The 41,528-nt window shown below is 67.7% G+C and carries 13 protein-coding genes and 2 pseudogenes (1 of these 15 only partly in view); 6 read left to right on the top strand and 9 right to left on the bottom strand.

All coding sequences use genetic code 11. The annotated features are described in order from the left end of the window. Positions 1-435: 435 nt before the first annotated feature. Positions 436-1,073: pseudogene (locus IE294_RS34475) on the top strand (transposase); the annotation flags it as partial. Positions 1,074-1,557: 484 nt separating this feature from the next. Here IE294_RS34475 and IE294_RS34470 read toward each other — a convergent pair. Genes IE294_RS34470 through IE294_RS34450 form a run of 5 tightly spaced genes read right to left on the bottom strand, consistent with a single transcriptional unit; the run spans position 1,558 to position 6,140 of the window. Next, positions 1,558-2,730, bottom strand: a complete 1,173-nt coding sequence (locus IE294_RS34470; RefSeq protein ID WP_229917587.1) for an ABC transporter substrate-binding protein — start codon at positions 2,728-2,730, stop codon at positions 1,558-1,560. A 17-nt stretch (positions 2,731-2,747) separates the two neighbouring features. Further along, on the bottom strand, positions 2,748-3,800 hold the full coding sequence (locus IE294_RS34465; RefSeq protein ID WP_189892718.1) for a branched-chain amino acid ABC transporter permease: 1,053 nt from the start codon (positions 3,798-3,800) through the stop codon (positions 2,748-2,750). After that, complete coding sequence (locus IE294_RS34460; RefSeq protein WP_189892717.1) at positions 3,797-4,669, bottom strand: branched-chain amino acid ABC transporter permease; 873 nt, start codon at positions 4,667-4,669, stop codon at positions 3,797-3,799. The genes IE294_RS34465 and IE294_RS34460 overlap by 4 nt, the downstream gene beginning before the upstream one ends. Positions 4,670-4,716: 47 nt before the next feature. After that, entirely contained in the window at positions 4,717-5,436 is a 720-nt protein-coding gene (locus IE294_RS34455) for an ABC transporter ATP-binding protein (protein ID WP_189892715.1), read from the bottom strand. Beyond that, positions 5,433-6,140: an ABC transporter ATP-binding protein gene (locus IE294_RS34450; RefSeq protein ID WP_229917584.1), complete on the bottom strand. Its 708-nt coding sequence runs from the start codon at positions 6,138-6,140 to the stop codon at positions 5,433-5,435. The genes IE294_RS34455 and IE294_RS34450 overlap by 4 nt, the downstream gene beginning before the upstream one ends. Positions 6,141-6,728: 588 nt before the next feature. Between IE294_RS34450 and IE294_RS34445 the strand changes: the two genes are divergently transcribed. The 4 genes from IE294_RS34445 (at position 6,729) to IE294_RS34430 (ending at position 11,363) form a co-directional block, all read left to right on the top strand. Beyond that, positions 6,729-8,039 (top strand): FAD-dependent monooxygenase, encoded by a 1,311-nt coding sequence (locus IE294_RS34445; RefSeq protein ID WP_229917582.1) that lies wholly within the window; start codon positions 6,729-6,731, stop codon positions 8,037-8,039. Further along, entirely contained in the window at positions 7,978-8,688 is a 711-nt protein-coding gene (locus tag IE294_RS34440; protein ID WP_189892713.1) for a TetR family transcriptional regulator, read from the top strand. The genes IE294_RS34445 and IE294_RS34440 overlap by 62 nt, the downstream gene beginning before the upstream one ends. A 920-nt stretch (positions 8,689-9,608) precedes the next feature. After that, positions 9,609-10,052: an RrF2 family transcriptional regulator gene (locus IE294_RS34435; RefSeq protein ID WP_189892711.1), complete on the top strand. Its 444-nt coding sequence runs from the start codon at positions 9,609-9,611 to the stop codon at positions 10,050-10,052. 105 nt (positions 10,053-10,157) lie between these two features. Next, a complete protein-coding gene (locus IE294_RS34430; protein WP_189892709.1) occupies positions 10,158-11,363 on the top strand; it encodes a globin domain-containing protein in 1,206 nt (401 codons plus the stop codon). Positions 11,364-12,020: 657 nt separating this feature from the next. Here IE294_RS34430 and IE294_RS34425 read toward each other — a convergent pair. The 4 genes from IE294_RS34425 to IE294_RS34410 form a co-directional block, all read right to left on the bottom strand. Next, the gene (locus IE294_RS34425) at positions 12,021-12,458 is read right to left on the bottom strand and encodes a VOC family protein (protein WP_189892729.1); all 438 of its coding nucleotides are present in this window, start codon (positions 12,456-12,458) and stop codon (positions 12,021-12,023) included. A gap of 604 nt (positions 12,459-13,062) precedes the next feature. Then, a complete protein-coding gene (locus IE294_RS34420; RefSeq protein ID WP_229917580.1) occupies positions 13,063-13,662 on the bottom strand; it encodes a type VII secretion system-associated protein in 600 nt (199 codons plus the stop codon). A 102-nt stretch (positions 13,663-13,764) separates the two neighbouring features. Then, positions 13,765-15,375 (bottom strand): DUF8616 domain-containing protein, encoded by a 1,611-nt coding sequence (locus tag IE294_RS34415; RefSeq protein ID WP_494487337.1) that lies wholly within the window; start codon positions 15,373-15,375, stop codon positions 13,765-13,767. 102 nt (positions 15,376-15,477) lie between these two features. Further along, positions 15,478-41,319, bottom strand: coding sequence for a WXG100-like domain-containing protein (locus IE294_RS34410; RefSeq protein ID WP_189892705.1), 25,842 nt, complete (start codon positions 41,317-41,319; stop codon positions 15,478-15,480). Positions 41,320-41,464: 145 nt separating this feature from the next. Between IE294_RS34410 and IE294_RS34405 the strand changes: the two are divergent. Further along, positions 41,465-41,528 (top strand): annotated as a pseudogene (locus IE294_RS34405) (IS110 family RNA-guided transposase); its annotated part runs 1,109 nt beyond the window's last position; the annotation flags it as partial.

The following is a 41,528-nucleotide window of genomic DNA, read 5'->3' as shown; positions in this document are numbered from 1 at the left end:
TGCAGCGGCACCGAACAGAACGACCACCAGTTCCTGACCACCTTCAACACCATCACCACCACCGCACCGGACTCGAACCTCTCCGATCCCGCCCCGCCCATTGGCAGGCCCATGGATCCCCAGGTGCCCCGCGTGCCCGAGGTGCCGGCTTCCCCGGAGCCCTCGGGCACCGGCGACCCCTCCGGGGTGGTACCCGGGGGGCCCTTGGTGTCCGGGGAGCCCTTGGCGCCGCGGTTGTCCGCCGAGCCCATGGATCCCCAGTTGCCCCGGGCGCCCGTTTCACCGGCCCCCTAACTTGATCTTTATCGTCCGACGTCGAACGGTGCGTCGAACTTGATCACTCGGGTCCGGTATCCGCCGTACACGGAAGCGGCCTTCGTCTTGAACATGTGCTCCGACCAAGGAACACACATCGTCAGAACGAAGGCCGTGGGGATGAGTCTGCCGCATCGCGACACACGCCGAGAAGCGCAGGAACAATTGTCATGCTTCCGGGACGAGTTCCACTCCTGTCTCACCGCTCGTTCGGATGCGTTGTCCGAGCTGGCTGATGCTGTTCCGTGCGGCGAAGGGCCGGTCAGGTCACTGCCCGAGCTGTCACTGGTCAGCGAACACCGCCGAGACCATGGCGGCCTCTGCTCAGCCCTCGCTCGCGGCCGGGTCGATGCCGGCCGGCTGCGGCGGGTCCCGGCCTCGGTGCCACTGCCACGGGCCGTCGACGGCCGGCTGGTCCTGGCCGTCGACATCACCTGCTGGCTGCGCCCCGATGCCCACACCTCACCGCAACTGATCCTGTGTCACACCGACGGCCGGGCAAAGACCAGCACATTCCGGTTCCCGGCTGGCCCTACTCGATCATCTGCGCACTCGAGCCCGGCCGCGGCTGGCGCCCGGGGACGACACCGCCGAAGGCGACCAGAAGATCCTCATCATCGCTGACGCCGGCTACGACGCACCGCCTCGCATCCCTGCTCAGGGACCTGCCGGTGCAGGTGCCGGCCCGTATGCGCTCGGACCGTGTCCTGCGGCGGGCCGTCCCGCTCCGGCAGCCTCACACCCAGGGCCGACCGCCCGTGTGGGACGTCAGCGCCGACGAGGCGGAGGCGTACCGTGCCCACTGGTCCATGGCCGCGTCGTCGCCCTTGGTAGGGACCAGCCCGTTCGGGAACCCTCAGGTCTCGCAGAGGTCAAGTCAATCTACGATTCCGAGCAATACCGAGTACCACCCACTGCACTTACCGACACCACAACGGGCACGAAAGGGAACCGACACTGCTGAAGAGGTCCGAGCCTCGGGAGGTCTCCTCCATGCTCCAGCCCGGGGAACACCTCATCATGAACCATCGCCTCTTCCTTCGCGGTCGGCAGGCGCTCCACAGTGGTCAGGGGTGTCCCCGTCGTTGATCGAGGGCTGCTCCTCTAGCTTGATCGCCGGGCGCCACCGACGGTGAACCTGGTCTGTGACGACACCGTATGCCGCACCGCGGGGCGGCATACGGGCCATGCCGGTCGTCTGCCCGGCTCCGGAGCGGAGCCGGCGCCGCACCACTGGGGACGTCAGTTCGCAAGGTGCCAGTCACCCTCGCGCACCACAAGTACGCCGAGTGATTCGGGCTGGAGGCCGGAGTGATCCTGAGCCGTGTTGCGGATCGGCCCGGACACTCCGTCGAAGCCGAGTGTCTCGATGGTGTCGCGCAGCTTCGGGCCGTCCGTGGTCCCAGCCTTGGCGATGGCGTTGCGCAGCATCAGGGCGGCATCCGCCCCGAAGGAGGCGAATCCGGAGTAGCTCTGGTACTTGTCGGTGTACCGGGCCACCCATTCCTTCTGGGCACGGACGGTCTTGTCTTGCGAGGTCACGTCGCCGATCGCCAGAACCCGGGGGAACACCATGTGGATGCCCTCTGCGGCTCCCTGAGCGCCCTTGACGAAGAGTTCCGCGCCGGCGCCGGCATCCAGATAGACGCCTCCGTCGAATTCCGCGTCCCGCAGGTTCTTGGCGATGATCCCGGCCGCCGGCATGACCGCCCACACGACCACGACGTCGGGACGTCCGGCGACCAGGCGCTTCGCCTGGACACTCATGTCCTTGTCTTCCTGGCCGAACTGCTGGGTGCCGGTCACCTCGATGCCGGCCTTCTTGGCCTGGGCCAGCACCGCGGCGCGGCCCTCCTGCCCATAGGGATTGTCGACGTTGAGCAGGCCGATGCTCTTCACTCCCTTCTTCTTCAGTTCGGCGAGCAGAACCCCGGCGTCCTGAGCCGGATTGGGCGAGATCTTGAAGGTGTACCGCCGTTCCGCCACCGGGCTGGTGATCGCCGTCGCCGAGGCCAGGGAGATCAGCGGTACCTTGCGCTTCTCCACAATGGTGGTGACCGGAACGGTGCACGCCGAGCAGCCGCCTGTGATCACTGCCGCGACGTGGTCATTGTTGATCAGGTCGTTGACATTGGTGATGTTCTGCGCGGGCTTTGTCTGGTTGTCCTTGACGATCAGCCTCAGCTTGCGTCCGCCCAGCACGCCGCCCTGCTTGTTGATCAAGCCCACTTGGAGTTCCAGGGCCTTCTCGTACGCGGTGCCGATGCTCTGTGTGGGCCCGGACAGCTCCAAGCTGGCGCCGATCATGATGTCGGCCTCCTTCCCCTGCCCGCTGCCCGTCGGGTCGTCCGTCTCCGGCGACGCGCAGCTGGTGAGCCCCAAGGCACCGACAACAACCGCCGCGGTCAGCGCCAACGAGGTACGTGTCCGGATCACTGTGTCTCTCTTTTCTGTGTACGAGCGGTCGCGGCGGGGGCAGGGCCGTCCTGCCGCAGAGCCGACCGCTTCCTGAGTACCGCCGACGCGCCGCCCACCCCTCTGGGCAGGAACAGCAGGACGGCGATCAGAGCGATCCCGTAGACGATGATGTCGAAATTCCCGGTAGCGGACGGGAACACCTGCGGGATCAAGTCCTTGGACGCCTCGGAGAGCGTGATGATCACCAGAGCGCCGAGCGGTGCGCCCCACGGAGTGCGCAGTCCACCGACCGAGGCGATGACCAGCAACTGCACCGAGTTGAGGAGTCCCGCCTGACCGGGGTCCATGAAGGACGACCAATGGGCGTACAGACTGCCCGCGATCGAGGCGAGCCCGGCCGCAAGCGCGAACACGCCACGGCGCAGGGTGGCGGCCGAGACACCGGCCGCCTCCGTCGCCACGGGGCTGTCGCCCAGCGCGCTCAACGCATCGCCCGCGGGCGACCGCAACAGCGCGTCCACGGCCAGCACGGCGAACAGCAGCACACCGGCCACCAGGTAGTAGATCGAGAGATCCGTGTCCAGTTCCACCCCGAACGGTGCCAGCGACGGGATCCCCGAGAGGCCGTTGGATGCGCCGGTCAGCGGCAGTTGGTTGGCCAGGGAACTGACCACCAGACCGAACGACAGGGTCGCCAGGGCCAGGTACTGGCCCTGTGCCCGGAAGATGAACAACCCCACGGCGTACGCCACCCCCATGGCCAGGGCGGCCCCGGCAAGCAACGCGAGCAGGGCGTTGACCTGCCATCTGCCGGTGAGGACGGCAGAGGTGTACCCGCCCACGGCGAAGAAGGCGGCCTGCCCGAGGGAGATCTGCCCGGCACGGCCGACGAGGGGTACCAGCCCCAAGGCCGCTGTGGCCTGAAGAGACATCAGCACGGCCACCGACATCGTGTAGAAGGGCACCCTCGTGAAGACGGCGGGCACGGCCAGCAGCAGCACGACGAAGGCCGCGTACCCGGCCGCACGGGAACCGAGCAGAGCGCGCGCCCTGTGCGACGTGTTCATACCCGCACCACCGGCGACCGGCGCAGCAGCCCGGTGGGCCGCAGCAGCAGCACCACGAGCAGCAGCCCGTAGGTGAGCGTGTCCTTGTACTCGCTGCTGAGGTATCCGGTGGCGTACGCCTCGACCAGTCCGACCAGCAGCCCGCCGGCCACGGCTCCCGCCGGGGAGACGAGTCCGCCGATCACTGCCGCGGTGAAACCCTTGAGACCGAAGGGAATGCCCACTGACGCGTCCGGCGGTTGCAGAGGAGCCAGGAACACTCCCGCCAGAGCGCCCAGCGCCGCGGCCCAGGTGAACGCCAGCAGGCTCATCCGGGCCGGCGAGACGCCCATGAGCCGGACCGTCTCGGGGTCCATGGCCGTGGCGCGCATCGCGGTACCCCACAAAGTCCTGGTGAGGAACGCCCACATCAGCACCACCGCCGCCGCGGTGGCGACCCCGCACCACAGGTATTGCCGGGGCACATGGGCGCCGAACACGTCGAAGGCGTCTCCCGGGGAGAACGGCGGGACAAAGTGGGAGTCCGCGCCGAAGGCGAGCAGCGCCGCGCCCTGAAGAGTCACCGAGGCGCCGATCGTCAGGATGATCAGCCGTTCGCTGTCGGCGCCCCGTGCCCTTCTGATGACGACGAGGTCCAGCAGACCACCGATCGCGGCGGTGGAAGCGATCGCGGTCAAGGCCGCCGCCCACAGCGGCGTGCCCGCCTCGTGCAGCACGGCGGAACCGAGCCCGCCGAGCATGACGAAGTCGCCCTGCGCGAAGTTGATCACGCCGGTGACCTGGTACACCAGGGCTACCCCGAGTCCGACCAGGGCATAGGTGGTGCCGGTCCCGAGTCCGGAGAGCGTGAAGTCGAAGAACTGCGACATGCGGGCCTACCGGGTTCCGATCCTGAGTGTGGGCGGGGCGGGTACGTTCATCCGGCGGGCCCTCCGAGGTAGGCCCGAAGAACCCTGGGATCCTTACGCAGGTGGTCCACGGGTCCCGAGGCCACGAGATCGCCCCGCTCCATGAGGTAACCGCGGTGTGCCACTTGGAACGCGACGCTCGCGCTCTGCTCGACCAGGACCAACGTGGTGCCGCGCCCGGCCAGTTCCACAAGGGCGTCGGTCACCAGCCGGACCGCCTGCGGGGCAAGTCCCAGCGACGGTTCGTCCAGCAGCATCAGTTTCGGACGGCTCATCAGCCCGCGGCCGATCGCCACCATCTGCTGCTCGCCGCCCGACAGGGTACCGGCGGGCTGTCGCTGACGGCCGGCGAGCGCGGGAAAGAGGTCGTACACCGCGTTGAGCCCCGGCGTGGCCGCCGCCCGCCCCGCCGCGTAACCACCCAGCCGCAGGTTCTCCTCGACGGTGAGCCCGGCGAACACGTGCCGGCCCTCAGGGACGAGCACCAGACCTGCTCGGGCCCGCCGCTCCGCAGACCAGTGGGTAACGTCCGTGCCGTCGAACTCGACGGTGCCCTGCCACGGGTGGGACAGCCCCGCGAGGGTACGCAGCAGCGTCGACTTGCCCGCGCCGTTGGGTCCGATCACGGTCACGGCCTGCCCGGCGTCCACCGCGACGTCCACGCCGTGCAGGGCCTCGATCCGGCCGTATCCGGACACCAGCCCGGTGCCCCGCAGCAGTTCGGTCACCTCTCCTCGCCCAGGTAGGCGGCGCGCACAGCGGGATCGGCGGCGATCCGCTCGGGTGTGCCGTCCGCCAGTAGTCGGCCGTGGTCCAGTACCACCACCCGGTCCGACACCGAGAGGACTCCGGCGACGTCGTGCTCGACCAGCAGTACGGTCACGCCTTCGGCAGCGATGTCGGTGAACAGTGATGTCAGATCGGCACTCTCCGCGCGGGCGAGACCCGCGAGGGGTTCGTCCAGGAGCAGGAGTGCGGGGTCTCCCGCCAAAGCCCTGGCGATCTCCACCCGGCGCTGAAGTCCGTAGGCGAGACTGTCCGCGGAGAGATGTGCGTACTGGGCCATCCCCACTCTTTCGAGCAGTTCGTGGGCCGTGCGGCGCTCGGCGGCGATCCGGCGCCTTGCGGAGGCCAGACCCAGAACGTGCCCCAGAGACAGGCTCATGCTTCGGGCCGTTCGCGGCAGCATGACGTTCTGCAGCACGGTCAGCGAGCCGAAGATCTGCAGGTTCTGGAAGGTCCTGGTCACACCGAGGCGGGCGGTACGCACTGGGCCGACGCCTGTGATGTCGTGACCGTTGACGCGGATGGTGCCCGATGTCAGCGGCGTCACCCCGGACAGTGCGTTCAACAAGGTTGTCTTTCCGGCACCGTTGGGTCCGATCAGTCCGATCACACCGCCGCTGGAGTGCGAGAGCGTGAAGTCCTCCATGGCCGTCACCCCGCCGTAGCGCACCGTGGCTCTGGACACTTCGACTGCCGTGGTCACCGGCCGCCTCGGCCGACGCGTATGACTGACACTTCTCTCCTCCACCTTGTCCGACCGGCGGCTGAAGCGCTGACGGTCGAAGAGTTCACGACGCCACGCGACACCCGCGGAAGGTACGGGTACCGACGCGCAACCGGCGTGTCGAGTACAGCTGTTGAAAAGGAAGACAGCTTCGGTACCTCGGTTGTGACAGCTTTTCCATGACATGCCGTCGCCGTCCTGCCGTCGTGCTCCCCGGCGCGGGGGAGCCGGGAGCCTGGGACGTCGGCGGCCGCGGCCCTCGGTGCACGAGCTCCCGCTGTCGGAGCGGATGCCGGGTACGTCTTCGCCGGTACGACCACTGCCCCGGAAGCCGGCCGGTTGCTTCACGCAAGGAAGCCGCGTTGCTGCGGCCTTCGGTCAGAAGCTCCTGGAAGTGCGGTCGTCGCGGACGCGGCGGCGTGCAGGGCTTCGAAGTGTCCGTGTACCGCACCCGGTCGGAATGACGCAGGGACTGACCAAATGAACGATCTGGTCAGTATGATCGGACGCATGAACAAGAACGAGCAGAAGCGGGCCCTTGTCGTGGGCATGGGCATCAGCGGGATGGCCACGGCGAGTCGACTGCGTCGGGCCGGCTGGACGCCCGTGATCGTCGAGCGTGCCCCCGCCAGGCGCATGGGTGGATACTTCGTCGCACTGTTCGGCGCCGGTCTCGTGTCTGCACGTCGTCTGGGCGTCCTGGAACACCTGCACGACCGCAAGTCACTGATACGCGGGGTGGACATCGACCGAAAGGGCAGGCAACGACCGGGCATCTCGTACACGGAAATGCCCGGGGAACCCTGGCTGTTACTGCGCAGCGACGTCGAAAGGGCCGCGTTCGCAGTGCTGGCCGATCAAGCGGAGGTGCGGTATTCCACCGTACCGACCGCCATCGAGCAGGACGCGGACGGCGTGGACGTGACGCTGCGGAACACGGCTACAGACACATGCACAACCGAACGCTTCGACCTGGTCGTGGGTGCCGACGGCATCCGCTCCACGGTCCGGTCCCTGGTGTTCGGCCCGCACGAACAGCACATCGAGCGCATGGGTTACATGATCGCCGCGTTCGAGTACTCCGGCACCCCGGCCGGGCTGACTCCCGGACTGGGGGCGACTCTGCTGGAACCGGACCGGTCCATGTGGGTCTACGCGTTCACCGACCACGATCCCACCATCCTGCTCAGCTACCGCACGGACGACGTGGACGCAGAGCTATCCCGGCCGGTGGCCGAAAGCGTGCGCGCCGCGTTCGGTGAGGGACGGCCCCACATCCTCGAAGACGTCCTGGACGCACTGGAAGCGAGCGACACCGTGCTGTTCGACTCGGCCGAGCAGGTACGGATGACCACATGGCACAAGGGCCGGGTCGTCCTGCTCGGTGACTCCGCCTGGTGTGTGACCCTCTATGCCGGCATGGGAGTCTCGGCGGCACTGGCGGGTGCCGACCTGCTCGGCACCCTGCTGGAGCGTCAGCCCGACGACCTGGAATCAGCTCTCACCGCCTGGGAGCGGGGATTGCGGCCCTACATCAGCTACTACCAGGTGAACGCGTTCAAGGACCGTGGGTTCTTTGTAGCGAACAACCGCCTGCAGCTCATGTTGCGTCGGGTCATGCCCGCGCTGGGACGGACACGGCTGGGCAGGCGCCTGATCGATAGAATGTTCCACGTCGACGGGGTCGTGAAGTACAAGAGCGCGGACATCCTGAAGGAGGTCCTGGGCGACCCGCCTTACCGGTACGAGGAGCCGAACCTTGCCCGATCCGTCCGAAAACCTCCCACCCAAGGCGGCACGTATCCTGGCAGCCGCGGGTGAGCTCCTGCTCGCACGCGGCAGCAAGGGCGTGACCATCGCCGATGTGGCCCGCAAGGGCCATATCGGGAAAGGCACTGTCTACCTGTACTGGAAGACCAAGGAAGACCTGCTGCTCGACCTCCTGTGCCGCGACTTCCTCGCTCTGGCGGACGAGGTGATCAGCGCGGTCGCCGCCAACCACGAGCTGATTCGTCCCTCGCGCCTGTGTCCGAACCTGCTCCACGTGGCAGCCGCACATCCATACGTCCTGGCGGTACGGAGCAACGACGCAGAACTGTTGGGCGTCCTGACGGACGACGCCCGCTCCGCCACACTGCTCGACGCTCTCGGACCCGACGCCATGGTGCGTCGGATACTGCCGATCTGGCGCACCTACGACCTGGCCAGGACCGACTGGTCGGTCGCGGACCAGGCGTTGGCGGTCGACTCCCTCTTCTCGGGATTCATGATGGTGACGGGTGGCTGTTGCGCGCGGCAGGTCGAAGACCCCGACCGCGTGTTCGCCGCGGCCTTCACGGCACTCCTCGGCCCGGAGAGGGCCGCGCCCGCACAGGTCAAGGCCGCAGCCGCGGAGGCCGTCCGGGCTCTCGGCGAACAGTCCGCAGTCGTCAGGGGTCTCCTCTCCCAGCCCGCCGCGAACACCGCTTGACTACGGACGTCTCCGACTGGTCCCCATGCTCCGGGCGTCCCCGCCGACCGACGTGCAGCCTCAGGTCCGCCGGAGACGCCCCGAGTCATGGGGTCGTCAAAGAGCCGGGCAGGGCATCCGTCAGAAGATCTCAGAGCGTGGCGACATCACCTCAGGAGCGCGCCAACCCGGGACCCACTGCACAACACATACGTTCGGGGTGCGTCGGGCGACGGTGCTGGTCGCAGCCAACAACAAGCGGCGGCGCCCCGCGCTCACACCACGCCGTGGCGCAACGAACGATCTACCGCTTCCACAGGTTCCGACAACCAGCGCAGCCAGTCCGGGTGAATCCGCCACTGTGTTGTCCGTTCCCCGCCGACGCAACGGCTGGCTGATCAGCGTCCTGACACCGTGTGGCACTCCGTGGCAAGGTCGGGAGATCACCGGTCGTATGAGAGGGAATCCGTGGACACGCGAGTCCTTGGGGGCGCCGCGCAAGCCTCGTCGGAGCGACGAGCGCGGTGTTTCGCAATCGTCGCGGTACACGGTTGGTCTGATTCCGGAAGCGAACAGTGCAGGCAGACGCCCGTCGGGGTGTCCCAGTCGAGCATCTTGCGTGAGGGGCCGTTGAGTGCTGAGCAGCCCCGCCGCAGCGGGACTGCGCCGCACGACTGCTCGGTCGCCGCCGGCAGATGGTGCCATGCATGTCCGCAGTCGCCTGTAGGCCTCGCGGCGGTGAGTGTCAGCAACGGCGGACACGGAAACGAGGATGCGGAACACCATGTCCGGCCGGCCGTTCACAAGCGGCTGTGCGGTCTTCGGCGAGCAGCGTGGCCTGCCGTGCGTCCGGCGCACGTCAGCAACCGGGGCCCGACGGAGAGGTGCGGATCACACCGTCTAAATGCGAATCTCAGATGCAAGAATGCTACGGTGATCTCGTGAGGCTGACCAGATACACGGATCTCGCACTCCGGGCAGTGATGCGGCTGGCCGTCCTGGACGGTGACCAGCTGGTCACCACGCGGCAGATCGCCGAGTCCATGAACGTGCCGTACACACATATGACCAAAGCCGTGGCGGAGTTGCAGCACCTCGGGGTGATCGAGGCGCGGCGTGGACGCAACGGCGGACTGTCGCTGACCGCCGCGGGCCGGGACACCGGCGTCGGCGAACTGATCAGGACACTGGAGAACGACCGCGAGGTCGTCGTGTGCGAGGGCGACACCCCATGTCCCCTCTCCGGCGCTTGCCGTCTGCGTAACGCGCTGCGGCAGGCACAGATGGCCTTCTACGCCTCGCTCGACACCGTGACCGTGGCGGACCTGGTGAAGTCACCGACCGGGCCCGTGTTGCTCACCCTCGGCGCCGCACCCGCCGGCTGATCAAGAGGGGCACCCCCTCTCCCGCAGGGCTGCCGGCGCCAGGGCCGGGCACAGCCTTGAATATGCATGCTGTTATTCGAAACATCGAACACAGGAGTGTGACTGATGCTGTCTGCGCAGTCGGTCCCCATCGTCCGGGCGACGCTTCCCGCCGTGGGAGCCTCCCTCACCACGATCACCGATCGCTTCTATCAGCGACTGTTCGCAGAACGCCCCGAGCTGCTGCTCAACCTCTTCAACCGTACGAACCAGGTCAACGGCTCGCAACGGGAGGCACTGGCCGGAGCGGTTGCCGCCTTCGCCACGCTCCTGGTCGAACGGCCCGACGAACGTCCGGACGCCATCCTGTCCCGCATCGCCAACAAGCACGTTTCCCTCGGCATCACCGCCGACAGCTACCCGCTGGTCGGCCGTCACCTGCTGGCCGCCGTCGCGGAGGTGCTGGGCGACGCCGTCACGCCCGAGGTGGCCGCCGCCTGGGACGAGGTGTACTGGTTGATGGCCAACGCGCTGATCGCCGCCGAAGCCCGCCTCTACGCCGCCGCCGGCGTCGCCGACGGCGACGTCTGGCGCAAGATGGTCGTCACCGAGCGCCACGAGCAGTCCCCCGACGCGGTCTCGCTGGTCCTGAGCCCCGCAGACGGTGGGCCCACCCGGCCCTTCAAGCCGGGGCAGTACGTCAGCGTCCGGGTGGAACTGCCCGACGGCGCACATCAGATCCGGCAGTACAGCCTCTCCACCGCTCCCGGCCGCGACACCTGGCGGATCACCGTTAAGCGCGAACGCTCCGCCGACGGGACCGTCCCCGACGGAGAGGTCTCCTCCTGGCTGCACGCGAACGCGAAGGAGGGGTACGTCCTCGACGTGTCACTGCCCGCCGGCGACCTGATCCTGCCCGAGGCCGACACGCCGCTCGTGCTCGCCTCCGCCGGCATCGGCATCACCCCCATGCTCTCCATGCTGGACCACCTCGGCCGGACCGACGCCACGCGCCCCGTCACCGTGCTCCACGCCGACCGCAGCCCGCATCACCACATCCACCGCGCCGAGCAGGCGCAGTTGGTCGACCGGATACCCGGCGCTGACCTGCACCTGTGGTACGAGAACGACGCACACCACGTCGCGGGCCCCCAGGTCTACGCCGGGCGCACCGCCCTGGACGAGCTGAACCTCACCGGCGACACCACCGCCTACCTCTGCGGCCCGCTGCCCTTCATGCGCGCGGTGCGGGGCCAGTTGCTGGCCAAGGGGCTGCACCCGTCCGCCATCCACTACGAGGTCTTCGGCCCCGATCTCTGGCTCAGCAAGTAGGCCATGTACGGCCGACGTCGCCCCCGTCTTCTTCGCGATTCCGCAAGAGGGCCGCCGGCCCCCGGGCCCGGCATGACTGGTCCCCCTGTCGCACGGATGAGCTGGGGGCGGTGTCACCGCGTGCGGGGGTGCCCTCGCCAGATACCGGGCAGCTCACGGGTGGCAGGTCTCGATGACGTGGATGCGTGCGAATGGCCCCGCCGCCGAGGCCGACGCAGTCTCGGCGCAAGCGGGGCCACAGTGATCGTATCGACGGGTCGGGCGTCTTCCTCGGCCTGGACGTCGGCAAGGGGAACCACCACGATTCCTCACCATCTTGGTGATCGTCGACCGGTCCGCCCCCGCGCGCAGCGCACCAGTTCGACGGTTTCCTGCGATGAGGAACAGCGCCGCCGAGGCCAGCTGCCAGATCCCGCTGTCGGCTTCAGCGCCGGATCAGAGGCTTCCACCGAGCGCGGGGGCGGCGACCCTCTCTCCCACTTGAACGCGGCCAGGGTGCCGAGCGCCCAGCCGCACGCGGCTGGGCGCTCGGCACCACCAGTTCGTCCGCCGCGATCGGCCAGCCGGCGCTGCCTCCAGCGCGCGAAGACGACCGAGGCCAAGCTGCGGGTCAGCCCAGGCCCCGCTGCGTGGAGGATGCGGCGTCGGCGCCTGCCCTCATTGGGTCTCCGCAGGCACCTCTTGCAGCACCCACTCGTTTCCGTCCGGGTCGTTGAACGTGGCGTACGAGCGGTATTTGAGCCGTTGGGGATGGGGGCCGCTGCGCCGGGTTTCGTCAGTGCAACGGTGGAACATGTCGCAGGTGTCGTGGAATATCTCACCCGTCTTGACGCCCCGCTCACGGAGTTGCAGGCACGCCCTTTCGATGTCGGTCACGACGAGGTGGAGTCCCCGGACCGTGCCAGGCTGGGCTGTTGTCACCCCGGTTCCGAAAAGAATGGAACACGGAGATCCCGGGGGCGTCATGTGTACCACTCGATATGATTCGTCGCTGGTGTGGTCCCCGTCCAGACGGAACCCCACCGCCTGATAGAAGGCCTTGGCGCGATCGACGTCGGAGACGGGGAGGACGACCAGCTCCAGCCTGAACTCCAAGGAGGTCCCGCTGCCTTCAGCGGCGACCGCAGCCGATTCGGTGCGCGCCGGGCTCTCCACCTCCTGGATCTCCACCCTGTAGTCGTAAAGCTCGGGGCTGGGCCCGTGCGTGGTGACCGTCCAACCGCCCACCACACGCCAGGCTGCGTCACGTCCCCGCAGAGGCTCCCCTTCCGGTGCGGAGGCTGCACGCAGCTCGGCCTCCAGTTCCTGGTGCCGCTCGCGCGGCACGTGCAGTTCCAGGGCGAAGTGGCGTAGGGGACGACCACCGGCGGCGGGGGTGAAGGACGGCAGCTCCACGGCCGGAACCTCGCGGAGCGCGCTGAGCAAAGTGACGTGCACTGTCGTCATGACCACATCTCTTCCTGACGTCTTTGCTCAGGATGACCGGATGAGACCAAGGTCCGTGACAGGCTGCACGTGGTCCGATTGCCCTGTCGGGCGACGCGGCACTGGCCTGCGCTGCAACGTGTGCCTGTCTCATCCGGGAAGCTGCACTGGTCCACTTGGCGCAGACGCCACCAGGCAACAGCCCGACGCAGCCACTACCGACGACGGACCGCCAACGAGTCTGCTGGGTAGATCACGAAACCGTACTGGAGTATTAGGACGGCGCATCAGCCTGGGCAGCGGCAATCGCCGCATTGAGTGGCTCCGCCTCGACGACCATTCCCACGGGGCCGACGGGATTGACGTATATCCCGTGTCGCTCGACGATCTGAGCCATGACATCGGCCATGGGAAGAGTACGCGAGCGCAGTCCGTTGAGCGTCCGGACGTAGGCATCGGATGTGAAGACAGGGACGACGGGGAAATTGTCCACCGTTTGGGTGGACAGCGGCAATTCGTCGGGGGTCAGCAAAATTCTGACATGGGCAGTGGCCAGGAGGCGGATCAGGTTTTCGACGGGCCCGTAGCCGGTGGCAGCGAGTTGCAGGGCTTCGTCAATGCTGTCCGTCGGGTCCGGCCAGCCCAAAGCGGCCGGTGAGGGGCGGTATTCGGCATTATCCCTCCATTCCTCGATCTCGCCTTCCACACCCGACCGCCATTCGCCCATCACAGCCCACGCGGGTGGAGTCCCATGGCCCTGCCAAGTAGGGTCGACCATGCCGAACCAGTGATCTGGTGCCATTCGCGCCGCCTCCCGGATCTCCGCTGGAACACCCGGGTAGGAGCTGTGCTGATCAGCGGTATCGTTCTTCACTTGGGACTCCTTTGTCGAGCCCGGGCGCCAGCGCGCCCTCGTTGTGTTTGAGCAGGTCTGCCGGCATCGAGACGGCCGGCGTGGGGGCTCTGTGTCATAGGACTACCTGGCTTCGTCCCGCCCGTCCCGGCGGTTGTCACGCTGGTGCCCGCCATGCCGTTCGGATCGAGGAGCATGACCTGCCTGGTGCCGGGATGTGGAAGGGCGCGAGGCTCCGGTATCCGGGGGCGCCGGGTCAGTCCTGCGGGCAGGAGGAGCCGTGCGGAACTCGGCCGCCGCCTGCTGTGCGAGCGAGATGGCCCCTTGGTGGGGCTGTGGGTGACGGCGGTCTGCGTGAAGTTGTACGGCAACCGCGTAGACGACGTTGGAATACAGGTCCTGGTAAGCGCGCGCGTTCGCCGGCATCGGGCTGTGCTGCCCTGGGGGCGGCACGTGGTGACCGGCCACGATTTGCGCGGCCGTCTCCACCAGTTTCTGCTGGTCGGGTAGGTCGCGCAGCGTGCGTCGGGCGGAGGAGAAGGTGGCCCGCCACCGCTCTGCGACCGCGGGGTCCACCAGCGGATACGTTTGCGTCCCGTCACCTTCGTTGCCCCGGCCGACAGACCTGCTGGTCCTGTCAAGATCCATCCGCTCGAGCTGATCCGTCACGGACTGCGCCGACGGCCGGGGTACGGCCGGTGTCTGTGTCGTGGGCACACGGTCGGCAGACCGCTGGACGGAGCGTCGGCCGGGCGGACCGCTCGGGCCGGCGGGCCCGGCGTTGAAGGCCAGGGGTTCGAAGTCTTCGTCCTCGTCGCTCTCGTCGTTGTCGCGCAGTGTGGGGGCGTGCAGGGTGATCGTTGCCCGTCGCAACAGGCTGGAGCGGTCTCTGCCCGTGTCCAGCGCGCTCTGAGGCAGGTCTTCGCCGCGACTGAGTGTCACTGTCACGACATCGTCGAGGCGCCCCTCGCCGAGTCGGTGACGCAAGCTTTGTTGCAACCACGCGGTCACTGCCTCCGCACGCTCTTGTCCGGTGTCGATGCCGTCGCTGTCCCCTCGGCGTCCCGATGCGTAACCGACAATAGTGATCACGGGCTTTTGTTTCGGGTCGGTGCCGGCTCGCCGCGCGGCGTCGGCGGCCCTCGACGCGAAGCGTTCGATCAGTCGCTGCTGGTCGGCGGGCATCTTCACGCCGCCTTGATGGAACGACACCTCCGTTTCTTGGCCGAGGCGCGGCTGCACCGTTATGAACTCACCCGTGGCGCCGCTGGGAGTCATACTGATCCATGGACGTGGCGGGGACTGGTAGTCCTCGATATAAATCTTTCCGGCGGCGGCGTAGACGGGTCTTTCCAGATGGTCTGCCACTTGCTGCGCAAGGCCGTCGTCGTAGGCGCCCGCATTGCAGGCGATCATCACGAGGCCGGCATCGGGGTTCTGGGCCATCAACCTCTGGAAACTCGGACGGCGTCGGACTATAGCGCCGAGGTCCGCGCCATACACTCGATATTCTCCCCCTTGAGTGTCATGCACTCTTGCTTGAGCTCCGTGTGAGTGCACCCCTATGAAGTAGTTGCCTTCTGACCAGGGTACCGGCACGGTATCGGGAAGGCTTTGGGTAACCCGCGTGTAGGTGGAAGTACTTGTCCACGGAGGGAAACCTTTGATCCAGTTCGGGTCGCGGGTCTCAGGGAAATAGGTGCGGCCAACTGGCCTTCCGTGTTGATCGAGCATTGCTTGCGAGTAGAGGTGACGCCGATGCGCGCCACTGCTGTGACTGACAGGTGTGGGACGCTCCGGAGCATTATTCGAGCCGGGGCCCGTGGACAATGATTCTTACTGTCTCCTCTTGCCCATCCCGAAGATGCTCTTCAAATTGGTGCCGTAACGGCTGTCGGACAGCGGATCGGTGAGGGCGCGTACGGTGGTGGCACCCATGGAACGCTGCTCAAGAGCCCCTGGGCGCGGTTGTCCATCGCGGCCGAGAACCACTGCGTGGGCGTCCACCGCGTCCCACGGGCTGGGGGGCGCAGTGGACACGCGACGGCCCGCGGGGGCCTGGGGATCGACCCAACGTATGCCCTCGGTCGTGTAGTAGGCGGCGATCGCGTGCCCGGGGCCGAGGCGGCGGTCCCAGAGGATCAGGGCGGTCTCCCCGGGAGCCAGGACATCCGCTATCGCGTCCGGGTCCGTCACCGGCGTCCAAGCCGCCGCAGGAGCGAGAAGGCTGCGGGCTCCGCCGATCCCCAGCTGACTGTCGTCCGCGCTACGTACACCCGGGCCGGATGTACGTCCCGAAGCTGTCAGCGGGACGGATGTGTAAAGCTTCCTCTTCAGATCTCTCAACAGGACCACGCACAGGGTGAGATCGGCCGCCATATCTGGGCTGAGCGAGAAGCGGGTCGTAAGGTCGGCCACCTGATCACGCGCTTGGGACGACCTCGCCGCCAGCTGGCTGAGGGCTGCCTGGGCGATGTCGTCGGCGTGCTTGTTCAATTCGCCCGTGGACAGCACCGACTCCCGGGTCGTGTCACCTTCGGCCGGGCTCAACCGCGCCCGCCATTTCTCCACCAGGCTCGCAGCCGACGCCACCGTGAGCGCGGCCATAGCGTTCCCAGCGCGTCGAGAGGCCGGCAGGTCGTTTCCCTCGTGGCGCATCGGCTGCTGACGCTCCGGTGCCGACAGCGGGCCACCGTCGCCCGTCGGGTCCGCCGCCTCAGCCGTCGTCACCGGGCCCAGGCCAGCCGTTGCGGAGGCGGCTTCGGCGGTGCCTGCTGTCTCTGCCGGGGACGGTGTGCTCGAGCTGGTGTCGTCCAGCGCGGCGGCCTTCGAGCCATCTTCTCCCGTGACACCGGGTGTAACAGTTGGGTTGAGAGCCTCCTGCCACTTCTCGGATTCAGCAAGTGCAGCCGATGCCCTGCCGGCGGACGTCTCCGACCACGGTTCGGCGGACGTTGTTCCTTCCGTGTGACGGGCAGCTGTGCCGTGGGGTGTGGGTGGAGTGGCCGTTGGCGGTGTGGAATCCGCCGCGGGGCGGGTGGATGCGCCGGTGGCTTTCTCGCCGTCCGGCTGCGGCTGGGGCTGTTGCGGCGTGTCGGGTCGCCATTGGTGGAGGTATTCGCGGAATCGGGGGTCTTCTTGTGCAAGGGCGCCCAGTCCCCGGCGCATACTGTCGCTCGTGTTTGCCATCCGCACGACCCGGGGACTGCCGGTATCCAGCCGGCGTGGTTTGGGTGTCCCGGGTGTGCCTGGTGACATGGGCAGCTCGCCGGGGGCATGCCAGGGGCTCACGGGACTCACGGCGGTCACCGGGACTCCGCCAATACGTGGACTGGACGAGACCGGTGCTTCATTGCGCGCCCAAGGAGGCAGCGCAGCCTCCCCGATGAGTCCCGGGGACAGCGGACTCAGCAACTGTTTATCTGCGGGTTCCCAGGGACTGTCAAGCGGACTTCCTGGCAGACCTCCTGCTATGAGAAGACGAGATGGTTGAGGCCGTGCATCAGGCGCGGCGTGTTCGGAGGGCGAGGAGCTCTCAGCCACCTCAGACGGCTCATCAGGCTGGGAAATGGTGAACTGCCATCCGGAGGGGGATGTCAGTGCCATGGCATTGTTGTCCAAGGGCGACTCCTGGCCGCGGTCACCGAGGTGATCCACCGCGGCGGGCGCCATGCGTACCGGTTCCGACCGCTCACCGAGCCACCAGCCGTCCGCGTCGCCGATCGGAGCAGCGGCGTGCGCGTCCTGCGGCGGGAGCAGGAGCGCCTCGGCGGCCGGGGGGAGCTGCACCCGTCGGGTGGTCGTCTCGTCGACGTACGTGGTCCTGGTCACGCCCTTGACCAGGGGCCGCAGATCGTCTCGCGATGCCAGGAAGCCCAAGGCGGACTCCCAGACGAGGTCGGGGTCGTCGTGCCGGTCGAGCGCGGACTCGATCTGGGTGAAGTGCAGGTCGCCGCTCCTGTTCAGCAGGCTGCGCACCATGGCCTGGACAACGGCGGCCGTGAAGTACGCCGTTTCCTCCGCGCTGTATGGACGCTGGGGGGCGGCTGCCCCCGGTGTGGCGTTCTCGGGGGACCAACTGCTGTCCGACCGGATCGACAGTCCCCCGAGCCGCGGCATCTGGTTCAAGTTGGTCAGCCCCAGGGCCGGCAGGAGGCTCCAGTAGCCGTCCGGCCCGGTACGGCGCATCACCGAGTGCCGTCGTGGGCGCATGGGGAACCGCGTGAACGCGTCCCTGGGCGCGCTGCGGAGGGCGGCGAGGAGTTCGGGCTGCGTCCTGGTGTAGTTCACTCTCACAAGCTCCTTGACCATGCCCGGGAAGGGATGGCCCATCGTCACGGCCAGAGCAGAGTTGGAGAACAACTTGCTGGTCGCGCCGACGGCATAGCCCTCGCGGCTGTTCGTCACCTGCTCGAAGGCGCGCAGGTCGCCGATCTCGTTGTCGCCGTCGGTGTAGAACCCGGCGAACCGGTCCAGGATCTCCAGCCGGGCGATGTCACTGGCCGCCGCCCACCCGGGGCCGACGCCCTTGAGCATCTCGGTCATGAACTCGTCGTGGAGCCCCATCGGCGCCGACTCGTTGAAAACCTCCTGGATGTTGATGAGCTTGACCCCGTTGCCCTCGGCCCACTGGTACAGGGCCCATACCCGCGCTGCTTCGGGATCACTCGGGGCCTCCGTGTACTGGCTGACGTACTCGATATCCGCGCGTGGCACGTCGGTCCACAGGACGAACACGGCCTGGTTCCGGAACTGGTGAGCCGCTCTGCCGAAGCGTTCCCAGAAGCCGGCGCTCGGACCGTCCGGACTCGGCGGGCCTCCGAACCAGATGGCATGCACCACAGCAGGCGTACGGACGTCGAGCGAGGGGAGCCGGGGAGCGTTCGCGTTCGATGTCCAGGCAAGGGTGTCGCGGCGATGGGAATAACTGAACTGTCCGATGTCCGTCCAGCCCGCCGGATCGAGCTCCGCGGCGTCCCACCGGTACTTCATGTCCATGGCGTTCAGGAAGTACACGGCCTGGTCGGCGTCGAGGTTGCGGTAGTCGTACGGCTGGCTGGTCTCCGGGTTCACCAGGAACTCCGGAGCGGGCGCGGGACGGCGCAGGCCGAAGAGGTCCGGCCCCAGGTGGTCCGTGTGATGCCCGGGCGGGCCCGGTTGTGATGCCATCTCCCGCATCAGGCGGATCACCTCCGCAGCCGTCACACGCCTGGTCGTTTCGGCGTCGGCCTGATGCGGGGACGTGGTCGCGCCGGTGGGTGTACGCGCCGCATCCGGCACCGGGGTCAGCGGGGTCGTCGGAGTCCACGGCAGACCGACGGGCGTCTGCGAACTCACCGGCGAGATGATCACCTGGCGAGGCGAGGTGGGCGACAACGGAGACCGTCCGGCGCTGGGGGAGGCGCCGCTCGAGTCGGCAGTGAGCTTCGGCTGCAGGTTCCGCGCCCTCGTTGGCTGAAGGTCGACCTCCTCGGGGTCAGGACTGCTGACCCGGGGTACCGGGTCCCCGTCGACCGACCCGATCCAGGTCGTCCCCACCGCGTCGGGGCTGGACAACTGCGGGGCCGGTCCCGCGGGCTGCGTACCGGACGGCCCGGCCACGGGCCGATCCCGGCCGTCACCGGGCGCCGACGGCTCGCCGGTGCGCTCGGACGCGCTTCCGCCGCCGTCGAGCCGGGAGCCCCCGACAGCGGGGAAGAACCTGCCGGTGGCGATCTTGTTGCCGATGGGTTCGGCGCGGCGGACGAGTGGCTGGGAGTACCAGGAACCCGGCAGCTCGCGGTACGCCTCCTCCACCCGCCGGGCAAGATTCCCGTCGGCCTCCCTGCCGGTCTGCCTGGCTACGAGGGTGGTGAGCTCCGAACGCTCCCATCGCTCCCGCACGGTGGCGCTGTCCACGGCGTCGGGACTGCTGACCTGGTCCTCCGTCGCACCGCCCAGGACTGTCGTCCGGAGGGGAGCTGGCGCACCGCCCGGCAAGAGGGGCCGGCGCTTCGCCCCCCTGCTCCGCGCCAGTTCCTCGGTCAGTTTCGCGGCACCACGCTCGTCGCCGGGGGTGCGGTGGAGGTGGTTCGCGACGACCACGACATCCTGAAGCTCGCGAGTGAGTCCACTGAAGTCACCCTCGTGTTCCTCGATCCGTGCCACCGTACCGAAGCTCCCGGACAGGAACGGCGCCGCCAGCTTCTGCGCCCTGGCGAGAGCGCCCCGCAGCGCGCCGACCTCGTCTCCGCTCGCCATTTTTCCGGCCGAGACCCAGGCACGTCGGAAGCTCTCCAACGCCGCACCCCGCTGCGGCGGCACACCGGATGCCTCGGACGCCGCTATGGTCGCCCGACCGGCCGGCGGTTCGCCCCCGACGAACTCAGCCTGTCTCCCCAAACCCTCGAACGTGGCGTACTGCTGGATGCCCGTCTGGTCGGCACGCCCGGTTCCAAGAGCCTGCGGGACCTGCACGGACGCCGGGTCCTCAAAGTTGTGCGGTCCCTGGGCGCCGAACGCGGCGGCTTCGTCCGTGTCGTCCGACGCGGTGCTCTGCCAGTTCCTGGACTTCGGTCCTGGGTCGCCGGCGGTCGATGTGGTGGGGCCGGGCGCCGCCGTTACTCCGCCGCGCAGGCCCGCACCTCTTGGGCGGCGTGACGTGGAGGGCGAACCCGTTGTGCCGGTCCGTTTGGGAGTCGTGTGCTGTTGCCGGAGCGCCTTGACGACAGTTTGTGCCGCGCGATCGCCGGCGGCGGCTCGGGCTCGCAGGACCGCGCCCGCCTCGAAGTCGCCGGGGCGTTGAGGGGCCTGCGGGTTCTTGCCACTGCCGGGGGTCGAGAACAGAGATGTCGCCCGAGCGATCGCCTCGTCGGTCTCCGTCTGCGCCGCGACGGTGAACAGGTCCGCGCCCTGGTCGGCAAGAGCCCGCGCGGCCTGGATCCAGCGGATTGCCGCGTCTTGATTTTCCGGCGTGGCGATGAGGGCGTCCCGGGCCCGGCTGTATGCGGCGAGGCTCTGGGAGAGGCCGTTGACGCGTTGGGGAAGGTCGTCCTTCTGCGTACGGTCCGGAAGTGGTTCCTGTTCGCGCGGCGGCGGGACCTCTGTGCTCTCTGCCGCCACGCGTGAGCGGCTGGCCACCAGGCGGGCATCGTCGGCGACCGCCTGGAGTGCAAGGGGGCCGCTCACGTATCTGCTGCCGGCGTTGTCCCACCGGTAGTCGTTACCTTGCCTGGCCCGGCTGACCGCGTACACCACCAGGTCCACACGCGCGTCATCCGCCAGGGCGTAGAAGAAGGAGATTCCGCCGGTGTGCGTGGTATGGGCGTGCAGTGCCACATTGACACCGATCGCGCTGGAATTCTCCCTGACCAGCTCGGTGCCCCTCGCGAGGCGCCTCAGTCGGTCCGCCTCGCGCGGCTCGAAGGATTCCTCGCTCAGATTCCGCGCGTAGTGAATGCGGCCGGAATGCTCCCAGGTGTTCGGATTCCTCGGACGGAAGCGGTCGCGACGGGCTTTCTCCTCCATCTGCGCGGCCCTCTCGTGCTCCCTCCGTTCTCGGACGACAGCACGCCAGGTCAGCTCGGCATGAGCTCTCACGGTGGCGAATTCGGCCTCGGCATCGACCGACTGGAGGTATGCGGCCAAGCCCCGTTCGAACTTCTTGAGGACGTCCGGCGAAGCGTCAGCGGCCACCGTGAGGAATCGGCGGAAGGAGTAGCTGTCCAGCGTGGTGGGATCGTCCGCGATGTTCGCGGCTACGTCCGGCCGGGCAGTCAGCAGCGGCAACAGCTCCGGGGAGGCGACGAGCCCCTGCGCGACGCGTGCGCCTGCCGGGCCGGCGAGCAGGTCCGCCGTCTCCGCAGGCAGCGTCACGCTCGCGGCGCCGGCCTGCTGAGCCGCAGTCTCGTCCTGACCTCGCCGCCCCGGGACCACAGGTTCATTGCCACGTGTCGCGTCCTGCGTGTCATGCCCGGCCTGGGTTGTCCTGCCGGCTGCTGCGCCGTCGTTTCCGGATGCGGCACGGGCGGGCAGGCCCGGTGTCTTCTCCGGCGTAGGCAGGGCATCGAGGAGATCTTGTGGGTCGTCGCTTTCGACCAGGCGCTGGAACTCCTGGGAATCGGCCTCGATCAGCCGGCGTACCTGCGCGGGGAAGTCCTGGTCGGCCACGGCCACGTCCTGCCAGGGCTGGCGCGAGAGGAAACGCCGGGCGAAGGACGGCTGTTCTCGCAGGAGCGCTTCGACGGGGCGGTTCAGCAACGCTCGGCGGAACACCTCCGGGCTGTTCGTGTCGAGCTTCAGATCGAGCTCCGCGAGCTCGCCGTCCATGTCCAGAAGCCGCTTGAAAGCCCGCTGCAGTGCGAGATTCATGTGCGGCGCCAGCCGTGTGTTGCGCGTCAGCGAGCGCCACAGCGGGGTGTCGTTCAGCAGCTCATTCATCAACGTGCGGTTGGTGCGCAGACCATGGACGAGTTCCGCGGACTCGATCAGCGTTCGTGCCAGGCCTTCCCTGTCCCGCAACGCGGCCGGCAGCGGCTCCGAGGACATGACCAGGGCCCGCAGGTCCGAGCGGTCCGCCAGCACAGCGGCCAGGTCGGGGTGCGCCCGCATCGCGCCGAGGAAGTCGTCCGACTCGAGCCTGCCACGCTGGTGCGGTTCGGTGGCGTTCAGGAGCCGGATCAGGTGCGGGGCCTGCGTCGCGGTCCTGAACCTGATGTCGGAGCCAAGCATCCATTCGGATGCTCCCGGTGACTGGGCCAGCGCTTCCAGCAGCGTCTGGTGCCCGGCGAGCGTAGCGAGATCACCCTTCGCCACCGCTACGTCCGTCCGGGCGGCAAGTGCCTCCGCAAGCCCCGGGACCTGTGCCAGCCTCCGGACGTCCGCTTCCTCAAGGCCCTGGAGGTCGCTGATCCGCTCCCCCACGATGACCGCGCCCAGGATCGTGGTCGAGAAATTCTTCAGGCGGTCGACAAGCGCCTCGTCGCCCCTCAGGGATTTCACAAGAATTGATTTCGACTGCCGATCAATCTGACGGTAAACCTCTTTCGCTATCAACGGCGTATCTTCGATAAGCACCCACCATTTAGAGTCTCCGAGTTCGAAGGATACCGAATTTTCAATAATGGGCAGAATGTCTGGATTGGAAAGGATGACCTGCTTCAGCCTCGGACGGACGGTCACCGCGTCTCGCACACGCTGCACGGAGGCATAAGCCGCGAGCGCCTCGTAGCCTGACGACAGCACTTGGCTCAGATCGGGATCCCGGATGAGCTCTTCGAGTAGTTGACCATCTTCCTTGATCATGTCCAGCATCGCAGGCTGGCGCTTCATAGCCTCGTACAGGTGATCCGTGAAGAAGACGCCCCGAGCCAGATGAGGGTTCACCTCCATGGCTTCGATAAGTGCGCTGTAGGCCACGCGGTTCTCGGGGGTATCAATATCCGTGTACACCGTGATGGCTCTCGCCGTCAGCTCATCCAGTCGATTGAGCTCCTCATCATCGAGCTTGTTACTCAGTTTTGCCCGTGCGCCCGCCAGGGCAGAAGTCACGCTGAGGGAAGGCTTGTTCAGTTTTTTCGCGTTGGAGCGCATCTCTCCCAACAGCAACGTCTGCGCTCTGTCTACGACGAACCCTTCCGTCGTCAACTTTCCGGTTCCCAGGCCCTCGATCTGGTTCTTCAACCAATGGGTGTTACCGGATGCGACTTGAGTATCCCAGCGCTGCTGATGCCTGGACCATTGATTGAGGAAGGCAGGCTGCCGAGCGATCGCCTCGGCCAGTAGTCCCGGTGTCTGGACCAATGCACGTGCAACCGGGGTGTGCATGCTCTCGCGGAGATGGTGCAGCAGGCGCCTGTCGGTCAGCAGCGATTGCCAATGGCCGGGTGTGAGATGGACAGTATTTTCCTCGAGCCACCGCAGCAGCCCCGTGACCTCGGTCACATTGTCGAGGACGTCGGCCAAAAGGTCACCGCGCTCCATGAAGCGCCTGATGAGATCCGGCTCTCGGATCAGGAGGGGCAGAAGCTCCCTTCCGACCAACGCGTGGAACTTGTCAGGATAAGCCCTCGCCAAGGCGTAGAACATGCTTGTATTGGCCAGCACACCGTTGACAAGGCGCGTGTCATTGATCATTCGGTCGACATACATGCGACCGAAATCTCCGTCACGGGCGACCATAGTGATGACCGCATCATTGTGCAGAAGGACTGCTGCGGACGGGCTTTTATCCAGATCGATCAGATGCGCCAATTTCTGGAATCCCAAATAACCTGCATCCCGGTCATCAGGGGCAAGTGCGGGCAGGGCGGCGATCGTTCGAAGATCCGCGTCAGGAATGTTCTGCGATTCGGCCACCTCAAGGAAGGCCCGCAGATCCGGAGAGAGAAGGTTTCGCACCATCTGTGGCGACAGACGCGCAGGGGCGATCTTCGACAGAATGAACTGATACGCAGGATGCTCGACCAACGGGCGAGGATCCGAGTAAGCCGCGAATACCTGCCATTCGAGCCCCAGGGTGGCCAAATGTCGCAGCTGCGGATCCTCGGGCACGTTCAGAGTGAGTTTGGCGCCCTGTCCCTTGAAAAACGCAAGCAGGCGAGCGTCCGAGAGAGTGTCGAATATCCCGGGATTTCCCGATATCATGAGGGCAGCTCGCTCGCTGCGAACCGCCGCTTCCAGCAGTGGGTGGTTTCGGATCAGCCGCTCACCGAACCGCGGAGCATAGGGCAAGGCCGTCAGCAGACGGTCTCCAGCCGGAGCACCGGCGAAGACATCCCTGATCGCAGAAAAGTCAGACTTCAGTGCTTCGTACCAGCCGGGAACCGAGAGCAGCGGCGCAGCCAGCCGTATGTTGGCCTCCACATCGCTCAGAAATCGGGAATCGGCGAAGAGGTCGTGCAGAGGGATACCCGAAAGAAGCCGTTTCTCGAAGTACGCAGAATAAAAGGCGAACGTGAAACCTGGTTTCCCCATAACTTGATGCAGGATGGCCGCACGCTTCGCCGGGTCTTGTTTCATGAGGGCTTCCACGAACGGTGGCATCGCCTGAAGTTGAATGAAGGTCCGATTCATCTCGTAGGCAAGCGCCGCTTGCGACAGGCTTATGTCACCGCGAAAAGTCCGCAGATAATGGAGGGAATTATAGAATCGAGTCTCCGTGTTAGCTCTCTTGTTGCTGTCCAGGTAACGAACCGTCTCCTCGCGGTCGAATATTTCGACCAAGGGGCTCGCTTCCAGCTCGGCAGGAATGGCAAGACGGCCACTTTGCACTATGTCCAGATAGACCATATCGGCGAGCACGTCCATAACCTGCACGAGCCGTGGCCTGCCGGACAGTCGTTCGAGCAAGGAAGGTCGCGACGCCAATAGGCGGGCAGAATCGTCGTGCGAAGCGGCCTTTTGCAACAGGTGCGGATGATCCAGAAGAGCGCCGGCCATGCCGGACAGATCGGAACTCATACCGAGGGAAGCGGTAACAACACGGATCAGCTCGTCGACGGTCTGTGCGTCAACCTTCCTTGTCGGCCCCACAGCCGTCTGGGCTGTTCTCTTGATCCGTTCTATTACCTTGATGTCAGGCGAGCTTGGGTACATCTGCCTGTATATCTGCTCAATCCGCTGCGGAACTGCCCCCCAGTCCACCTCTGCGGGCTCAGCGGCAGAGGTGTCACGATGCTGCTTTCTCTTCGCCCCGGCCAGTACACCCACCGGTGTGCGATTATCCGCGAAAGCCCAGGCGATCCGGCTTCCTACCGCCACGGCCGGCTGCCTTTCCCATCCCTGCTCACGCAGAAGGTTGCCGGCCTCAGCCTCTACCCGGTCCAGGGTGACTCCCTCCGTAGGCGCTCCCCAGTGACCGAGCTGTCTGATGACCTCCCCCCTCAGTTCATCGAGATCGAAGTTCCATGTGTCCGGGAACCGCACGCTCCCACGCTGCGCGCTCCCGGCGTCCGGCGGGGCGAACTGGGCGGCCAGGCGGTCGAGGAAGTCCGTGACGCGTCGGTCGTCGGGGTCCCAGTCGTCCACCTCCTGCTGATGCAGGAGCAGTGCGAGGTCGCGCAACGCGCCATCACGGCCGTCGTCCTCGGCACCGATCCTCACCGGGACGTACACGGCCTGCTGGAAGAGTTCCAGGGCCCTCGCCATCGTGCCGGGCGTTACGCTCCCCTCCAGCCCGATTTCCCTCGCCAGGGACTCCATGGATGAAGTGTCCGGGGCACCCGGGCCGTCGATGTGCCCTCCACCGGGAAGCACCGGTCGTGGGTCCCGCACCGGTCTGTTCACACGCTGGCGGGTCGTCCCTGTCCGGCTCGTTGTGACGATGTCGTCCCGGTCGTCCTCGGAGGTTCCGGCGTCGGGCCAGGCGCCCGGCATGTCACCGGGCCCGGCGTGGGCTTCGAGGAGGTCGACGGTCTCCGTGTCGGCGGCCGCGTCGGTCGTACCGGCATCGGTGAGGGCGAGAATTTGGTCGGCCGTTTCGCGGGTGGGGGAGAAGACGACCGCCTGGGGCCCCCTGACGTGGATGACGAGGGACTGGGACGTATCGCCGCTGCGTAGCGCGATGTGGTAGCTGACGTGTCTGGATTCCAGTCGGACGGTCGTTCTGCTGTTCGGATCGGCGTCGGGCCACCCGGTGTTGGGGGTCGTCTTGTTGCCGGTCTCGCGCATGGTCTTGGCGTCGGGAAGTCCGCCGCCGCTGCTCTTGGAGCGGGAGTAGGACGGGCTGAGGCCTCCCTTGGCCGTGGCATCCGCCTCGATCTCCCGTCCCTGGGCTCGGAGGGAGCCGTTGACCGACGCGGTCAGACCGGCGCTGTAGCTACCACCGGCCGCTACCGACCTGCGCTGGTACTCCTTGAGGATCCTCTTGTTGTGCTCGGGTGAGCTGCCGGGCCCTACCGGTGTCGTGGCGACATCGTGGATGGCCATGGATAGGGTGAGGACGTCGTCGGCGTCCTTGAAGGCCCCGGGCCGGGTGATGCGGATCTGGAGCGGTTCGACGATGGTTCTGCCGAGGCCGTTGGCGTTGATGCTGGCAAAGACCGTCTTGATCGCGGTGTTGAGCTGTTCCGGGTTGGTCTGCCGGGAGGCTCCGCCGGAGGCCGACCACAGGAAGTCGCCGACGTAGGCGATGACGGCATCGCTGACCCGGTCCAGGCCGCTGAAGGTGTCGAAGCGGGTCTCGCGGAGGTGGGCGTCGGTGAGGGCAAGGCCGTGCGGCGCGATCCTGTTGGTCCGCTCGGCTCGGACTTCTGTGGGACCGAGAGCGTCGGCCGCCTCCGACTGCCCGACGGACCGTGGGTGGGCGAGAACCAGCGAGCCGTCCCCGGAGCCTTGGTAGACCACGGTTTCCCGGGTGGTTCCGGCGACGCGCGAGAACAACGGGTCCAGGCCGGGTGTGCCGGTCTCTCTCGTCTGGTGCGACACGAGCGTGATCGTGAAGTGGGGCTTCACCACCGTGTACACGTTCTCATCGACATCCAGGAGGGTGACGCTGCCCTGGGTCTCGCTCTCGATCTTCCTGCCGCGAGAGTACGTTTCGGAAAGCGCTCCGCCGACGCTGTAGGGCATGACCCGCTTGCTGTCGGCGGGGTTGTCGACGAGGTCGGCACCGCCGATGAGCGTCACCGAAAGGTTGTGGGACCGGGTGTGCCGGCGCTCGTGGCTGCTGCCGTCGACGACGACGTTCTTTCCCTCGGTGACGAACTTGCCCTCGACAACTCCCCCGGGTTCCTCGGCGGCGACCGTGGCCCGCACGGTGATCCGGTCGGTGTAGGAGGCGAACGCGGTGGTCGTGTCGACCTGGATCACGATGCCCGTGGAGAACGCCGTCTCCATGAGCGCCTTGAGCACTTCGCGCCACGTCAGGATTTCCAGCGCCTGCTTGATCTTCTCGATCCTGACGGGCTCGAACCGTTCCTGCTCGAGTTTGCGCACGGCTTCGTCGACTGCGCCGCGCAGGTCGGGGATGTCGACGATGTTGGCCTGGTCGAAACCGTCCCCTCGGAGAACGGACAGGGGGGCACGCAGTGTCCGGTTCTGTTCCTGGTTGTCGTCCTGTGCCGGGTCGGCGGGGCGCGGGGGAAGCAGCCCCATCGTGCGGGCGCTGTCGGTGGGTACGAGAGCCAGGATGTGCACCGGCACGGGCTCGAGGTCCTTCTTGGTCCCGCCTTCCGCGACGATCGTCACATGGGCCAGCATGGTGCCGCGGGCCACCACCTTCGGACCACCGATGTCGATGTTCACCCGGTCCGTCTGCGCACTGATGGTCCTGCTCCGGGACGTCACCCCGTTCCGCGAATATCCGCCGCCGGACGAGAGACCAATGGACGGGTGCCCGTCGATCGTGTGGCCCTGCTGGGCGCCGTTGCTGTAGTTGGCGGTGAAAGAGCCGGCGAAGCTGAGTGCCGCGGTGTCCTGGCTTTCGTTACGCGAGACGTTCGCTATGCCGAGCGCATGGTCGTAGATGTACGCGTCGGTGACCTCGCCCATCTTGTGCAGTTCCACATCGGAGAACCTGACGCGGACTTCGACCTTCTTACCGTTGTACAGAGCCGTGTCGACCTGCCGTTCCCAGATGGTGAGCGGACCGCGCAGCATGTCCTGCGTGCGCTGACCCAACTGCTGGAGCACGAGGTCGAGGTCGGTGCGGTCCCACTCGCGGGAGAACCGGACACCGAAGTCCCGCAGACCGTTTTCGATGTGCCCGCCCAACGCGGTGTTCGCCATGAGGAGCAGCCGGTACGGCAGGTTCTCGCCCGCCGCCTGACGATATGTGCTGTACTCGCGCGGCTCGTGGCGGACTCGTCGCGTCGAGTCCGCCTCGCCGGGTTCGGACGAGTACTGCAGAGTGGGGTGAAAGGAGCCGGTCTCCCGGTCCCTCTCGTCGAGGAGGTCTCTCGCGGCCAGGAGGACGGCTTTGACCGAGGCCTGGGCCGGTTCGGAGGCTGCACGCAGAGCCTGCGGGTCCTCCGGGTCGGGCACGTGCCGACCGGGTGCGGGGGGTTGGAGCGGTGAGACGACCTCGACCCGGATCCGGAAGGTGCCCGGCACCTCCGACATGCCGCTGAAGCCGCCGCCCGTCGCACCGATCGCGATGTACCCCGCGGTCTCGGTGGTGGAACCAGCCCAGCGGTAGGACCCGGAGAACCGGCCGGAGAGGTTGACGTAGGGCACCGGCGAACCCCCTGCGGCAACCGCCCCCGACACGGTCGTGTTCCACGAGCGTGTCGTGCTGTGCGTCAGGTCGAGGGAGGCGCCGTAGTACGTCTCCACGTTCCCGTCCACGTGGCCCACCACGCCGTCCGCGTCGGGGACGAAATCCGCGGTGAAGCGGAGTTGTATCTGGTCCGACGCCAACGTCAGCGATCGCAGATGCTGGGTGAGCGCGTTCCACGGGCCAGTGGGCTTGACCAGGGTAACCGAGTGATACCCGTTCACCATGGCCGGAGCATGGCGGGCCAACCCCTCGCGACTGATCACACCTATGATCTTGTTGATGTTCTCAAGGTGGCCCGGCCACTTTCTGTCGCCCGGGTCGGTCCTCCAGAACTGTTCGTACAGCCCGGTCTCGTCGTCCGGCCGCCGCACGCCGGGCGGCATGAATCCAGGGTGCCGGCTGAGCAGGTCGTACACCGCCGTTTCGAGCGGTCGGACGCCGTCGACCGAGATGACCCTGACAAGCGGTGGTATCCATGTGCGGAACCAGTCGGGTGCCCGCAACTCGCCACGTTCCGTGTCGGGACGGGCGGCCCCGGCGTCACGCTCGGCCGCGGTTTCGCCGGCTGGGAGCCCCCACCCGTCGCGCAGTCGCTCGAGGTCCTTGACCGACATCCTGAAACGGGCAGGCAGACTTACGACCCTGTCGGGTTTTCCCTTCCCACTGACGACGAACCTGATCAGGACCCGGATCACAGCCGTTGCCGGGCGGCCCTTGATCTTGCGTACTTCGTTGCTCCCCATGCCCCGGGGCGGATTCTTGACCGTCACACTCCTCGTGTGGGACAGATCCGGGGTGACCGTCCAGGCGCCCGCGGGCGGCTTCCAGAGGAGAAGGGACGCGACCAGGCTGCCCGGGTACACGTGCGTCTGTGCCTGGGTCTCCGACCACTGCACGGAGACGTTGTGGTTGTCCGCACCGTCGATCCGGGTCTTGCCGTCGTACTCGTCGATGATCTCCGGGTTGTGGTAGGTGGCCTTGACGAACACCGTCTCGGGCCCGGAGTGCTTGCTCCACAGCACCGGCGACGACACCCCGCCCGATGCCAGTTGGTGGAGCCCGCCCTTGAGCAGCTGTGGATCGGTGAAGGCCGCCAGTTCCCGGTACGAGCCGTCGAAGGGGTCGCTGTGAGCGGAGTTCGCCGCTTCGAACACCGCCGCACGCAGCTGCGACCACCCACCCACCGTCTCGAACACGCCCGTACGCGGCAGGTCCACCTGATCCGACAGGGGCCGCTCGTCGGGCCGGAACTCGGGCGCAGGATCGGCGCGCAGGTCCGGGGCCATTTCGCCGTGCTTGTCCGCCCAGCTGTCCGAATCGGCGTACGCCGCGTCGCCGCGGTTCCGTTCCGCGGAACGGACGATTTCCCGGGCGAAACGTCCGACCAGGGCGTGGTCCACTACTTGGCTGTGGTGGTGAGCCTCGGCACCGTCCTTGGCCCGCACTGTCGTGTCGACCTTCACTTCGAAGTCGAAGGCGACCGCCCGGTACCCGGAATGCTTGACCACCCACTCCGTCGACGACGTCGACGCCACCGAGACCGACTGCGTGATCTTCTTGTTGAACGAGTTGACCGAGGCGTTGGCGGTGAGGCTGTCGAGGACGGGGTTCCCGGTCTTGAACTCCACACCGACCGGGAGGGGCCCTGTGACGTTCTGGCCATACGAGTTGTTCGTGCTGGCGCCCTGTGCCCACTGCAGCAGCTGGTGCGTCCGTATCTCGCGCCTGTCCGGAATCGGATCGAGATTCTTGACAGGCACGTCGAGGTTCTCCGCAGGCAGCAGGACATGGCCGCGTGGATCGGTGATCTGCTGCCACCTGCCCAGCCGGAGAGCGACCGTGAACGCGAATTCATCGGTCGTGATGACCAGCCGGTCGGAGAGTGCCGCGTGCAGTGCGGTGTTGAATTCGGTCGGCGAGAAATACCCATGCAGGAATGCGGCGACCTTTTCCTTGTGTCTGTCCCGCACGTTGACCAGAATCGATTCGATTACCGTGTTGACCAAGCGGTTGTCCGGGAACTCGTAGCTCTCCGAGCCCACCGCCCGGCCCCATTCCGGGTCCACCGCGTAGGCAGGCGGTGCGAAGATCCGCCGGCTGTCCGCCTGGTCCTCCTGCTGAACCTCGGTCCACTCCTCCTTCGGCACCGGAGAGAGCAGGCCCGGTGCCGGCGCATCGGTGACGTCGTCAGGATCCTCGACGTCCTCCGGTGGCATCGGCCGCTTGCCGCGAGCCTTGTCCGACAAGCCTCGCTCCGGTGCCGTTCCGGACCCGCTCGCGGCGGACGAGCCACTTCTGTCCTCGTGGTGCCCGGCAGCCTCATCATCCGGCCGGTCACCGTTTCGCGCTGCTCCTGCCATCAGGTAACGCGTGCCCGACACGCTCTGGTTCTGCAGCAGTTGGGCGATGGTGCGGTGGTTGAGTGCGCGTTCCCGTTCCGTCAGAGCGCCGTACGCCCGCTTGGCCGCATCATGCATCTCCCCTTCCATGCCGGGGAAGAGACCGTCCACGGCGGCAAGGATGTCCAGGGCCTTCTGCTGGTCTCCCTGCTCCATGGCCCGCCAGGCGTCGTAGGGCGACTCGGACCCCAGATGGACGCGCGGCCGGGTCCCGGCTTGCGTGTCATCGGTCCGGTCGTCACCTCCCCTCACTCGTTCGAGCCGCCCGACCAGTTCCGTGCCCCAGCCGGCGTCCTCGGGGATCGGATCGAGCCGGGGCGGTACATCGGTGAACAGACGTGTGGTCTCCAGGTCCCCTTCGAGGGTCCCGTCCTTGCGCAGCGGCACCATGGCCGTCAGACCGTCGGACACGTCGATCTTGAACACCCGATGCGGGTCGCGAGCGGGAGTCATCGTGACGGTGACGTGGAACCGGTAGTAGCGGAAGTCACGGCTGCCTTCGTTGTTGCGTTCCAGGGTCTCCCCCGTGGACGCCGTGCTCTTACGGCCCCTGTCATCGCCTCTCTCGCCGGCGACGACGCCCATCTCGTTGTCGTCCTCGCCTCCGGCACCGCCTTCGGGCCCGGCCGTATGGGTGATCTCCCGGCTGCGTTCGGCACCCGACTCGAACTCCTCATCGCGCTGGGTGTACCGGCGTGCCTTGAACGGCACTCCGGCGGGATCCCCGAGCACCACGGGATTCGACAACTCGAAGCCCACCAGCACCCGGTCGCCGTCCACATGGACCTCGTACCGTCCCGCCAGCAGGTCGGGCAAGTGCATCCGCAGCACGTCGTGGTCGGTCTGGTGCTGGAGGGTCGCACCGTCCCGGCTGACGAAGTCCATCGCGATCACCCGCGGCGGGGTCTGTGGCCGCAGGTCGCCCGGGCGCCGCACCGCCTGTCGCACCCACCTGCCGAGTGCGTCGGCCGCTGGGATGTCCCACGGGTGCAGCTCTTGTGCCAGTGTCCTGACCAGTTCGTCCTGTCCGGCCGCGTTTCCCTCAAGCCGCGGACGAGCCGACTCCCACCTCGGATTCTCCCCCACTCCGCGCCGTAGCAGATCCGCCGCCGGGGCTGGGGAGCCTCCATAGGGCCGGGTGAGGTGTGCGGGCACCACAAAACGCATCCGACCGTCGACCGCGTCCTGGACGCTGCCGTCGTACCGTGCGAACGATAGGTATTTCTTGCGTATGTCCTGCCACTCGTGTCTCTTCCCCACAGCCCGAGCGGCGGTGCCGGCGAGCCAGAGCACGCCGTCGGCAGGACCCGACAGTATGCTCGGCAGGTCGGTCACCACCGCGGTTTCCACCCGGAATCGCACGCCGTGGTCAAAGGCGTAGGAGCCGTTGGGGTCCTTGGTGTTTGCTCTGATGATCGACAGGGTCTTCTGCACGTCGCTCTGACTGGTGACGCGCGTACCTGACCCCTTCAGCAGGTACTCGATGCCACCGTGCTCATGTGTTGCCTCTCCGTCCGCACCGGGCTGGTGCCCTTCTCCCCGCGCCGTGAACTTGACAGTGCCCGCGCCGGTCACACCGCCCGTCCAGGTGGTCTTGGCCGCCTCCATGAGCTCGCCGCGAAGTGTGAGCCGGACGTTCGGCAGATGCCGCATCGCATGGGCGGGCCGCACCTCGGCCAGGGACACCCGGACCCAGAACAGTTTGGAGACACCACTGGCCGAACGAACCGGGATCCACGCCCACACCCCCTCGCCCAGCAGGCTCGTCACCTTCGTCATCAGGGCGTCCGGGCCGAAAAGTGTGTGTACCTGGTGGCGCAGCTCGTTCGCCGACGGCCCGTCCGCCAGGTCCTTCGGTGAGAGCTGCCCGGAGTCCCGGAAACGGCCGAGGATCGCTTCCGCCACACCGTTCGACCGCAGGGTCTCCACGTACACCGCGGTCCTGGGCACCGCCCCCGTGAGGTAGCCGCGCTCCACCGGCGCGGTGTCCGCAGGCTCCGTTTCGCTGCTCTCCGGTTCGGCCCGGGACGGGTGGTCCTCTCGCAGGATGTCCTTGAGGCGGTGCGACGCCAGCATCAGCTCCGCGCCGTGGGCCACCTGGAGATGGACACTGCCGGGGTTCCCCGACTCCTTTCCGTCGATCACCTTGTCGGCGGACACCTCGAAGACCGGTGTGACCATCATCTTCTTCGAGGGGCCCGCGTAGGTGGCGCGGGCGATGGTGACGGCGCTGTCGTCGTGCGCGGTGCGGCGGCTCACCAGTGCCCGCACGTCACCCGACCCCAGACCGATGAGGCGAGCGTTGCCCCCATGATGCTCGGATTCGTCGTCGTACGTACCCGGGCCGCCGTCATGGCCTTCCGCGTCGTCACCGAGCGCCGCGTCCGAGTCGGGCAGCACCGCGAGGGTCGTGGGGAGCGGACCGGTGTCGTCACCGGCCCCGATCCGCCCGGACACCCCCAGCACCACTTGACCGCCGACCGATCCCTTGACGCCGAAGTCGGTGGTGAGCCGAGCGACGCCCTGGGAGTACTGCTCGATTTCCGCGTCCTCCGCGTCCGGCAGCATCTTGTCGAAGTAGAGGCGCATCTTCAGCCGCACCACGGTGCTGGCGCCCTCCGTGCCGTAGGGACCCCGACGGCCGGGAATGGTGAAGGTCAGCCCCTGCTCGGAGGTGAGCGGTCCCACGTACGACGTCAGCGCGGTCGGGGTCAGCATCCGCACGATCTCGTCCGGCCAGTGCAGCGGCTCGTCCAGCAGAGAGTCGTCGAGACCGTGGATCTTCCCGTACAGGCCGACGGTGTGGCGTCGTACGTCCTCCATGTCCAGGAACACCGGGTAGAGAGCCGAGGTACCGTCCGACAGATCCAGCCGGGCTCCCCGGCCGCGTTCATCTCCGGCATCGGTCGGCCAGGTGGACAGAGCGGTCGTCCTCCCAGCCGCGCCGGCCTCCGGGGCGTCGGCCGGGGACGACGCGGCATGGGTTCGCGGCATGGCGATCAGGGCGACGTGGTTCTCGGTGCCCAACCACCACTTCGTCACCTTCCGGTCGCCCTTCACATGCATCGACAGGTGATAGGCGTTCTCGATCGCGTGCACGTCGACACTGCGCACCGTCTCCGTACGCCGGTAGCCCTTCCACGCGTTCGCGGCGCCGTGCCCTGGTCCGAGGCGGATGCCCCCGGTGATCAGGCCGAGGATCCGGCCCGTGACGCCGTCCTGTTTGAACCGGCCGCCGCCCCCCAGTGCGAAGTGCAAGCCGCCGCTCGACTCACGCGTGCCCTCCACCGCGTCACCGGCCACGGCACGGGTGTTGACGGTCATCGGATATCTGGCCGTGCCCCTGGAGTCGAAGAGCTTCGTGGCGACCCGGAAGGTGACGTCGTACGGACCGACGCGAACCGTATGCGTGACCCCGGACATCACTCGGGTCAGATCCGCTTCCAGCGCCGGTGTCCCGAAGTACGCCGCCAGTTGCCTGTTGACCGCCGGCCAGTCGACCTTGCTGATACCGCGTTCCCGCACGAGCCGCTGCACGGCACCTTGCAGCTCGGCCAAGACGTCGCGCGACTGCGTCAGCTCCACGACCGCGCCGAAGCCGACGCTGGACCGGGTCCGCAGCAGCAGCGGCTCGTTGTCAGCGCGGTTGGCGACGTAGTCATCACTCAGACGCCGGCTCTGCCGGTACATCTCGCCGGACTCGAGGCGGCCAGTGCTGCGCGCTTGGGTCAGCAAGGCGCGCACCCAGGGCTGCGCGCCGAACTCTTCGACGCGCGGCCTGACGTTCGTCTCTCCCGTTACCGCCGTCCGCACCACCGGGCTGACCACGTCCCCGAAATTCTGGCGTTCGAACGTCGCCGGACCTTGGCCCTCCCGCCACAGCACCGCGACTTCGGATGCCACCCGCACCGGCGGCAGCCTGCGCCTGGTGCCGTCAGGCTTGGTGACGACGACCTGGGCCGTGTACGCGGCGCTGTAACGAGCCGCGGCGTCCTCGGTGTTGAAGATGGTGTGGTTGAGGACCTGGGACGTGTGCCGGCTGCCGGAGCCGGTCGTCAGAAAGCCACCGACGCGTCCCTTGACCAGGCCCTGGTCCGTCGTGCCGTCCCCGGCCACGGCAGCGACGCCGAGCGCCGCGAGGACGTCGAAGGACACGTCGACGCTGTTCTCGCCACGCCGCTCCGTGACGGCCGAGACGCCGACTCCCAGGTCCTCGCGGATCTTGACGCCCTCCCGCACGTCCAGCAGTTGCCCGCCGTCGAAGGCGAGCCTGATCTCGACAGCGGCTTCGAACCCCGACGCCTTGAAAGTCGGAGAGTGGTAACCACTCGTCAGCAGGGACCGGCTGTGATTGCGCGCGGTCCGTTCGTTCAGCACCGCCCGCTGCACACGGGCCGTCCACTTGGCCACGGCATGGGCGGACACACCGTGTCGCAGCAGATCCTTCTGAAGTGCCCGCACTATCGGCCGCGTATCGATCGCGTTGAGCACCACGGTGGGATGCAGCGGGCCGGGGTGCTCGCGGGCAAAGGCCGCTGGGCCGGCGGGTGCACCCTCCGGTTGCGGTTCCCCCGCCACCGCGTCATCGTCTTCGAATTCGGTGGCAGCGCCCTCGTGACGCGGCTCCGTGGCGCTGGAGAACACCGTGGGGAAGTCGACGTCCAGCCCCGAGTCCGTCACGACCGCGCCAGCGACGTACGACCGCCCCGGCGCCGGCGTGCCCAGCGGGTCTCCGTTGAGGAAGACCTGGAACGCGACACGGCCCGTGAACCGCGTGGATCCCTGGACGAAGGGCTTGCTGCCGCTCAGGACCGTGCGGTGGTCATCCCGGACCAGCTTCGTCCGCTGGGTGACCTCGACGATCGGGGAAACCCCCAGGGTGAACGCGGCCAGACCAGCCGTGACGCCCTTGATCAGATGAGTGAAATTCAGGTCAGCCGCACGCAGCTCCTCCTTCACCCGCGCCGTGCCGACCGCGGCGTTCGCGAACGTCACGTTGTACTTCCGCGTCGGAGACTCCGCGTCCGGACCAGCCCACCGCACGTCCGTCAGCTGAGGAAGGACCCAGAGGAGACCGAGACCGGCCACCACCTCCGTCATGCCGTTGACCAGCATGTTCGCCCACTGTCCCGGTTCGCGCTGGAGAAGGGCCTTCTCGATCAGGCCGCTGAGTGCGCGTTCAGCCCCAGGGGCGTCCTGGAGCAGGGGGGCGAAGAGCCGGGCGATTCGTGCCGCCTCCGCACTCGCCGCCTCGGGGGTCAAGGGTGCGGCCGCGATCACCGAGAACTCGCCCATCATGCGGCCCACGAACCACGGGGGACGGGGCTCCGCCTCGGACGGTCCCGGATGCGACGGGCCCAACCGGAGACTGTCGTACTCCGCGCCCCTGTCCGGGGCTGCCGGAACGACGCGATCGGGCGTGACGGTGCCCGCGCCGTCCGACCGGAACTCACGTACCTGCGCGGCCAGATCCGGGTCGAGCCTCTCGTTCTTCAGCAGGAGGATCTCGAGATCGCGATCGGTCAGCCCGGTCTCCTCCGCCCGCAGCCGCTCGGCCGGGTTCACGGCGAACCGCACCGTCACGGCCGCCGCGACCGGCAGGCCCTGAACGTCGTGGGCACCGACGTCCACGTTCCGCAGACGGGTCAGCAGGTGTTCGGGCAACGCCACCGGCCCGAGGGCGTTCTTGGCGGTGGTGGCGCTCTCGATGCGGCCGTCGGTGTGCACGTCGACGTTCACCTGAACCGCGCCGGGCATCCGTTCACCGCGCGGCGCCGCTTTCCACAACGGGGTCCGGAACAGGGGGGCCTGCCGGGCCGCGCCCGGCACGGTGAAGTTCGTGATCGCGTTGGTGCCGGTTATCGCTCGTCGCAGTGTCCGGAGCATCTTCCGCAGGACGGCGGCCGGCTTCGCGAACGCGGAGACCGTGCCCCGCCACGTACGGGGCGAGGACGGTTCGGTGCCCGCCCCGTCCGCTACCGTTCCCGTTCCCGTTCCCGTTCCCGTTCCCGTTCCCGTTCCCGCGGGATGTTCAAGGGTTTCTGCGGGCCCTGTCTCCGTCCGGTGGACGTCGGTGTGCAGGTACAGGTACACGCCCGCCGGCGAGTCCACGTACTGGACATGCTGGGGAAGGGATCCATCCCGGACGATCTCGACTCCGCTGCTGGTCGTACCGCGCTTTGCGGCGGCCCTGTCCAGAGCACGGCGCAACGCCGACTCCACGGTGTCCAGAGCATCGCCGCGCCGGGCCGGTGCGTACTGGTCGAACGGCCGGGGCGCCTCCTTGATCAGCACCCGGGTCGTCTCGTCCCGGTCACGCCGAGCGAGGGCCTGCGTGAGGGCGTTCTCCGCGAACGCCTCGACGCGGGTGCCCGGGAACTCGCCCGTGAGATCGAGCCCCACCAACGTCGGACCCTGAACCGTCCGACCGTGCCGGTCGCCCTTGGCATCAACGGGCTCGCCGACCGTCGCTTCGTTCGTGACGCCCGACTCCAACGAGCCCGGCACTGCCGCCGCGGGCCGCACAGCCGGACCGGACGACTGATCCAACGGCGACGAGGTCACCTCGGTGCCGTACCGGCCCTGCGCACGGTCGGCGCTCTCCGGTACCCCCGGCTCCTCACGCCCCGGGCCCTCGGTGCTCGTGGTGTGCCAGTTGAAGGCTTCCCACATGGTGCGGTCCGCGGCGGTGACGGACAGCGCGTTGGCGCTCAGAGGAGCGTCAGGCGGCGTTCCGTAGAGCTCGCTGAGGAGTTCGTACAGTCCCGCATCGTGCTCGGCCAGCCACGCGGCACCGTTGTGGCGCTGTTGGCGTGTGGTCGCGTCGCGACCGTAGTTGGCACCGAAGTAGGCCACCGTGCTCTGCGCGAAGTACTCGGCGGCGTCGACGGAGGAGTGGTTGTCGGCTGGTTCGCCGTCCACGTCGCGCAGCGGACCGTCGACCCACTCTTGTGGTGGGTTGGCGGCCCGCCGCAGGCCGAACGCCTTTTGCACCCGCTGTCTGCGGGGGTCGTCCAGGCCGAACGCGTACACCAGGTGGGCGGCCTCGTGCAGCACCGACGAGTAGCCCTCCGGGTGGGTCCGGCCGGCGCCGGCGGCTTCCTGACCGAGCAGGTTCTCCTCACTGACCGCCACCAGGCCGCGCTGCTGGTCGACCCAGCCGCGCGCCGTGGCCGGCGGGCGGTCCGTGTCTTCCATGCCGGTGTACACGGGAAGGTCGGTGAGGCTCTGGTCACGGGGGATGACGACGACTCGTACCTCACTGGCCGCGACGTTCTCCGCGACGGCTTCGTCGCGCAGGAGGAGCCCGATCAGACGGGCTGCCTCCGTGCGAGCGGCGACTGGCTGCTCCACTGCGGCGGGCACGTCGATCAGCGTGCGGGCGATTTCCATCGCCCTCGATGAGTCACCGACACCTTCGAACCCGGTAGCCGCGCCGAATGCCCGGCCGTCGCCGGTGCGTTCGCCGGAGTCCGCACCCGGCGCGGGCTCGCTCCACTGCTGGGTGGGCACGCTGCGGGTGGGGGCGGCCGGCGGGTTCACAGTCCCGAAGGTGTCGGCCAGGTCCGGGGGGCGGCTGACGAGCGGACCGGTACCGGTACCGGTACCGCTCGTCTCACCGCGGGGGCCGACAGGAGGCCTACCAAGTGACGCCTCGTCCTCGACAGCGGGGCGGGCCTGGCTGACCGGTCCGGCCGCCGGGGAGGCGGGTGCCTGCGGAAGTCCCCGTTCACGACGCGGTTCGGTGGCCCGAATCGTGGTCTGCTCCGGTTCGGCCGTCCCCGTCCGAACACCAGACGCCGTGGGTGCGTCCTGTGCGGGAGGCGCAGCATGTCCGGGCGACGACCGGACGTCGTGGTGCTCTCCGTCTCCGTCGTGCGATGTACTGCGCCCGCCACTCGGCTGACCGTCGGCGTCCCGGAGGGCGCGGTCGAGGCTGTCACCGGCGGCCGAACCCCGACCGCCGCTGCTGTCATCGCTGTCGTGGCTCGATGTGGCGGGTTGGCCGGTGGCCGGGGCGGGGCCCGTGGCCCGTGTCCCGGACGTCGGGGAGCTCTGAGTGGCCGGCGGCCTGCTCTCGGGGGTGGACGGGGTGGAGGCGGGGCGGGCCGGGGCGGCTGTCTGGTTCGTGGGGGCTGCGGGGGCCGGCCTCGGCCCGGAACCCGGGCTCGCCGGACCTGGGACAGTGTTGTTCCCGGTGGTGATGCCCACGCTCTCCTGGAGGCCGGTCGTGACGGCGGGCGGGGACGCGGGTTCGACGGCCGACGTGACCGCGGCGCTCGCTGCGGGTGTCGGCGGACCGGGCACGGGTGCGGGTGCGGCGTCCGGGGGTGCGGGGTTGTCCGGGGTGGAGGTGGCCGTGGGCCAAAGCGGTGCGGTCGCCGGTGTCGCTGCGAGGCCGGTGGTCGTGGGCCAGCCGGTCTGCGGCTGGTCGGGGACCGCCCTGTCCGGTGCGGTGGTGGGCGTGTGCTGCCCGCCCGTCCCGACGGCCGGGTGGGCGACGCGCGTGGGCGCGGTCGTGTGTTCGGAGCCGTGGGCCGGGTCCGTCTTGCTCTTCTGGCCGTAGTCCCAGTACGTGTCATCCTCGCCCACGACGGTGGCCGCGTCCCCGTCCTCACTGTCCACGAGGGTGGCCGTGTCCCCGTCCGCCAAGAGGACGGGCGCGGGGGCGGGGAGCGTGGCGCCCGGCGCGGGAAGCGATGTGCCGGCAACGGGGGCGGGGGTGTCGAAGTGGAGGGTCTTGAGTTTCTCGATGGCCTTGGTCAATGCCAGGACAGCGCCGGTCTGAAGCGCGCCGGTGAGTACCGCGCCGAGGAAGGTGAAAGCGTTCGGGCCGTCGTCCTCCGGACGCTCATCAGCCGGAAGCTGGTTCTGGGACCATACGTTGGTGGCCTCGTCCGAGCCGAACTCCGCCAGCCCCTCGAACGCGAGGTCGACGCCGATAAATCCCGCAGCCGTCCACAGCGACTTCACACCGGTGGTGGCCGAATGCCCGACCGCCTCGGGCAGCCGGCTGAAGAGGGACCGCACTTCGGCGGGCACGGCAGAGCCGCCCGGCATCTTCCACACGTCATCGAAGACATGGGCACCGCCCTTGCCGTCGATGTTCGCGAGCAGGGTGTCGCCGTACGCCCGACCGATCCGGCGCAACCCCTCGACCGCTTCATCGTCCAGTCCGTTGCCAAGGTGCCTGACGAACACCTCCTGGAACTGGGCGAATCTGTCCGCTACCCCCGCCGGAAGCTCCGCGCCGCCCTTGGCGGCCAGAGCACCGAGCATCGCCGGGCCGTCACCGAAGATGTCCCGCAGGTCGTTCTCCAGTCCCCCGTCCAGCAGACGATTGATCTTCGGATCGCCGAACTCGCTGCGAAGTCCGGCCAGCGCGTCGTTGGAGATCTTCCCGCTGAGCCAGTCCCCGATCTTGTCCGCCAGGAATTCGGCCGGCAGTTCCATGGCCACCGCGACCAACGACCCGATCAGCGTCTGCACCTGCAGACCGTGATCGATCCGATCCCGGTGCCCCTGACGGATCTGGATGTCCTGAACGACCCGGTCCAGCGTCATCCCGAAGCCGATCTCCTCGGCGGCCAGTCCGGTGATCCGCTTCAGCAGAGCCAGCAGCAGCCTCTGCAAATTGGTCTGTGCCACCGACCGGATCACCGGGATCCACGTCAACGACACACCACCCGTGGGCACCGCCATCTCGAGACACCAGGCGATCTCAAGAAGCATCTGGATGAGGATGCCGATGGCCATGAATTTCGCATATTCGACTATCAGAGCCGCCGCGAGCAGGAACTTGGCCATCTCCCTATCGGCATGCGCTGCATCACGGCTCTGCTCCAGCAGAGGCTTGACCGCCTCACGGAACTTCCTGACCGTCTCCCCACCGTCGAACTGCGCCGCCATCGCCCGCCCGACATTCATCAAGAAATCAGGCAACTCATCGAGACGACGCGCGGCCCTTTCATACGCGTCCGCCAGCTCACGCAGATACGACGCACTCAACGCCGGAAAGGAAATTCCCAACGCCTCGAGCAGCTTCCGCCACCGCCCGTCCAGCTCGATCTCACCAGCGGCCACCGGTCACACCCCCCATTGCCTTCTTCGTGGCCTCGCAATGGGGCTCCCTGCCGCTGGGGCCGGCATGGCTGGTTCCCCCTGTCGAACGCATGGCCCGGGGGGTGGTGTCACCAGCTCCGGAGGCATCAGACCGCTGATCAGGGGCATGACCGTCGGCCTCTACCTCGGCCTGGACATCGGCAAAGGCGAACACCACGCCCCCGCCGTCA

It is taken from the genome of Streptomyces canarius (assembly GCF_014650735.1).
Classification (GTDB): Bacteria; Actinomycetota; Actinomycetes; order Streptomycetales; family Streptomycetaceae; genus Streptomyces; species Streptomyces olivaceoviridis.
This window is presented reverse-complemented; position numbering and strand designations above follow the sequence as displayed.

Coding starts and splice junctions, on each gene's coding strand:
- IE294_RS34430 (WP_189892709.1), top strand. CDS start 10,158: ATGCTGTCTGCGCAGTCGGTCCCCATCGTCCGGGCGACGCTTCCCGCC.
- IE294_RS34460 (WP_189892717.1), bottom strand. CDS start 4,669: ATGTCGCAGTTCTTCGACTTCACGCTCTCCGGACTCGGGACCGGCACC.
- IE294_RS34450 (WP_229917584.1), bottom strand. CDS start 6,140: ATGGAGGACTTCACGCTCTCGCACTCCAGCGGCGGTGTGATCGGACTG.
- IE294_RS34465 (WP_189892718.1), bottom strand. CDS start 3,800: ATGAACACGTCGCACAGGGCGCGCGCTCTGCTCGGTTCCCGTGCGGCC.
- IE294_RS34445 (WP_229917582.1), top strand. CDS start 6,729: ATGAACAAGAACGAGCAGAAGCGGGCCCTTGTCGTGGGCATGGGCATC.
- IE294_RS34415 (WP_494487337.1), bottom strand. CDS start 15,375: ATGCTCGATCAACACGGAAGGCCAGTTGGCCGCACCTATTTCCCTGAG.